The sequence below is a fragment of the Hydrogenophaga sp. genome (genome assembly GCF_030373225.1).
Taxonomy (GTDB): Bacteria; Pseudomonadota; Gammaproteobacteria; order Burkholderiales; family Burkholderiaceae_C; genus Hydrogenophaga.
Map to the genome: position 1 here is coordinate 1 of NZ_JAUCZG010000032.1, position 50,052 is coordinate 50,052.

The window sequence follows — 50,052 nt, forward strand, 5'->3', positions numbered from 1 at the left end:
CGCGAAGGTGGCCGCACCGTTGGCGCCGGCGTCGTTGCCAAGATCATCGCGTAAGTGAATTGAGGGTCGGACCACTCGCGAAGCGATGTGCCCTGACCCAGCTGATTAACAGCCCTCAGGGGCATCGCCAGTAGGGGTATAGCTCAATTGGCAGAGCGTCGGTCTCCAAAACCGAAGGTTGTAGGTTCGATTCCTACTGCCCCTGCCACCCAACAGGGTTTTCCGGAAAATGATTCCGGCCGGTTGAGTGGTTGACAAGCCCACCGAAGTCGACGAGACCTCTGGTGGGCTTGCGTGTCTCAAGCTTTCGGGTTTTTGAGCGCGTTTTCTGCAAAGTTTTGTCTGGATTTTCATGGCCACCTCCGAAGTACAAACCGTTCACACCGGCGCCGACAAGGCCAAGCTGGCGGCAGCCATCGCACTGCTGCTGGGTTCGTTTGTGGCCTTTTACCTGCTGTCGTCCCGCGGTGCCCTGGTGCAGTGGGGCGCCTTGATCGCGCTGATGCTGGCCGCGGTGGTGGTCTTCGCGGTGTCCGAGTCGGGCAAACAGTTGCTGGCCTTTGGCCGCGATGCCTGGCGTGAAGTGAAAAAGGTTGTCTGGCCTGCCCGCAAGGAAGCCATCCAGATGACGGCTTATGTGTTCGCCTTCGTGCTGGTGATGTCGCTCTTTTTGTGGCTCACCGACAAGACCGTCGAATGGCTGTTTTACGACCTGATCCTGGGCTGGAGAAACTGATGACCGAGCAAAACAGTCCCGTGACCGACGGTGTGGCCGCAGAGGGCATGCGCTGGTATGTGGTCCATGCCTACTCGGGCATGGAAAAGGCGGCGGAACGCAACATCGTCGAGCGCATCAACCGCGCCGGCATGCAGGACAAGTTCGGCCGCATCCTCGTGCCCACCGAAGAGGTGGTCGAGATGAAAAACGGCCAGCGCCGCACCACCGAGCGCAAGTTTTTCCCCGGCTATGTGCTGGTGGAGATGGTGATGGACGACGACACCTGGCACCTGGTCAAGCACACCAACAAGGTCACCGGCTTTGTCGGTGGCGCGAAAAACCGCCCGGCGCCGATCTCCGAGGAAGACGTTCAGAAGATCGTCAACCAGATGCAGGAAGGCACCGACAAGCCCCGCCACAAGGTGGAGTTCGTGGTGGGCGAATATGTCCGCGTCAAGGAAGGCCCGTTCACCGACTTCAACGGCACGGTCGAAGAAGTCAATTACGAGAAAAACAAGATGCGCGTGTCGGTGACCATTTTTGGTCGCGCCACACCGGTTGAACTCGAGTTCAGCCAGGTCGAAAAGACCTGAGTTTTTCAGGTGCTGGCGGGTCGGCCCGACGCCAGCGCTGTTGAAATGTGTCGGGTCCCCAACCGCGAGGAGGTTGTCTTTCATGGCAGCCGTCTGCACTCGCAGGAGCTAAAAAATGGCGAAAAAAATCGTCGGCTTTGTCAAGCTGCAAGTCCCAGCTGGCAAGGCCAACCCTTCCCCTCCGATCGGCCCGGCACTGGGTCAGCGCGGCTTGAACATCATGGAGTTCTGCAAGGCGTTCAACGCCCAGACCCAGGGCGTTGAACCCGGTCTGCCGCTGCCTGTGGTGATCACGGCATATGCCGACAAGAGCTTCACCTTCATCATCAAGACGCCGCCGGCGACCACCTTGATCAAGAAGGCGATCAAGCTCGACAAGGGCTCTTCGGTGCCCAACAAGAACAAGGTCGGCAAGATCACGCGCGCCCAGCTCGAGGAAATTGCCAAAGTCAAGATGAAAGACATGACCGCTGCCGACGTGGACGCCGCCGTGCGCACCATCGCCGGTTCGGCCCGCTCGATGGGCGTGATTGTGGAGGGCGTGTAAATGGCCAAGCTGACGAAAAAACAGAAAGCCTTCGAAGGCAAGGTCGACAGCAACAAGCTGTACCCCCTGACCGACGCCATTGCCATCATCAAGGAATGCGCGAACGCCAAGTTCGACGAATCCATCGACGTGGCGATCCAGCTCGGCGTGGACGCCAAGAAGTCCGACCAGGTGGTGCGTGGCGCCGTCGTGATGCCCAACGGCACCGGCAAGACCAAGCGCGTGGCCGTGTTTGCCCAGGGCGCCAAGGCTGAAGAAGCCAAGGCCGCCGGCGCCGACATCGTCGGCATGGACGACCTCGCTGCCGACATCAAGGCCGGCAACATGAATTTCGACGTGGTGATCGCCTCGCCGGACGCCATGCGCGTGGTCGGTACCCTGGGTCAGATCCTGGGTCCGCGCGGTTTGATGCCCAACCCCAAGGTCGGCACCGTGACGCCCGACGTGGCCCAGGCCGTGCGCAACGCCAAGGCCGGTCAGGTCCAGTTCCGCGTCGACAAGGCCGGCATCGTGCACGGCACCATCGGCCGTCGCTCGTTCGATACCGACAAGCTCCAGGGCAACCTGGTGGCCCTGCTCGACGCACTGACCAAGGCCAAGCCGGCCACCAGCAAGGGTGTGTACCTGCGCAAGGTGGCCGTGTCGTCGACCATGGGTGTCGGCGTTCGCGTGGACATGCAATCGATCTCGGCGTAACTCGCAAGGGGAACGCGGGGAACAGAAGAATTCGGGCGACCGCGGTCGCCCGGGTGTGGTGGGCTCCGGTGGCGGTTTTCATGACCGTCGCCGGGGGCCATCCAAGACCGTTGGTGTCGGGTCAAACCCCTCGGGGCGCGGCCCGACTTAATTGTGACAAGCCAACGCAGATGGCGATCCCGCTGCAAAAGGAATTCGTTCCGAAACAGTTGATCGCTGCAATGAGGCGTGTTTGAGGTCGCAGGACCGAGGGCACATTTAAGGAGTAGACCTTGAGTCTGAATCGCAGTGAGAAAGAAGCGGTCATTTCCGAAGTGACCAGCCTCGCCGCAAAAGCTCAAACGCTCGTGATGGCGGAGTACCGTGGCATCACGGTCGCGAACATGGACAAACTGCGCGTCACAGCCCGCAGCAACGGTGTGAGCCTGAGCGTGTTGAAAAACACCCTGGCCCGCCGTGCAGTGGCAGGCAGCGCATTTGAAGTGGCCGCAGACCAGATGACCGGTCCGCTGATCTATGGATTTTCTGTCGACGCCGTGGCCGCTGCAAAAGTGGTGGCCGAGTTCGCGAAGACCAACGACAAGTTGGTGATTCGTGCCGGTGTGTACGGCGGCAAGGTCCTGGACGTCGATGGCGTGAAGCAGCTTGCAAGCATCCCTTCGAAAGAAGTGCTGCTGGCCCAGCTGTGTGGCTTGCTGATGTCGCCCATGTCGCGTACGGCCGTTGTGCTGGGCGCGCTGGCGGCGAAAAAAGGCGAAGGCGCTGCCCCGGTGGCAGCCGAGGAAGCGGCTGCCGCGTAAGCGCGTGCACCGTTCATTCAACCAATTGTTAGGAAATCAAAATGGCATTCGATAAAGACGCATTTTTGACCGCGCTGGACAGCATGACGGTCATGGAACTCAACGACCTGGTGAAAGCCATCGAAGAGAAGTTTGGCGTGAGCGCGGCCGCCATGGCTGCACCCGCAGCCGGTGGTGGCGGTGCTGCTGCCGTGGCTGAAGAGAAGACCGAATTCAACGTCGTTCTGCTCGAGGCAGGCGCCAACAAGGTCTCGGTCATCAAGGCCGTTCGCGAAATCACCGGTCTGGGCCTGAAAGAAGCCAAGGACCTGGTCGATGGCGCACCGAAGAACGTGAAAGAAGCCGTGGCCAAGGCCGATGCCGAAGCCGCGATGAAGAAGCTGGTGGATGCCGGCGCCAAGGCCGAGCTGAAGTAATTCGCTCGTGTCCCGAGGCTGGAGTGCTTGAAAGGGCCTCCAGCCTTCTGTGCTTTCAGAGCACACCCGAAAGCCCGGTCTCTCACCCCGCTTTCGAGTGTTTTGTTGAAACACCGGCAAGCAAATTCCACGAGTTTGCTTACCAGTGTTTTCTGACCCCGACTGCAGAAAACGACTTGGTTCGGGCCTGTGTGCAATGCGCAGGCCGTCCGCCAATGGTTGGTAGAGGCCAGCCACCAAGAAAGCCACCAGGAATCCGTCCTCCTGGTAGGCAAGACAGTCGCCGCAGACCTCAAGCCCGGAGATCTCATGGCCCCAGCATCGAAATACTCATACACCGAACGCAAACGCATCCGCAAGAGCTTTGGTACCCGCGAAAACGTTCTCGCGATTCCGTACCTGTTGCAGATGCAGAAGGACGCCTACACCGCGTTTCTGCAAGCCGACAACGCGCCGAAAAAGCGCACCAACGAGGGCCTGCAGGCGGCGTTTGAAGCCGCTTTCCCGATCGTCTCCCACAACGGTTTTGTGGAGATGAAGTTCGTTGAGTACAACCTGGCCAAGCCAGCCTTCGATGTGCGCGAATGCCAGACCCGTGGTCTGACCTTCGCATCGGCCGTGCGCGCCCGCGTTCAGCTCATCATCTATGACCGCGAGTCCTCGACCGCGCAGTCCAAGGTGATCAAGGAAGTGAAAGAGCAGGAGGTCTACATGGGCGAGGTGCCCCTGATGACCGAGAAGGGCTCCTTCATCATCAACGGCACCGAGCGTGTCATCGTGTCGCAGTTGCACCGCTCGCCCGGTGTGTTCTTCGAACACGACAAGGGCAAGACGCACAGCTCGGGCAAGCTGCTGTTCTCGGCCCGCATCATTCCTTACCGCGGCTCCTGGCTCGACTTCGAATTCGACCCGAAAGACGTGCTGTTCTTCCGTGTCGACCGCCGCCGCAAGATGCCGGTCACCATCCTGCTCAAGGCCATCGGCCTGACGCCCGAAACCATCCTGGCGAACTTCTTCGTCAACGACCACTTCCGCGTGATGGACAGCGGCGCGCAGATGGCGTTCGTGCCCGAGCGCCTGCGCGGTGAAGTCGCCCGCTTCGACATCACCGACAAGGCCGGCAAGGTCGTGGTTGCGAAAGACAAGCGCATCACCGTTCGCCACACCCGCGAACTGGAGCAGTCGGGCACCACGCACATCAGCGTGCCGGAAGACTTCATGATCGGCCGCGTGGTTGCGCGCAACATCGTGGACGAGGACACCGGCGAGATCATTGCCAAGGCCAACGAAGAGTTGACCGAAGTGCTGCTGAAGAAGCTGCGCACCTCCGGCGTGCAGGACCTCCAGTGCCTCTACACCAACGAACTCGACCAGGGCGCCTACATCTCGCAGACCCTGCGCATCGACGAAACCGCCGACGAGTTCGCCGCGCGCGTGGCCATCTATCGCATGATGCGCCCCGGCGAGCCGCCGACCGAAGACGCGGTGCAGGCCCTGTTCCACCGCCTGTTCTACAACCCGGACACCTACGACCTGTCGCGCGTGGGCCGCATGAAGTTCAACGCCCGCGTGGGCCGCGACGAATCCACCGGCCCGATGGTGCTGTCCAACGAAGACATCCTGGCCGTGGTCAAGATCCTCGTGGACCTGCGCAACGGTCGCGGCGAAGTCGATGACATCGACCACCTGGGCAACCGCCGCGTTCGCTGCGTGGGCGAACTCGCCGAGAACCAGTACCGCACCGGTCTGGCGCGCATCGAGAAAGCCGTGAAAGAGCGTCTGGGCCAGGCCGAGCAAGAGCCGCTGATGCCGCACGACCTGATCAACTCCAAGCCGATTTCCGCGGCCCTCAAGGAGTTCTTCGGTGCGTCGCAGCTGTCGCAGTTCATGGACCAGACCAACCCGCTGGCCGAGATCACCCACAAGCGCCGCGTGTCGGCCCTTGGCCCGGGCGGCCTGACCCGCGAGCGCGCCGGCTTCGAGGTGCGTGACGTGCACGTGACCCATTACGGCCGCGTCTGCCCCATCGAGACGCCTGAAGGCCCGAACATCGGCCTGATCAACTCGCTGGCCCTCTACGCCCGCCTGAACGAGTACGGTTTCATTGAAACCCCGTACCGCCGGGTGATCGAAGGCAAGGTCACGAACCAGATCGACTATCTGTCGGCGATCGAAGAGGGCAAGTACGTCATCGCGCAGGCCAACGCCACGCTCGACGGCGAAGGCCGTCTGACCGGCGACCTGATCTCCGCGCGCGAAAAAGGCGAGTCGATCCTGACCCCGTCCGACACCATCCAGTACATGGACGTGTCGCCGGCGCAGATCGTGTCGGTGGCCGCCTCGCTGGTGCCTTTCCTGGAGCACGACGATGCCAACCGCGCGCTGATGGGCGCCAACATGTCGCGCCAGGCCGTGCCTGTGCTGCGCCCTGAAAAGCCACTGGTGGGCACCGGTATCGAGCGCGTTGCTGCGATCGACTCCGGCACCGTGGTGACCGCCACCCGCGGCGGCAAGGTCGACTATGTCGATGCCACCCGCATCGTGGTGCGCGTGAACGATGCCGAAGCGGTGGCCGGTGAAGTGGGTGTGGACATCTACAACCTCATCAAATACCAGCGTTCGAACCAGAACACCAACATCCACCAGCGCCCCATCGTCAAGAAGGGCGACATGCTGGCCAAGGGTGACGTGATCGCCGATGGCGCATCGACCGATCTGGGCGAGATCTCGATCGGCCAGAACATGCTGATCGCCTTCATGCCCTGGAACGGCTACAACTTCGAGGACTCGATCCTGATCTCCGAGAAGGTTGTGTCGGAAGACCGCTACACCTCGATCCACATCGAGGAGCTGGTCGTGATGGCACGCGACACCAAGCTGGGCGCGGAAGAAATCACCCGCGACATTCCCAACCTGGCCGAGCAGCAGCTCAACCGCCTGGACGACTCCGGCATCATCTATGTGGGCGCCGAAGTGCTGCCCGGCGATGTGCTCGTCGGCAAGGTCACGCCCAAGGGCGAGACCACCCTCACGCCTGAAGAGAAGCTGCTGCGCGCCATCTTCGGCGAGAAGGCCTCCGACGTGAAGGACACCTCGCTGCGCGTGGACCAGGGCTCGCAAGGCACGGTCATCGATGTGCAGGTGTTCACCCGCGAAGGCATCACGCGCGACAAGCGCGCCCAGCAGATCATCGACGACGAGCTCAAGCGCTTCCGCCTTGACCTGAACGACCAGCTGCGCATCGTGGAAGCCGACGCCTTCGACCGCATCGAAAAGCTGCTGACGGGCAAGACCGCCAACGGTGGCCCGAAGAAGCTCTCCAAGGGAACGACCATCGACAAGGCCTACCTGGACGACGTCGAGAAGTACCACTGGTTCGACATCCGCCCGGCCGACGACACCGTCGCTGCCCAGCTGGAGTCGATCAAGAACTCGATGGAGCAGACGCGCCACAGCTTCGACCTCGCGTTCGAAGAGAAGCGCAAGAAGCTCACGCAGGGCGACGAGCTGCCGGCAGGCGTGCTCAAGATGGTCAAGGTCTACCTGGCCGTCAAGCGCCGCCTGCAGCCCGGTGACAAGATGGCTGGCCGTCACGGCAACAAGGGTGTGGTCTCCAAGATCGTGCCCGTGGAAGACATGCCCTACATGGCCGACGGCACCCCTGCCGACATCGTGCTCAACCCGCTGGGCGTGCCTTCGCGCATGAACGTGGGTCAGGTGCTCGAGGTCCACCTGGGCTGGGCCGCCAAGGGCCTGGGCCAGCGCATCGGCGACATGCTGCAGGCCGAAGCCAAGGTCTCGGAGCTGCGCGGTTTCCTCGACACCATCTACAACCAGGCCGGCAAGAAAGAGTCGCTTGGCGACATGAGCGACTCCGAAGTGGTCGAGATGGCCGAGAACCTCACCACCGGTGTGCCGTTCGCCACCCCGGTGTTCGACGGTGCCTCGGAAGACGAGATCCGCACCATGCTCAAGCTGGCCTACCCGGACGACATTGCCGAGATCAAGGGCCTGACCGCCACCCGCACCCAGGCGCAGCTGTACGACGGCCGCACGGGTGACGCTTTCGAGCGCAAGACGACCGTGGGTTACATGCACTTCCTGAAGCTGCACCACCTGGTCGACGACAAGATGCACGCCCGTTCCACCGGCCCGTACTCCCTGGTCACGCAGCAGCCGCTGGGCGGCAAGGCGCAGTTCGGTGGTCAGCGTTTCGGCGAGATGGAGGTGTGGGCGCTGGAAGCCTACGGTGCCTCGTACATCCTGCAGGAAATGCTCACCGTCAAATCGGACGACGTGCAGGGTCGAACCAAGGTCTACGAGAGCATCGTCAAGGGCGAGCACACGATCGACGCCGGCATGCCCGAGTCGTTCAACGTGCTGGTCAAGGAAATCCGTTCGCTCGGTATCGATATCGAACTGGAAAGAAGCTGACCCCCCTGCGCCGCTTTGCGGCGTCCCCCCAGGGGGACAACACCTGCGGCCTGGCGAAGCCAGTTCCGCGGTGTTCCTGGTCAAGTCACTTCGCTCCTCATTCGCTGTCTCTGTAATTTAAGGAAATTCACATGAAATCCTTGCTCGACCTGTTCAAGCAGTTCACGCCCGACGAACATTTCGATGCGATCCGCATCGGTCTGGCCTCGCCGGAAAAAATCCGCTCGTGGTCCTTTGGTGAAGTCAAGAAGCCCGAGACCATCAACTACCGCACCTTCAAGCCCGAACGCGACGGCCTGTTCTGCGCCAAGATCTTCGGCCCCATCAAGGACTACGAGTGCCTGTGCGGCAAGTACAAGCGCCTGAAGCACCGCGGTGTCATCTGCGAGAAGTGCGGCGTTGAAGTCACGCAGACCAAGGTGCGCCGCGAGCGCATGGGTCACATCGATCTGGCCGCGCCTTGCGCCCACATCTGGTTCCTGAAGTCGCTGCCGTCGCGCCTGGGCCTGATCCTGGACATGACGCTGCGCGACATCGAACGCGTGCTGTACTTCGAAGCCTACGTGGTGACCGACCCCGGCATGACCCCGCTGAAGAAGTTCGGCATCATGTCCGAGGACGACTTCGACGCCAAACGCAAGGAGTTCGGCGATGAATTCGTGGCCAAGATGGGCGCCGAAGGCATCAAGGAACTGCTGCAGGCCATCGATCTCGACATCGAGATCGAGAAGCTGCGCAACGACCTGACCGGCTCCGAGCTCAAGATCAAGAAGAACGCCAAGCGCCTGAAGGTGCTGGAAGCCTTCAAGAAGTCGGGCATCAAGCCCGAGTGGATGGTGCTCGACGTGCTGCCCGTGCTGCCGCCAGACCTGCGTCCGCTGGTGCCCCTGGACGGTGGCCGTTTCGCGACCTCCGACCTGAACGACCTGTATCGCCGCGTCATCAACCGCAACAGCCGTCTGCGTCGCCTGCTCGAACTCAAGGCGCCCGAGATCATCGCGCGCAACGAGAAGCGCATGCTGCAGGAAGCCGTTGACTCGTTGCTGGACAACGGCCGCCGTGGCAAGGCCATGACGGGCGCCAACAAGCGCGCGCTCAAGTCGCTGGCCGACATGATCAAGGGCAAGAGCGGTCGTTTCCGCCAGAACTTGCTGGGCAAGCGCGTCGACTACTCGGGCCGCTCGGTCATCGTGGTCGGCCCCACGCTCAAGCTGCACCAGTGCGGCCTGCCCAAGCTGATGGCCCTGGAGCTGTTCAAGCCCTTCATCTTCTCGCGCCTGGAAGCCATGGGCATCGCGACCACCATCAAGGCCGCGAAGAAGGAAGTTGAAGCCGGCACGCCGGTGGTTTGGGACATCCTGGAAGAGGTGATCAAGGAGCATCCGGTGATGCTCAACCGCGCACCGACGCTGCACCGCCTGGGCATCCAGGCGTTCGAGCCCATCCTGATCGAGGGCAAGGCGATCCAGCTGCACCCGCTGGTCTGCGCTGCGTTCAACGCCGACTTCGACGGTGACCAGATGGCCGTTCACGTGCCGCTGTCGGTGGAGGCGCAGATCGAAGCGCGCACCCTGATGCTGGCCTCGAACAACATCCTGTTCCCGGCCAACGGCGAGCCGTCCATCGTCCCGTCGCAAGACGTGGTGCTGGGTCTGTACTACGCCACCCGCGAGCGCATCAACGCCAAGGGCGAGGGCATGATCTTTGCCGATCTGTCCGAGCTGCAGCGCGCGCTCGACAACGCGGTGGTGGAAATCACCGCCCGCATCAGCGTGCGCCTGACCCAGCAGACGCTGGACAAGGCCACCGGCGAGTGGACCCCGTCGACCACGCTGGTCGACACCACGGTGGGCCGCGCGCTGCTCTCCGAGATCCTGCCGCGTGGCCTGCCCTTCGAGGTGCTGAACAAGGCGCTGAAGAAGAAGGAGATCTCGCGCCTGATCAACACCTCGTTCCGCAAGTGCGGCCTGAAGGAAACCGTGGTGTTCGCCGACAAGCTGCTGCAAAACGGCTTCCGTCTGGCCACGCGCGCCGGCATCTCGATCGCAGTGGACGACATGCTGGTGCCCAAGGAAAAGCCGGCCATCATCGACCGCGCCGAAAACGAGGTGAAGGAAATTGCTCAGCAGTACGCCTCCGGTCTGGTGACCGCTGGCGAGCGCTACAACAAGGTGGTGGACATCTGGGGCAAGGCCGGTGACGAGATCTCCAAGGTCATGATGGCCCAGCTGGCCAAGCAGAAGACCACCGATCGCCACGGCAAGGAAGTGGATCAGGAGTCGTTCAACTCCATCTACATGATGGCCGACTCGGGTGCTCGTGGCTCTGCGGCGCAGATCCGCCAGCTCGCCGGCATGCGCGGCCTGATGGCCAAGCCCGACGGCTCCATCATCGAGACCCCCATCACGGCGAACTTCCGTGAAGGTCTCAACGTGCTGCAGTACTTCATCTCGACCCACGGCGCTCGAAAAGGCCTGGCCGACACGGCGCTGAAGACCGCGAACTCGGGCTACCTCACGCGCCGCCTGGTCGACGTGACGCAGGATCTGGTGGTCAACACCCAGGACTGCGGCACCACCAACGGCACGCTGATGCGTGCCATCGTCGAAGGCGGTGAAGTCATCGAGTCACTGCGTGACCGCATCCTGGGCCGCACCACGGCCGAGGAAGTGATGCATCCCGAAACGCGTGCCCTGCTGGTGCCCGCCGGCGAGATGCTCGACGAGGACATGCTCGACATGCTCGAAGCCGCTGCGGTGGACGAAGTGAAAGTGCGCACCGCACTGACCTGCGAAACCCGCTTCGGCATCTGCGCCAAGTGCTACGGCCGCGACCTGGGTCGTGGTGGCCTGGTCAACATCGGCGAAGCGGTCGGCGTGATTGCCGCCCAGTCGATCGGCGAGCCCGGCACGCAGCTGACCATGCGCACCTTCCACATCGGTGGTGCGGCCTCGCGTGCGGCGGTGGCCTCCAGCGTGGAAGCCAAGTCCAGCGGCGTGATCGGCTTCAACGCCACCATGCGCTACGTGACCAACACCAAGGGCGAACTGGTGGTGATCTCGCGTTCCGGCGAAATCATCATTCACGACGAACACGGCCGCGAGCGCGAGCGCCACAAGGTGCCGTACGGCGCCATCCTGTCGATCAAGGCCGACCAGAGCATCAAGGCTGGCGCGATCCTGGCGAACTGGGATCCGCTGACGCGCCCGATCATCACGGAATTCGCCGGTCAGGTGCGTTTCGAGAACGTCGAGGAAGGCCTCACCGTGGCCAAGCAGGTGGACGACGTCACCGGTCTGTCGACCCTGGTCGTGATCGATCCGAAGCGCCGCGGCGTGACCAAGGTGGTTCGCCCCCAGGTCAAGCTGATCGATGCAACGGGCAACGAAGTGAAGATCCCGGGCACCGACCACTCGGTGACCATCGGCTTCCAGATCGGTTCGCTGATCCAGGTGCGCGACGGCATGGACGTGGGCCCTGGCGAAGTGCTGGCCCGCATCCCGGTCGAAGGCCAGAAGACGCGCGACATCACCGGCGGTCTGCCGCGTGTGGCCGAGCTGTTCGAAGCCCGCAGCCCGAAAGACAAGGGCATGCTGGCCGAGATGACCGGTACCGTGTCGTTCGGCAAGGAGACCAAGGGCAAGGTTCGCCTGCAGATCACCGACCCCGAAGGCAAGGTGTGGGACGACCTCATCCCCAAGGAGAAGAACATCCTGGTGCACGAGGGCCAGGTGGTCAACAAGGGCGAAAGCGTGGTGGACGGCCCGGCCGACCCGCAGGACATCCTGCGCCTGCTCGGCATGGAGGAGCTGGCCCGCTACATCGTCGACGAGGTGCAGGACGTCTACCGCCTGCAGGGCGTGAAGATCAACGACAAGCACATCGAGGTGATCGTTCGCCAGATGCTGCGCCGCGTGGTCGTGGACAGCGTGGGTGATTCGAACTACATCGCCGGTGAGCAGGTCGAGCGTTCGGAAATCCTCAACACCAACGACGCGCTGCGTGCCGATGGCAAGCTGCCGGCGGTGTTCAGCAACATCCTGCTGGGCATCACCAAGGCTTCGCTGTCGACCGACTCGTTCATCTCGGCGGCGTCCTTCCAGGAAACCACCCGGGTGCTGACCGAAGCGGCCATCATGGGCAAGCGCGACGAACTGCGGGGTCTGAAGGAAAACGTGATCGTGGGTCGCCTGATCCCGGCCGGTACCGGCATGGCCTACCACGAAGCGCGCAAGGTCAAGGAGAAGATGGACGACGAAGAACGCCGTGCCATCGCCGAGGCCGACGCCGTGTCGCTGGCAGCCGACCAGGCCGAGCAGGCCGAGCAGGCCGACGTGTCGAGCACCAACGAATCGGAGTAAGGGTTCACCCCCGCGCCGGCTTCGCCGTCGCCCCCTCAAAAGCCCCCAGTCATCCGACCGGGGGCTTTTTTCATGGCCGGTTCTCGCCGTCGGACAGCGGGCCGCGGGTATATTGGCGCGGCCTGCCGGGCGGCAAGCTTGCAACCAAGGAGAGCCAACATGGCCGTGTCGATGTGGGTATTGCTGGGTTTGGGTCTGGCCGTGTTCTTCTGGGGTGTCGGGGCGTACAACCGCCTGGTCCGCCTGAAGAACGCCATCGCCAATGCGTTTGGACAGATCGACGTGCAACTCAAGCGCCGCTACGACCTGATCCCCAACCTGGTGGAGGTGGCGCGCAAGTACCTCGCTCACGAATCCCGGACCCTGGAGGCGGTGATTGCGGCGCGAAACCAGGCCCGCTCCGCAGAACAGGCCGCGGCCGCCAGCCCGCTCAATGCCGGCGCGCTGGGTGCGCTGGCCGGGGCTGAACAATTGCTGGGGGGAGCACTCGGTCGCCTGTTTGCGGTGGCCGAGGCTTATCCCGACCTCAAGGCCGACCAGAACATGCGCGAGCTCAGCGAAGAGCTCTCCAGCACCGAAAACCGCATCGGTTTCGCGCGCCAGGCCTACAACGACAACGTGCTCGAGTTCAACGACGCCGCTGCGCAGTTTCCGGCCCTGATCGTGGCGCGCCTCTTCAATTTCCTGCCGCAACCCATGCTGGAGTCCACCACCAGCGACGCCGAGCGCCAGACGCTGCGGATCGAGATCTGACGCACGCCCGACAGCCGGCCCATGCGCTTCTTCGAGTTCCAGCGCCAGGCGCGTGGGCAGACCACGCGCCTCCTGCTGGCTTTCGGCCTCACCGTGTTGCTGCTGCTGGTGGCGGTCAACGCCGCGCTGGCGCTGGCCTGGGGCCTGACCTGGGGCTTCTGGATGCCGGGAGACCTGAGCTTCCCGCGCCATTTTTTTGCGGTCAACACCGGCGTCACGCTGCTCTTCGTGCTGGGCGGATGGTGGGTCGAGACCTCGCGTCTGGGCGAGGGTGGTGGCGTGCGACTGGCCGAACAACTGGGTGCGCGGGCCGCGTATCCGTCGGGCGGCTTTGACGAGCAGAGGTTCTGCAACATCGTCGACGAAATGGCCATCTCGTCGAATGTGAAGCGGCCCCAGGCCATGGTGCTGGCCCGTGACCCCGGCATCAACGCCTTTGCCGCCGGCTGGGACGAAGACGATTCGGTGGTGGCGGTCACCCAGGGGGCGCTGGAGCACCTCACGCGCGACGAGTTGCAGGGACTGGTCGCCCACGAGTTCAGTCACATCGGCGAAGGCGACACGCGCCTGAACATGCGGCTGGTCGGCATGGTGTTCGGGCTGGAAATGCTCTACCGCATGGGCCAGACCCTGTTCGAGCCGGACACCCGGGACCGGCGCATGGTGGCCTCGCTCATCGGCCTGGCCATCATGGTCGCAGGCTGGCTGGGCTGGCTGGCGGGCCATGCCCTGCAGGCGGCGGTGTCCCGCCAGCGCGAGCACCTGGCCGACGCCCGTGCGGTGCAATGGACACGCAACCGTGACGGACTCGGCGGTGTGTTGCGCAAGATCCTGACCCAGCAGAAAGCAGGCGTGCCAACGCGCCCAGTGGGGTCGGTGGTGCAGCACATGCTGCTGGTGGCCAACGAGTCGGGCAAGGTCGCGGGCTGGTTTGACTCACACCCACCCCTGACCGAGCGGATTCGCCGCATCTACGGTCGCGACGCCGGCCCGCTGCCGCTGCAGCGGGACGAGGTGGCCGGGCCGACGCCGGCGGCCAGCGGGCCAGCCATTGACGCGCCGGGCTGGACGCTCGTCTGAGGTCGGTGCCCCGGCGGGCAGTGCTGGTACCCTCATCGGTCCCACCCACCTTTGCCCGGAATCCGATTGACCGCCACGGCCGCTCCTTCCCAACCCGCCGCGCGTCCGCCCGGCGCACCCCTCGGTCCCAGCCTGGCCACCCAGCTGCACCACACCGCGCGCTGCGTGCGGGCCGTGGAACAGGGGCATTCGCTCAGCGAGGTGATGCCGCAGGTCGCCGCCGAGTTGCGTCCCGGCGTGCAGGCGCTCACCTTTCATGCGCTGCGCCACCTGGGCACGGTGCGCGCGCTGGTGGCCCTGCTGGTTCAGCGCAAACCCGATGCCGCCCTGCACAGCCTGCTCTGCTGCGCGCTGAGCCTGATGCTCGAAGACGCCGAGGCCGGCACCTCGAGTGGCCTGCATTACGCGGCCCATACCGTGGTCAACCAGGCGGTGGACGCGGCCCGGCACGACCGCAGCACCGCGCGTCAGGCTGCGTTTGTCAACGCCTGCCTGCGCCGCTTCCTGCGCGAACGTCCGGTGCTGCTGGAAGCCGCCATGCGCCAGCCCGAGGCCCGCTGGAACCACCCCTTGTGGTGGATCGAACGCCTGCAGCGCGACCACCCCGGGCAGTGGCAGGCCATCCTGGTGGCCAACAACCAGCCCGGCCCGATGACGCTGCGGGTCAACCGCCGGCGGATCGACCGGGCGGTCTGCCAACAGGCGCTGCAGGCGATGGGTGTGGCTTCGATGCCGGTGGGCGACGACGGCCTGGTGCTGGATGCGCCGCAACCCGTGGAGCGCCTGCCCGGATTTGCGCAGGGCGATTGTTCGGTGCAGGACGCCGCGGCCCAGCTCGCGGCCGGCCTGCTGCTGGCCGGGCGCGACTGGAGCCCGGCCGACCGCATCCTCGATGCCTGCGCCGCGCCCGGTGGCAAGACGGCGCACCTGCTGGAGCGCGCCGATGTCGGCCTGCTGGCGCTGGACCTCGACGCCCGGCGCTGCGAACGCGTCACGGCCACCTTGCAACGGCTGGGGCTGGCGGCCGAGGTGCGCTGCGCCGACGCGGCCAGGCCGCAGGATTGGTGGGACGGCCGCGCCTTCGACGCGATCCTGCTCGATGCCCCCTGCACCGCTTCGGGCATCGTGCGCCGGCACCCCGATGTGCGCTGGCTGCGCCGGCCCACCGACGTGCAGCAGCTGGTGCTGGTGCAGCGCGGCCTGCTCGAGGCGCTCTGGCCCCTGCTCAAGCCCGGGGGGCGCCTGCTCTATGCCACCTGCTCCGTGTTTCGCGCAGAGGGCGCCGACCAGGTGCAATCGTTCCTTGAGCGCCACACCAATGCGGTGCACAAGCCTTCTCCGGGGCATTTGCTGCCCGGCCTGGCCGCTGTGGCGGGGGAGTTCAACGACAATCCGTCAGGTGGATATGACGGATTCTTTTACACCTGCATCGACAAGGCCGCCCCTTGACCCGGGATCGCGCCCGACGCGGTCGGTGCGCAGCATGAGCGGTCTGCGGGTCGTGCGCCCGGGACACCTGGCCCTGTTCGTTGCCTTGCTGCTGATGCTGATGCTGGCGCTGGGCGCTGCCGCGCAAGGCCAGACGCCGCGGCCCCATCAGGTCAGCCTGCAGCGCACCACCGAGGCGCTCTACCTCTCGGGGCGCATGGAACTGTCGCCTCAACAGGTGGTGGAGGAGGCCCTCCTCAAGTCGGTCCCGCTGTACTTCGTCTGGCAGGCCGACGTCTACAGGGAGCGGTGGTACTGGACCGATCGGCGCGTTGCCAGCGCCACGCGCACCCTGCGACTGGCCTACCAGCCCCTCACGCGCCGTTGGCGGGTGAGCCTGTCCAACGATGCAGCGGTCAACGCCAGTGGTGCGGGCCTGCAGTACGCCCTGCACCAGAACTACGACTCGTTGTCCGACGCCCTGGCCGGCGTGGCCCGGGTGAGCCGCTGGAAAATCGCCGATGCTGCCCGCCTGCCGGCCGATGCAAACCACCGCGTCGAATTTGCTTTCCGGCTCGACCTGTCGCTGTTGCCCCGGCCGTTCCAGATCGGCCTGGGCAACCAGCCGGGCTGGACGATCGAGGTCACCGACCAGATCGACGTGCCCCAGCGGGCCGAACCCGAGAGAGCGCCGGCCACAGCGCCTGCGCCCGGGCTGGAAGCACAGGAAGTGCCCGCCAGTGCCACCGCCGAGGCGGAAGCGGCCACGCCGGCCCGCTGAGCCGACAGCCCTGCAAGCCAGCGGCCAGACCCGTGAACGCCCAGCCCGACACGTCGACCCTTCACCAGCGGCCCGGCGCGGTGCGCTGGGCCATCGGCGCAGGCCTGGTCTTCATGACCGGTGTGGGCATGGTGCTGCTGTTCCTGCTCACCCTGGCCACGCGCAACCGGGCGCTGTACGAACAGAACTTCGGCTGGCTGGTGGCCATCAACGTGGCGGTGGCGGGGTTTCTCCTTCTGGTCATCGTGTGGCTGGGTGCGCGTCTGGTCCTGCGGTTCAGGCGCGGCAAGTTCGGCAGCCGCCTGCTCATCAAGCTGGCCGCCATCATCGGACTGGTCGGTGTGTTGCCCGGTCTGCTCATCTACACCGTTTCCTACCAGTTCGTCTCGCGTTCGATCGAGAGCTGGTTCGACGTGCGGGTGGAGTCGGCGCTGACCGCAGGCCTCAACCTCGGGCGCACCACGCTGGACACGCTCGCCGCCGACCTCGGCAGCAAGACGCGCGTGGCCGCCGAAGGACTGGGCCGCACGCCCAACTCGTCCGCGGTGCTGGCGCTGGAACGGCTGCGCGAGCAGTTGGGTGTCACCGACCTGGTGCTGTGGAGCGCCTCGGGCCAGGCGCTCGGCAGTTCCGGCATGTCGCGCTTCGACCTCACGCCCGAGCGGCCCAGTGCGGCGCAGTTGCGCACGGTGCGCAGTGCCCGCGTGGTGGCACAGATCGAGGGCCTGGACGAAGGTTCGGACGGTGAGCTCCAGGCGGCCATGGCCATCAACCAGGCGCGCATCAAGGTGCTGGCGCTGGTGAGTCCGCCCAGCTTCGGCTTTGACGCCGAACCCCGCTTCCTTCAGGTGGTGGCGCCGTTGCCTGCCGCGCTGGTGGCCGACGCGCTGGCCGTGCAGGTGGCCAACCGCGAGTACCAGGAGCGTGCGCTGGCGCGCGAGGGCCTGCGCCGCATGTACATCGGCACCCTGACCCTGGCGCTGTTTCTGGCGGTCTTCGGCGCGGTGCTGCTGGCGGTGCTGCTGGGCAACCAGTTGATCCGTCCACTGCTGGTGCTGGCCGAAGGCATGCGCGAGGTGGCCACCGGTGACCTGTCGCCCAAAAAGGCGCTCACTTCGCGCGACGAGCTCGCCGGCCTCACCCGCACCTTTGCCCTCATGACGCAGGACCTCTCGGACGCGCGCGCGGCCGTGCAGCAGAGCATGGAGCAGGTGGATGCCGCGCGCGGCAACCTGCAGACCATCCTGGACAACCTCACCGCCGGCGTGGTGGTGCTCGACCAGCAAGGCCGTGTGCAAAGCGTCAATCCTGGCGCGGCGCGCATCCTGCGCACCCCGCTGACGCGGCACCTGGGGCAGCCTCTGGCCACCGTGGCCGGGCTGGAAACCTTTTCTTCCGCCGTGCTGCAGCAGTTCGAGCGCTTCCTCTCGGACCAGACCCCGAACGAGGGCGGCTACTGGCAACAATCGTTCGAACTCAGCGCCAACGGCGCGACACCGTTCGACGAAGGCATCACCCTGATCGCCCGCGGCGCGCTGCTGCCCAACAACGAGCGCCTGCTGGTGTTCGACGACGTGTCTGAAATGGTGTCGGCCCAGCGCGCCAAGGCCTGGGGTGAGGTGGCCCGGCGCCTGGCGCACGAAATCAAGAATCCGCTCACACCGATCCAGCTGTCGGCCGAACGCCTGGCCATGAAGCTTGACGGGAAGGTGCCGCCCGCCGAGCAGGCGATCCTCAACAAGTCGGTGCGCACCATCGTCGACCAGGTCGATGCCATGAAGCGCCTGGTCAACGAGTTTCGTGACTACGCGCGGCTGCCCGCTGCGCAGCTGCAGCCGGTGGACGTCAATGCGCTCGCGCGGGACATCCTCTCGCTGTATGACAACGCCGAGGTGCCGGTGCGCCTGGAGGCCGCCGACAACCTGCCCATGGCCCAGGCCGACCCGCAGCAGATGCGGCAGATCCTGCACAACCTCGTGCAGAACGCCCAGGACGCCATGGCCGGTCAGGTGGGCGCCGAGGTGATCCTGCGCACGCGCCGCTCGGAATCCGGCCAGTGGGTGCGCCTGTCCGTGCTCGACCAGGGGCCTGGCTTTGCCGAGCACATCCTCAAGCGCGCGTTCGAACCCTACGTCACCACCAAGGTCAAGGGCACCGGTCTGGGCCTGGCGGTGGTCAAGAAGATCATGGACGAGCACGGCGGGCGGGTGGACCTCGGCAACCGCGTGACCGATGGCAAGGTGATCGGCGCACAAGTGTCGTTATCATTCGCAGTTGCCAATTGACAACAAGCACCGAGGGACACACACCGCGCCATGGCAACAATTCTGGTTGTAGATGATGAACTGGGCATCCGGGACCTGCTTTCCGAAATCCTGAACGACGAAGGCCACACGGTCGAACTTGCCGAAAACGCGGCCCAGGCGCGGGCGGTTCGCGCCCAGCTGCGCCCCGATCTCGTGCTGCTCGACATCTGGATGCCCGACACCGACGGCGTGACCCTGCTGAAAGAGTGGGCCAGCGCCGGCCTGTTGTCGATGCCGGTCATCATGATGAGCGGGCACGCCACCATCGACACCGCGGTGGAAGCCACGCGCATCGGCGCCACGGCCTTCCTCGAAAAGCCGATCACCATGGCCAAGCTGCTGAAGGCGGTTGACCACGGACTCAACAAGACGGCCCCCAAAACCAGCCCGATCGTGGCGCCGCTTCGCATGGCAACAGGACTGGCCATGGAGCTCACGGTCGAAGCGGCCATGACCGGCGGCAGCCTGCCCGAACTGGTGATGGACATGGGGCCGCAGGCCTCGCAGTCCTTCAACCTCGAAGGCCCGCTGCGTGAAACCCGCGACGAATTCGAGAAAGCCTACTTCGAGTACCACCTCGCCAAAGAGGCCGGCTCCATGACCCGCGTGGCCGAAAAGACCGGGCTGGAGCGCACCCATCTCTACCGCAAGCTCAAGCAGCTCGGCGTGGACCTGGCGCGCAGCAAACGCAACGCGCTGTGAGCCCGGCCGCCGGCAAGACCAGCCCCTGGAAGCTGCTACAATCTCGCTTCTCCCGAAGGCCCGGTAGCTCAGTTGGTAGAGCAGCGGATTGAAAATCCGCGTGTCGATGGTTCGATTCCGTCCCAGGCCACCACTCATCTCGCAAAAGCCCATCCATCGCGATGGGCTTTTTCGTTTCCGAGCCGCCCCTCGCGGGGCTGTGCTCCACGCCTTGCGCAGGACGCCCATGAACCCAGAACTTCTTGATCACAAGCACGCAGCCATCGTTGCCGACCTGTCCCAATGCCTTGTCACGCGCACCCTGGGCCAGGTGGCGGACGAAGCGCGTCGGGATGGCGAGAGCCTCGAGCAGATGGTGGATCGTTACGAGATCGACTTTGCCTGGCAGGTGCTGGGTTCCGAGCGACTGCGCAGCAGCAGCCTGGCGGCGCTGGAGCAGCGGCTCGATCGCCCGGCCAGTTCGGCGCAACAGGCCAGCCTGGTGGCGGTGCTGGCCGCGGTGGCGGCAGCGCAGGCCTCCGATGTGCTGATGAGTTTCGACAACGATGTCGCGGACCGGCTGAGCGGTTTGCTGGCGGCCTGACAACGCGAAGCGTTCGCCCCGTTGTGCACTTGCACGACGCGCCGGCCCGGTGCATGCTGCGTGCTTTGTGACCCGTCCATTCAGGGAACCGTCATGGCCGCTCACCCTTCCTTCCTCGTCGCCCTGGTTCGCACCCGCAGGGTCTGGCTGGCTGCGACCTGTCTGTGGCTGGCGGGATGCGGCGTTGAAACCGCGGGCACCGCGGCTGCGATCGGTGCGGCGCAGACACAAGAGATCGAGCGGGGCCGCCTGGCGCAGGAGCAGGTGCAGCAAGAGCTGCAGAAGTCGGCGGAGCGGGCACAGCAGCGGGCCGACCCGCTGGCCAACGGCTACTGAGGGCTGACCCCGTCAGCGCCAGCCAGGCGCCTTCTTGAGCACGAAGTTCATCACCGGCCCGCCGGTGGGTCGACCTTCGGCCGGGCGGCGGATGCCGCGCAGTTCCTGCGCACACCCGGACGGCGTCACCTCGCCTTCCCACACCGCGTCCATGGTCACGCCGTCGGCCGATTCATCGAGGTTGAATGCACCCTGGGTGACGTCGCCCGAGACCCGTGCCTGGACATCGTTGCCGGGGGTGGTTCGCTTGAGGCTGCCGCGCACGCTGCCCGGGTACTCGGGGTGGCGCTCGAACAGGACCGCGCCGCTGGAGGAGGGCGTGGCTTCGCTGCCGCCCTCCTGCGGCCAGAGCACGAGTTGCCACAGGCCGTAGAGCTGGGCCGGAACCATCTCGCCGGCCTGCGTGCAGGCGACGGCGGGCGTCTGTGCGGCGGCGGGTGCCGGGCACAAGGCCATCAGCGCGGCGGCAGACAGCCAGGCTGGAACCAGGTCTCTCATGGTGCGATGTCCGCTGCTTTCTGGGCTGCCTGCTCGGTGGCGCGCTGGGCAAACTCGGCACGCAGCGCGCGCAGCTTCTCGCGCGGGTCTTCCTTCACCGTGTTCTGGTCCAGTGCCATCTCCTGAATGAAGCGGCTGGCCTGACCCGGAATGCTTTCGCGACCCTTCTTGCGCCGCTTGAGCCAGCTCACCGCGAGCGTGCGCTGGGCGCGCGTGATGCCCACATACATGAGGCGCCGCTCTTCCTGCAGGCGCTGCGCCATGCTCTCGGTGGCGACGTCGCTCTGGCCGGGCTCATCAGTCATCTTGAACGGCAGCAGGCCTTCGTTCACCCCGACCAGCATCACGTGGGGCCACTCCAGGCCCTTGGACGCATGCAGGGTGGACAGCGTGACCACGTTCTGGTCCTTCTCGCGTTCGGAGAGGGTGGAGAGCAAGGCAATGGTTTGCACGACTTCCATCAGCGACTTGGCCCCCACGCTCCCCACCGCGTTGGGTTCGCTGCCCCCCGAGGAGGCTCGTGCTCCCTCGGGCGGCCCGGCGGTGCCCGTGCGCTCGCCCTCCACCTGCATGCCTGCCTCGTCTTCGATCTGACCGCCGCAGCGCCCCGCGACCCAGTCGCAGAAGTCCATCACGTTGGTCCAGCGCGCAGCGGCGACTTTCTCGTTGTCCTCGCTCTCGAACAGGTGCTTTTCGTACGCGATGTCCTTGAGCCACTCGGTGAGAAAGGCGCGCGCTGCTTCGTGGCCGACGGTGTGCCTGGCCCGGTATTCGAGTTCGTTCACCGCACGGCCGAATTCATGCAGGGTGGCCACGGCCCGGGCGGGCAGGGCCGTGCCCAGGGAGTTCGAAAACAGCGCCTCGAACAGGCTGAGCCGGTATTGCGTGGCGAAGGTGCCCAGCGCCTGCAGGGTGGTGTGGCCGATGCCCCGCTTGGGCGTGGTGGCCGAGCGCAGAAATGCCGGGTCGTCGTCGTTGTTCACCAGCAGACGCAGCCAGGCGCAGAGATCACGGATCTCGGCCTTGTCGAAGAAGCTCTGGCCTCCCGAGACCTTGTAGGGAATCTGCGCGCGGCGCAGCGACTGCTCGAAAGGGCGCGCCATGTGGTTGGCCCGGTAGAGGATGGCGAAGTCGCGGAACTCCTTGTGCTGCGAGCTCGAGCGCAGGCTCTGTATGCGCGCCACTGCGCGCTCGGCCTCGTGCTCCTCGTTGTCGGCGTCGACCACGCGCACCGGCTCACCCTCGCCCAGGTCGCTCCACAGCGTCTTTGGAAACAGCTTGGGGTTGGGTCCGATCACGTTGTTGGCCGCGCGCAGGATCGCGCTGGTGGAGCGGTAGTTCTGCTCCAGCTTGATGACCTTGAGCTCGGGGTAGTCCTGCGGCAGGCGCTTGAGGTTGTCCAGCGTGGCCCCGCGCCAGCCGTAGATGGACTGGTCGTCGTCGCCCACGGCCGTGAAACGCGCGCGCTCGCCCACCAGCAGCTTGAGCAGCTCGTACTGCGTGGCGTTGGTGTCCTGGTATTCGTCCACCAGCACATGCCCCATCTTCTTCTGCCAGCGTTCGCGCACGTCGGGGTGCTCGGTGAGCAGCTTGAACGGCAGGCCGATCAGGTCGTCGAAGTCCACGCTCTGGTAGGCCGTCAGGCGCTCCTCGTAGCGGCCCATGATGGTGGCGGTCACGCGTTCGTTCTCGTCCTTCGCCTGTGCGAGCGCCTGGGCCGAATTCAGGCCTGCGTTCTTCAGGGCACTGATGGCCCACTGCCAGCCGCGCGCCGTGGCCGCATCGGTGGTGCCGCCGCAGTCTTTCAGCAGGCTCGTGATGTCGTCGGTGTCGAGAATGGAAAACTGCTTCTTCAGGCCGAGTGCCGAGCCGTCCTCGCGCAGCAGGCGAACGCCCAGCGCATGGAAGGTGCAGATCAGCACCTTTTTCGCATCCCGCCCCACCAGTTGCCCGGCCCGCTCGCGCATTTCGGCGGCGGCCTTGTTGGTGAAGGTGATGGCGGCAATGCGGTCGGCGGCCAGGCCCGCCTGGATCAGGCGGCCGATCTTGTGGGTGATCACGCGCGTCTTGCCCGAACCGGCGCCCGCCAGCACCAGACACGGCCCGCCCAGGTGGTTCACGGCTTCGAGCTGGGCAAGGTTCAGGCCGGAGCCTGTGGGAGCGGACATGGGTGTGGGGCGGGCGTCCGGGTGAGCCGGGGCGGGGGCCAGGAGCGCAGGGGTTGGGGGGAGGCTGGATCATACCGACCGCACTGTCGGGCCGTCCCATGGCCCCGCACCGCTCGCGTCGCGAATGTGAAACCTGTAACGGCGCGTGAGGATTGCGTACCTACGACTGACAAAACGCCGCCGGCCGCGACGCCGCTTGATTTTTCTCACGCTGGTCCGGCCCCCTCGTCCCCATCCTGCGGGAATGCGCGGCGCCTTCGTGCCGCAAGCAAGGATTTGCAATGCAAAGAAAACGATTCCTGCGACTGGCAGGCATCACCCTGGGTGGAATCGCCCTCGCGCCGGTGTTGACGGCGTGTGGCGGCGGCGACGAGGCGGCCATCGACGCTTCAGTCCCCGTGCTTGACCGCACCGCGCTGGAGCCGCTGCAGGGGGAAGAGCTCTCGGCGGAAGAAATCGCCGGCCTGCTGTTCATGCGCGAAGAGGAGAAGCTCGCGCACGATGTCTACGTGGCGCTGTACGGCCTCTGGGGCGCGCAGGTGTTCAGCAACATCGTGCCCAGCGAGGCGCAACACACCGAAGCCGTCCGCCAGCTCATCCTGGCCCACGGCCTGGCCGATCCGGCGGCGACCACGCCGCCCGGCGTGTTCGTGAATGCCGAGCTGCAACGGCTGTACGACCAGCTCGTGGCCATGGGCCAGCCCAGCCTGATCGACGCGCTCAAGGTGGGCTGCCTGGTCGAAGAGAAGGACATCGTGGACATCGAGGAGAAAAAACGGGAGGTGCTCGACGAGCCCGACATCGTGGCCGTGTACGACAACCTGCTCTGCGGCTCGCGCAACCACCTGCGGGCCTTCAACCGGGCGCTGGAGACGGCCGGCGGTGTGTATGACCAGCCGCAGTTCCTGAGCCTGGACGAGTGGACGGCGATCGCCGGTTCGGCACCGGAGCTCTGCGGCGCCTGACCCGGGCACGGGCAGGGTGAGCGACCCGGTCCCTTTCTGACCGGCGCCGGGCCGGGCGCGCCGCTACTGACACAATGGCGCCCGTGCTCAACATCCTGCTCGTCACATTTCCTTTCTTTGCGCTCGTGCTGGCCGGATTCGTGGCCGCGCGGCGCGGGATGCTGCCGCTGGACGCGATTCCCGGCCTCAACGGTTTTGTGCTGTTCTTCGCGCTGCCGTGTCTGTTGTACCGCTTCGGCTCGACCACGCCGATAGCCGAATTGCTGGATCCGTCGGTGGTGGGTGTTTACCTGCTGTGCGCGCTGGTGATGGTGGCGTTTGCCGTGGCGATGACGCTGAACAGCCGCATCCGCTGGAACGACGCTTCGCTCGGTGCCCTGGTGGCGGCGTTTCCCAACACCGGCTTCATGGGTGTGCCGCTGCTGGCGGCGCTGCTGGGCCCGCAGGTGGCGGGCACGGTGATCGTGACCATGCTGGTCGACATGGTGATCACCAGTTCGTTGTGCATCGCGCTGTCCCGGCTGGACGGCAGCCAGGGTCACGGCGGGCAGGCCATGCTGCAGGCGGGCAAAAAGGCCTTGCGCGGCGTGGTGGCCAATCCCATGCCCTGGTCGATCATCCTGGGTGCCGTGGCCTCTGCTTTCGCGTTCACCCTGCCAAAGCCGGTCGAGCAGACCGTGTGGCTGCTGGCCGACGCCGCCTCGCCGGTGGCGTTGTTCACCATCGGCGCGGTGCTGGCGCGTGCCCAGATGCGGTCCAGCCACCCCATGCCTGTGTCGGATTATTTGCCGGTGACGCTCATGAAGCTGGTGCTGCACCCGCTGCTGGTGCTCGCGCTGGGGTCGGCCGCGATTCAGCTGGGTGTGCCGCTCTCGCCAGCGGCGCTCACGGTGATGGTGCTGGTGGCGGCCTTGCCGAGCGCGAGCAACGTCTCGCTGCTGGCAGAGCGCTTCGGCGCCGACAACGGGCGCATCGCCCGCATCATCCTGGTCACGACCGTCGCGGCATTTTTCACTTTTTCGGGCGCCGTCAGCCTGCTGACCTGAAGCGCCGGGCTTCAGTTTGGCGCCGCCGGCGCCGATACAGAAGCCAAGGCGCTTGTTGAAGGCGCCCGGGTGGTCAACGACCACCGACCCGCGCACGGAGAACCCTCATGATCCACGCACCACTGCCCCACAACGAAAAGCAGCGTCTGCAGGCGCTGCGCGACCTGTTGATCCTGGACACCCCGCCCGAGGAGCGCTTCGATCGCATCTCGGCGTTTGCCGCCAGGGAGTTCGATGTGCCGATGGCGCTGGTTTCGCTCGTGGACCGGGACCGCCAGTGGTTCAAGTCCAACTTCGGCGTGGACGTGTGCGAAACCGCGCGCGACATCTCGTTCTGCGGCCATGCGGTCACGATGTCCGAGACGCTGGTGGTGCACGACGCCCTGAAAGACCCGCGCTTTTCGGACAACCCGCTGGTGACCGGAAAGCCCCATGTGCGCTTCTACGCCGGCGCCTTGCTGCGTCTGCCCTACGGCCAGATCGTCGGCACCTTCTGCATCATGGACCGGCGTCCCCGCGCCTTCGACCGGCTCGATGTCGCGATCCTGGGCGGACTGCGCGACCTGGTGGTGGAAGAACTGTTCCGCCGCGAGGAGGCATTGACGTGAATGCCTCCGCCGCTTCCCCGTCGACCCATGTCTTGCTGATCGAACGTGACGGGCTTGTGCGCAGCACGATGGCTTCCGCTTGCCGGGAGCTCAACATCGTCCGCATCCATCAGGCGACGACGCTGGGCCAGGGCGAGCAGTGGTTGCGGGTTTCGCCGACCGACGGGCTGATCCTGTCGCTGGCCGAACCGCAGGCCGCGCTGCAGCTTCTGGCGCGGGTGCGCGCTGGCGAGTTTCTCTGCCAACCCGACATTGCGGTGGCAGCGATGGCGCCGGCGTGCGACGCGTCCGTTCTCCAGCGCCTGAAGGAACTCGATGTTCGACGCTTTCTGCTGCAACCCTTCAAGCTGCGCGATGTGATCCAGACGGTCGAACAATTGTGGCCGGCCAGGGAGAAGTCGACCGTCTGACGACGGCGGTTCTCAGATCACCAGCGGATCGACATCCACCGCAAAGCGGATCAAGCCGCGCGCCTCGGGCAGGCTGCGGGTCTCCAGCAGCACCGGCTGCCATGCCGCCAGAAAACGCTGCAGCGCGCCGCGCGAAGCGGCCTCCACCAGCAACTGTGCCCGCTCCACGTTGGCCACGCGCTGGATGGTCAGCGGCACCGCCGGGTACAGCGTGACGTCTTCGACATGGGGCAGGCCCAGCGCCGCCTGCGCAGCCGCATTCAGCCAGGCCTGGGCCGCCTGCTGGGTGCGCGCGTCGGCCCTCAGCAGGGCCTGGTGACCGTGGGGCGGCATGCCGGCGCTCAGGCGCTCGGCCAGCTGTGTCATGGCAAAGGCGGGAAAGTCGTGCTGCTTGAGCGAGGCGAACAACGGATGCTGGGGATACCAGGTCTGCACCCACATTTCGCTGGCGGCGCTTTGCGCTGCGTCGCGCCCGGCCCGGCCGGCCGCCTGCATGAGCAGGGCAAACAGGCGTTCGGGGGCGCGGTAGTCGCTGGCAAACAGGCCCGAATCGGCATTGATGCTGGCCACCAGCGTGATGCGGCGGAAGTCGTGTCCCTTGGCAATCATCTGGGTGCCCACCAGCACATCCACCTCGCCGCTGTGCATGGTGGCCAGTTGCAATTCGAGACTGCCTTTGAGGCGGGTCGAGTCGGCGTCCATGCGGGCCACGCGCGCCGCAGCGCCATCGGGGCGCTTCACCTCGGCCAGCAGGCTGACGAGCTGTTCTTCCACCTGTTCGGTGCCGCGGCCCACCGGCGCGATGTCCAGGTTGCCGCAGTCGGGACAGGCGCGCGGCACCCGCTCGGTGAAGCCGCAATGGTGGCAGCGCAGGGTGCGGTCGAGTTTGTGGAAGACACGAAAGGCACTGCAATGCGCGCACTGGCTTTTCCAGCCGCAGTCGTGGCAGGCCAGCACCGGTGCGTAGCCGCGCCGGTTCAGCAGCACCAGGCATTGCTCGCCGCGCCCGATGCGCTCGGCCATGGCGTCGATCAGCGGCGGCGCCAGCACCGCACCCTTGGGCTGGTGGTTCATGTCGACCAGCCGCAGTCGCGGCAGCGCCCCCCCGCCGATGCGCGCCGGCATGGCCAGGCGCAGGTAGCGGCCCTGGTCGGCCGCGTGCCAGCTCTCCAGCGAGGGCGTGGCCGAGCCCAGCACCACCAGACAGCGCTCGCCCTCGGGCAAAGCCTGGGTTTCCACCTTGGCCCGATAGACCGCGAGATCGCGTGCCGAGTAGCGGGCGCCTTCCTGGCTCTTGTAGCTCGGGTCGTGTTCCTCGTCGACCACGATCAGGCGCAAGCCGGGCAGGCTGGCCAGCACGGCCATGCGCGTGCCCAGCACGATGCGCGCCTGGCCGGTGTGGGCAGACAGCCAGCTCGAGAGGCGCTGCGCCGGCGTCATGCCGCTGTGCAGGCACACCACCGCACCCGCGCCGCAGAGCGGTTCGAAGCGCTCGCGAAAACGCGCTTCCAGCTGCGGCGTGAGGTTGATCTCCGGCACCATCACGAGCACCTGGGCATCGCCCTGGGCTGCCAGCACACGCTGCGTGGCCCGCAGGTAGACCTCGGTCTTGCCGCTGCCGGTGGCGCCGAACAGCAACACCGGCGCCTGCGCGTCGGCCAGGGCATCGAGCGCCAGGCGCTGTTCAACGCTCAGGTCGTGGCCATCGGGGCTGGCGCCGCACACCGCGGCGTCACCCGTTCCGGTTGCCGGGCGGCGCTTGAGCCGGCGCGCCAGCTGCACGTTGCTCAGGTCGCGCAACTGCGGCGGCAGTGCGGCCAGCGCCACCTCGCCCAGGCCGCGCTGGTAATACTGCGCGGCGAATTTCACCAGCTGGCGCCACCGTGCGTTCAGGGGTTCGAGGCCTTCCAGCACGCCGGCCACCGCCTTGGTCCGGGCCTCGGTCAGGCCTTCGGGCGGCTCGTGCGGACAGTCCCAGACCACGCCGAGCACTTCGCGCGCACCCAAGGGCACCCGCACCAGCGTGCCGGGTGCGAGCAACAGCTCACTTCGGTAGGTCAGGCTCGCGCCCACCCCGCTGTGAGCCGGGGTGGCGACCACGACGCTGGGCCAGAAGTGCATGGTTAGCGGTTCTTCCTCAGTCGAACTGTCGGAATGCGGCGTAAGTCGTTGATTTGGCTCAGCATCGGGACATATCCAGACTTTCTGTGGATAACTTTGTTGATAGCTTCATTTTCCGACGTGACAGCCCTTGAAAATCAAGGCTTTTCTTAAACTGCCTTTAAAAAAAGCAGTTTGTAAAAACCATATGAATCAACGACTTGGAGCGAAATGTCAGAAGACAGGTGGATGAAGGGGTGCCTTGGTTGTCATGGCGCACCGCAGCACAAAATTTGTGCATAAGTGGAGCTTGTCAAGCGCCAATTTCGGCAATTTTTGTGTTATTGGCCGCCCCGAGCGCTCGGTATTGACGGTTTCAGGACCCCGGAAAGTCGGGTCAGAAAGGCCGGTGACCCGGGCCGGGACCGCACCCGAATGGCCGGTGAAGCTCCCAAAACGGGAGCATTTCACCTGCCCTGAAAGGCTTCAGCCGGCTGCGCGCAGACGCTTCGAATGCGCATGCACCGCGTCCACCAGGGCCGACACATGGTCGGGCGGCGTGTACTGGCTGATGCCGTGACCGAGGTTGAAGATGTGGGTGGCGCCCGTTCCGGGACCCTGGTGGGGTGCACCAAAACTCTCCAGCACGCGCGCCACCTCGGCATCGATCTGGCCGGGCTGCGCAAACAGCACGTTGGGATCGATGTTGCCCTGCAGCGCCTTGCCCTGGGGGCCTTCGCCCACCTGCGCGCGCGCCTTGGCCAGGTTCACGGTCCAGTCCAGGCCCAGCGCGTGGCAGTCCAGGCCCTTCATGTCGTCCAGCCAGAGGCCTCCGCCCTTGGTGAACACGATGCGCGGAATCACCACGCCTTCGTGCTCGCGCTTGAGTTGTGCCAGCACCCGCCGGGTGTAGGCGAGGCTGAAGTCCTGGAAATTGCCGTCGGCCAGCACGCCGCCCCAGCTGTCGAACACCATCACGGCCTGCGCGCCGGCGTCGATCTGGGCGTTCAGGTAGGCGGCCACCGCGTCGGCATTGATGGCCAGGATGCGGTGCATCAGGTCGGGGCGGCTGTACATGAGGGTCTTGACCGCGCGGTAGTCGTCCGAACCGCCGCCCTCGACCATGTAGCAGGCCAGCGTCCAGGGGCTGCCCGAAAAGCCGATCAGCGGCACACGACCGTTGAGGGCCCTGCGGATGGAGGTGACGGCATCGAAGACGTAGCGCAGCTTCTCCATGTCGGGCACAGCCAGTGCATCCACATCGGACTCGGTGCGCACCGTTTTCGCAAACTTCGGGCCTTCGCCCAGCGCAAACGACAGGCCCAGGCCCATCGCATCGGGCACGGTGAGGATGTCGCTGAACAGGATCGCGGCGTCCAGCGCGTAACGCTCCAGCGGCTGCAGGGTGACTTCGGTGGCGTGGTCCACATTGGTCGCCAGGCCCATGAAACTGCCGGCCCTGGCGCGTGTGGCGCAGTACTCGGGCAGGTAGCGCCCGGCCTGGCGCATGAGCCATACGGGCGTGTGGTCGGTGGACTGGCGCAGGCAGGCGCGCAGGAAGGTGTCGTTCTTCAGAGGAGCAAAGGGCATGGTTCGGCTGGCGGGTTGGCTGCGATGGCAACCATTATCCGGGCAGCACCGCTGCGCGCTGAACGTGAGTGACAAGGCCCCGGCGCATCGGGGTGCCGTTCAGGCGGACTGGTATTTGATGCTGCAACCGTACGCGCGGCTGTTGGGCGTGCTGACCGCCTTGCCCGCCTTGATCTCGGACATGGCCTGGCGCACGTAATTGGTGGCCTTGGGAATGTCGTCGACGCGGGCCGAGGCGATGCTGTCGATGCCGCCGGCATACACCAGCACGCCTTGGGCGTTGACGATGTACATGTGCGGTGTGACGCGAGCCGCGTAGAGCTGGCCCACCCTGGCCGTCTTCGTCCATCAGGGTGGCGGTGGGGCTGGCCTTCTGCTCGACCATCCAGCGTCCGAGCTGGGCCGGCGCCATGTGGTCACCGCTGTCGTCGCGCGTCGAGTTGATCGCCAGCCAGACGCCGCCCTGGGCGGCCACCTCTTTCTGCAAGGCCTGCATGTTGCCCTGGTAATGTTTCTTCACGAACGGGCAGCCCGGGTTGTTCCACTCCAGCACCACCGGCTGGCCTTTGAAGCGGGAGAGCGTCACCGGCTGGCCGGCGGTGTCCATCAGCGTGAAGTCGGGGGCGGGCTGGCCCACCGTGGCGGCCTGGGCGGTGGCCGGGAGCAGCAGGCTGGCAAACGGTGACAGGGCGGTCAGGGCGATGATGGGACGGCGTTGCATGGTGATGACTCCTGATGTCGGGACAAGGATGGCGATGCACAGGATCAGAGCCTGGACAGCGCCGCGCGGACCTCCTCCACACTCAGCACTTCAGACAGCACCCGGGGTGTCTGCCCGTTCTTGTAGATCGCATACACCGGCACGCCGTTGCGGCCCAGCCCGGCCAACGCAGCGGTCACTGCGGGGTCGCGGCGCGTCCAGTCGGCGCGCAGCAAGGCCACGTTCTTGCCGGCCATGTCGCCCAGCAGATCGGCGTCGGCCAGCGTGGTCCGCTTGTTGTACTGGCAGGTCACGCACCAGGCCGCGGTGAAATCCACGAACACCGGGCGGCCTTCGGCAAGCAGGGCGGCCTGGACCTCCGGGCTCCAGGCCTGCCAGCTCACGCCCTGCACGGCGGTGGCCACCGACGGGCCCGGCGTGGATTCCTGCAGACGGGTCACGCTGGGTCCGACCACCCAGCCCAGCCAGGCCAGGCCGGCCAGCGACAGGCTCGCCAGCACGGCGCGCCCGCGCCCGCGCAGACCCAGCGCCCAGACCAGCAAGGCCAGCACCACCAGCAGCATGAGCAGACCGGCCGCGCCGTCGATGCCGCTTTGTTGTCCCAGCACCCAGAGCAGCCAGACCACGGTGGCGAACATCGGGAACGCCATGCCGCGCCGGAAGGTGTCCATCCAGGCGCCGGGGCGGGGCAGGGCGCGCGCCACCGCGGGTATCCAGCTGGCGGCCAGATACGGCAGCGCCATGCCCAGCCCCAGCACCGCAAAGACGGCCAGCGCCTGTGTCGCCGGCAGGCCGATGGCCAGGCCCAGCGAAGCGCCCATGAACGGCGCGGTGCATGGCGAGGCGATGGCCGTGGCCAGCACGCCGGTGAGGAAGGCGTCGGCGGTGGGGTTTTTGGCCTGCAGGCTGGCCAGGCGGCTGGGCACGATGTTGCCGAATTCGAACAAACCGGCCAGGTTCAGGCCGATCAGGGTGAACAGCACCGCGAGACCAGCCACCACCGCCGGGCTTTGCAGCTGGAAGCCCCAACCGAGCTGCTCGCCAGCGGCGCGCAGGCCCAGCAGCAGGCCGCCCAGCGCGGCGAACGACAGCACCACGCCGGCGGTGTAGGCCAGCCCGTTGGCCCGGTGGGCCGCGCGGTCGTTGGCGTGTTTCGCAAAGGCCATGACCTTGATCGCCAGCACCGGGAACACGCAGGGCATGAGGTTGAGCAGCATGCCGCCGAGCAACGCACCCAGCAGCGCAGCGCCCAGCGTGATCGTGCTGGCGCCGCTCGGGGGTGGTGCTGCAACGCGCGCGGCGTTGGCGTCCAGCGCGGCCTGCAGGGCATCGGGCACGGCAACCGGCAGCGGGGCCGGCGCCGGCCAGGCGCCTTGCACCGGCACCTCCAGTCGCGCCCCCGCCAGACCCGGCCCCTGGCCGGGCGGGTTGGCCTCGGCCACCACCAGCGCAAGCTGCGCCGGGCTGTCGCTGCGGTGCGGCGAGAGTGGCACGCGCGCGGTCCAGCGGTCGCCGTCCCAGGCCTGGGTCCAGGGGGAGCCCGGCTCGATCAGGCCGGTGATTTCGGGGTAGAACTCCAGCGTCTTGCCGCGCCAGTCGGCCGGCAGCCGGGCCAGAGAGACGTTGAGGAAGCCGTCTTCGGGTTGCAGGAGGCTGCCGGCGGCCGACTGGTTTCTGGGCGCGGCCGCAAAGCTCGCCGCGAACGCCGCACCGGAGCTGCCGGTCGAGCCCTGCACCGGGATGCTCAACACGAAGCGGCCTTCTTCCGGAATGCATTCCTTGCGGCACACCAGCCAGGCGGCATCGAGCTGCACGGCGATGGCCTCGCCCTGGAAGTCGGGGCCCACGGTCAGCGGCACCGGCAGCACCACCGTGCCGTCGTAGCCGTAGTTGGCCAGGTTGCCGATCGGGAACTTGCGCGGTGTGGGCCAGGCGATGTCGCCGGCGCTCACCCCGGGCGGCAGCGTCCAGCGCAGTTCGGTCGGCAATCCGGAGTCGCCGGCATTTTTCCAGTAGGTGTGCCACTCGGGTGCATGGGTGAGCTGCAACCCGACCCAGACCGTCTGGCCGGGCCCGGCACCGTCGGGCGCGTGCGCCACGAGTTCGGCGCGCGCCTGGTCGCTCTGCACGACGGTTGCCGTGGCGGCCGGGCCGCCAAGCAGGCCCTGTGCGGCCACACCCAGGGGCAGTGCGGCAGCGAGCAGGCAGCTGCCCAGCCAGCGCAGGGCGGCACGGGCGCTGAAGACGGAGAGAGAAGGCATCGGCATGGGGTGTGGACAGGGTGAGGGCGCAAGGTCTGAGCGAAGCGGCTCGACCAAGTTCCTTGGGGGGCTCGGGCAGCGCCGTTTGAATATAAGTCAACACTGTTTTTCTGTCTTGCACGAACCGGCCGGGCCACTGTCCCTTCACAGCCCCGCGGTGATTGGGTACAACCGGGCCAGGGCCGGGACGGGTCTGCATGGAGGTGCGCATGGGATCGATCGTGGAACGCGCGCTGCTGCCGTGGGCGCAGCGCATGAAAACCCGGGTGAACCTGCCGGTTCGGCTGAGCTGGGGCGAGCGCGGCGCCTCTTCCCTGGCCCTGGGCGACTTCGAGCAGCCGCAGGTGGAGATCCGGGTGCGCGATGCCTCGGCCTTGCCGCTGCTGATCGATCCGGGGCTCGACACGCTGGGCCAGGCCTATGTGGAAGGTTTGATCGATGTGGAGGGCTCGGTGCCCGACATCCTGGCCGTGGCACACGGACTGGCCGAAAACGCGCAACCCGAAGGCGGGCTGCTGGGCCGCCTGAGGCGGCGTTTTTGCCACACGCGCGAGAGCGACAGCGAGGCCATCCAGTACCACTACGACGTGTCCAACGCGTTCTACGCCCAGTGGCTGGGCGAGGGCATGGTGTATTCGTGCGGCTACTTCGAGCAGGGCGACGAAACGCTGGAGCAGGCGCAGATTCGCAAGATCGATCACATCCTCACCAAGGTCCGCCTGCAACCGGGCCAGCGCCTGCTGGACATTGGCTGCGGCTGGGGCGCGCTCGTGCTGCGCGCGGCCGGGCGCTTCGACGCGCAGTGCGTGGGCGTGACGCTGTCGCAGAACCAGTTCGATCTGGCCCGTGAGCGGGTGCGCGCGGCCGGGCTGCAGGACCGCATCGACATCCGGCTGCAGGATTACCGCGACGTGCAGGACGAACCCTTCGACTGCATCACCAGCGTGGGCATGTTCGAACATGTCGGACTGGACCACCTCGTGCCCTATTTCGCCCGCATCCGCGCGCTGCTCAAGCCAGGGGGCTGGGCCATGAACCACGGCATCACGAGCACCGATGCGTTAGACGGCGAGACGCGCCATGGGGGCGGTCATTTCATCGATCGCTACGTGTTCCCGCGCGGCGAGGTGCCGCACATCAGCACCGTGTTGCGCACCCTGCAGGAGGGCGGCCTGGAAGCCTTCGACGTGGAAAACCTGCGCCGCCACTACATGAGGACCACCCAGCTCTGGAGCGACGCGTTCGAGGCGAACACGGCCCGCATCAAGCCGCTGGTGGACGAAAAACGCTGGCGCATCTGGCGCATTTACCTCGCCGGCTGCGCCTGGGCGTTCGAGCATGACGAGGTGGCGATCTACCAGGTGCTGTGCCGCGCGGCCGGGCAGAGCGCCAGCGGCTTGCCCTGGTCACGCCGGTGGATCTATGCCGACCGTAAGATCGGCACATGACAAGCCCCACCCGCCTCTGGTCCGACCTCACCACCGCCGACTTCGCCTCGCTCGACAAGGCGCGCACCATCGCCGTGCTGCCGGTGGCGGCGATCGAGCAGCACGGCCCGCACCTGCCGCTGTCGGTGGACACCGACATTGCCCACGGTGTGATCGCGTCCGCCCTTGCCCACCTCGCCCCGGACTCCCCCGCGCTGTTCCTGCCCACGCAGGCGGTGGGCTATTCGCCCGAGCACGCGCGCTTTGGTGGCACGCTCACGCTCAAGGCCGAGACGGTGTTGCGCCTGTGGACCGAGATCGGTGAGTGCGTGGCGGCCAGCGGCGTGAACAAGCTGGTGATCTTCAACGCGCACGGCGGACAGGTGGGCCTGATGGACCTCGTGGCACGCGACCTGCGCGCGCGTCTGGGCATGCTGGTCTACAGCGTGAACTGGTTCCACCTGCCGCTGCTCGACGCCGAGGGGCGGGACCTCAATGCGATGTTCAGCACCGACGAACACCGCTTCGGCATCCACGGCGGCGAGATCGAAACCTCGCTGCTGCGGGCGATCGCGCCGGGCAAGGTGCGCATGGAGCACGCCGCCAACTTCCGGTCCAAGGCGCAGGACCGCGCCGGACAGTTCGAGATCCTGGGCAACGGCAGGAGCGCCAAGCTCGGCTGGCAGATGCAGGACTACAACGCCCACGGAGCCGTGGGCGACGCGGCAGCCGCCACCGCCGGGAAGGGCCACGCGGTGCTCGAAGCCGCAGGCCGCGCACTGGCCCGCCTGCTCGGCGAGATCGATCGGTTGCCCGCCGACACGCTGTCCGATCGCACCGCGTACCAGAAAGACACCCCCGATACCCGTTCGCCCTGAGCCTGTCGAAGGGCTCGCCGGACCGTCGTGCGCCGGCGTCGACCAGCCCGGCCCGGGCGGAAGAGGCTCATGCGTAGGTGATCCAGCTCTTGAAGTCCTGGTGGTCGAGGTGCGGCAGCGTGTTGTAGGTCAGCAGGGTGTGCCGCTTGGGGTTGAACTGGAACTCGGTCACCGCGCTGTTGCGGATGCGCAGGTTCAGCTCGATCGTGGCTTCCGGGCTCAGGCCCAGCACCTGGCCCACGGCGGTGGAGATCGGCCCACCGCTGGAGACCAGCAGCACGTTCTGGCCGTGGTGATGCGCCCGCACGTGGTCCAGCGCGCTGGTGACGCCGTGCACGAACCCGGTGTAGTCGGGCATGCCCTGCGGGCTGACCGTGCCGGCCATCCATTGGGTGAGGCCGTCGCGCAGCAGGCGGAAATGGTGGCGGTAAAGCTCGGGGGCCTCCGCCGCGGTGCGCGGTTTTTGCAGCGGGTGCGGATGGATCGCCCGGATCACCGCTTCGCTGTCGTACTCGTTGAGGCCGGGCCAGGCCAGCGGCACGTGGTCCAGCTTCGCACCTTCGGCGATCCCGGCCCAGGTCTGGGCATGGCGCTTGAGCGTGCCGGTGATCACCGCGTCGAACACCACGCCGCGCTCGGCCCAGTGTTCCCCGAGCCGTCGGCTCTGGCGCTGGCCGAGCTCGCTGAGCTGGTCGTAATCGTCGGCGCCAAACGAGGCCTGGCCGTGGCGCACGAGGTAGAGCGTTCCCATGCAGCACATTCTGTTTCAGCGCGCCCGATGGGCTTTGTCCCGGCAGCGACTGACCGTGCCCGCTGCAGTCGCGCAGGCGTCCGGCATCGGGCGCGGTGATCCGAACACCGGGGCCTTTGGGGTGCTTATCGGGCGGCTTCAGCCCCGGCCTTGTGCTTCAATGAAAAGCTATGTTTGTCGTTCTCTGCCCCCATGTCATTTGACCTGCCGACCCTGCTGGCGCTGCGGTTGGGCATTGACCTCCTGATCGCATTGGCGTTCTGGGCGCAGATGCGCCGCTACCCCACCATCGGTGGGCCGGGCTGGTGGTCGTTCTCGTCGGTGCTGGCCATCCTGGGCTCGGTGATGCTGTGGTCACGCGGCGTTTTGCCCGACGCAGTGACCTTCTCCGTGGGCAACACCGCGCTGGCGGTCAGTGCCCTGTGCGCCTGGATGGGTTTTCGCAGCTACGTCGGCGCCTCCAGGCCCTTGCTGCCGATCCTGGCGGCGTCGGCGGCATTCTTTTGCGTGACGCTGTTCTTCCTGATCGGGTGGGACGTGCTCGCCGCCCGCCAGGCGGCGTTCACCGCCTCGATGCTGGCCATCACGGTGTTCTCGTTTCTGGAGATCCGGCGCGCGGACCCGCAGCGCCGGGTGCCCGAGATGCAGGCGCTCAGGTGGCTCACCGTTGTTGAATTCCTCGGTTTGGTGGGGTTTGCCGTGGCCCTGCGGACCGACGGCCTGTCGCAGGCGGACGTGGTGCCGCCGTTCATCTTCTTCTTCCTGCTCACGAAGCTGCTGCGCGTGGTGCTGTACGGCGCGCTGGTGTCTTTCCGGCTGCGCATGGAGGGTGACCGGGCGCGCCAGGGCCTGCTGCAGCGCGAGGCCGACTCGCGGGCCCTCATCGACAACCTCAGCGCGGGCGTGATGGTGTTCCGACCCGATCACAGCTTGTCGAGCATCAATGCCGCTGCCCGCCGTTTCCTGGGCTGGAGCGACGGGGGTGCGAACCCGGCCGTGGCCGAACCGTCGGTCGACGGCTGGAAGATGCTGCGCGAAGACGGTCAGCCGATGCGCCGTCACGAGATGCCGTTCGAGCGTGTGCTCGCCACCGGTCAACCGGTGCGCAGCGTGGTGATCGGCATGCCACAAGGCACAGCGCAGGGCGTCAACTGGGCGGTGTGCAACGCCTATCCCGAGAACAACGCGCAAGGCGGCCTTCGCCATGTGGTGCTGACCTTCATCGACATCACTCCGCTGAAGAACGCCCAGGCGCAGCAGAAACACCTGCAGGCCCAGCTGGCGCAGTCGCAGAAGATGGAAGCGCTGGGCACGCTGGCGGGCGGGGTGGCGCACGATTTCAACAACATCCTGGCCGCCATCCTGGGCAATGCCGACCTGGCGCGCCAGGATCTGCCACCCGATTCGGCCTCGCGCGAAAGCCTGCACGAGATCAGCACCGCCGCGCGCCGCGGCCGCGAACTCGTGCGCCAGATCCTGGCGTTCAGCCGCCAGCAGCCGGTGGAGCGCACGCGGGTCAACGTGTGCACCGTTCTGGCCGAGTCCTGCACCTTGCTGCGCGGCGCCCTGCCGCCCCAGGTGGAGCTGGTGCAAAGCTGCGCGCCCGACACCTTGTCCATCGAAGCGGACGCGACCCAGATCGGGCAGGTGGTGGTCAATCTGTGCACCAACGCCATCCATGCGCTGGACGGCCGCCCCGGGCGCATCGAGTGTGTTGTCGACGCATTGCCCGGGCACTCTTCCTTGCTGCCGCCCGAGCTGGCGAAGGCCTGCGTGCAACTCGGTGTGGAGGCGGTTCGGCTGCGCGTGAGCGACAACGGCTGCGGCATGGCGGAGGCGGTGCGCAACCGGATGTTCGAGCCCTTTTTCACCACCAAGCCGGTGGGCCGTGGCACGGGCCTGGGCTTGCCGGTGGTGCTGGGCATCGTTCAGGTGCACGGCGGTGCGATCGAGGTCGACACCGAGCCTGGCCGGGGCACCACCTTCACGCTGTATTTCCCCGCAGCTCCCGAGCTGCCCGATGCCCCGGGCGAGACATCCTCTGCCCACAACCGGGTTGAACCCGTCACAATGGACTCGATCCCACCCGTGCCCTCCAGCGCAACCAGCCCCCTATCCGACCACGCCATGGCTGAAGATCCCACCGCGGTTCCACCCCACATCCTCTACCTCGACGACGACGACACCCTGGTGTTTCTCGTGCGCCGCCTGCTGGAACGCCGGGGTTACCGTGTGACGGCCCTCACCTCGCAGACCGAGGCCATCGACGCGGTGCGGGCATCGCCCAACGGCTTCCAGCTGCTGCTGACCGACTTCAACATGCCCGGCATGTCGGGGCTGGAGGTGGCCAAGGCGGTGCTGGAGATCAACCCGCAACTGCCGGTGGCGGTGGCGTCGGGCTACATCACCGACGAGTTGCAGGTGCAGGCCCGGGCCGCCGGGGTGCGCGAGGTGGTCTTCAAGACCGACGCGGTCGAGGCGTTCTGCGAAGTGGTTGCGCGGCTGGTTCGCCCGGAACCTGGCTGAGCGCGGCTGTCTCGCAACGGATCAAACGGCGCCGAGCACGCGCGCCAGCGCCGAACTGTCGACGTTGCCGCCGCACAGGGTGGTGCCCACCACCTGCCCCTGGAGGCCATCCCGCTCCTGCCAGGCCGCTGCAAAACTCGCGGCGCCGGCTCCCTCGGCCACGTTGTGCGTGTCGGCAAACAGGGCCCGCATGGCCGCGGCCACCTCGGTGTCGGTGACCTGAACAATGTGGTCGAGGTGTGGCGCGAGCACGTCGAGAGCGGCCTGGTCGGCCACGCGGCAGGCCATGCCGTCGGCCAGCACGGTGCTCACGGGCGAAGCCACCACGCGGCCGGCGGCCAGCGAATCGGCGTAGGTGGTGGCGTGGGCGCTGACCACGCCGACGATGCGCACCGGGTGGCCCAGCGCGAGCTTGGCGGCGATGGCCGAACAGGCGCCCGATCCCTGGCCCACAGGCACGTACACCACGTCCATCTGCGGCACGGCCTGAAAGTATTCCCACCAGGCGGTGCTCACGCCGCGCAGCAGGTCGGGGTGGAAGCTTGGCACCATGTGCGCGCCGCGCGCACTGGCCAGCGCCATCGCATGCTCGCGGCTTTCCTGAAAGTCCTCGCCGTGCTCGATCAGCGTGGCACCCAGCGAGCGCATGGCGGCGTTTTTCTCCACCGAGTTGCCGTGCGGCACGACGATGCTGCAGGCCACTCCGTGCAGGCGCGCGGCCCAGGCGATGCTCTGGCCATGGTTGCCGCGGGTGGCGCAGATCACTTCCATCGGCAGTTCGCCCCGCTGTTGCAGCTGGTCGAAGTAGGTCAGGCCGCCGCGGATCTTGAAGGCGCCCACCGGCGTGTGGTTTTCGTGTTTGACCCAGCAATCGGTTCCCAGGCGGGCACTCAGGGTGGCCCATCGGTACTGCGGCGTGGCCTGGAACGACCGGTAGACCACGGCGGCGGCGGCCTGCATGTCGGCGAGGGTGGGCAGGTGTGTGTTCATGGGGGCGAGAGCAGGGTGATGCGGCCGCGGGCCGGGGTGTGAAGCTCGGCAGAGAGACTGGCGGGACCCTCGTGGACATCCAGTACGTTCATGTCCTCCAGCCCCCCCAGGGCCAGCAGCGCCGCGCGCAGCCCGGCCGCACCGGCGTGCCGCAGGCGCAGCCGGTGCAGCGCGATGCCACTTTCCGCCATCTGCAGGCTCGGGTGTACCGGGCCCCACTGGATGAGCGTGGGCAGCGCGCCGTTGAACAGCCGCTGGCCGTCGTCGCGCACGCTGATGCGCCAGTGCAGCGGGCCGTGGGGCGTCTGGCGCGAGGCGTCGAGCACCGGCCCACGTTGAATGCCGATGGCCTGCCATGCCACCAGTGCCGCGTCGATGTCGGGCACGCTGGCCACCCAGTGCACCAGTTGCGGCCCGTCCTTTTCCAGGCGCGCCTGCAGGGTCGGGTCGTCGAGGTCGAACCAGCGCTTGAACCCGTTGCCGCGCGTGGGCGTGGCCGCCGGGTTGATGGCGATGATCTCCAGATAGGCCGCTGGTGACGCCTCGCCCTGCAGCTTGAGCAGGCGGTTGTGGGTGCCGAACAGGGGGTGTTCGCCACCCGGGCCCGGCGTCACGCCCAGGGTGGCTTCGCACCAGGCCACGCCCTCGTCCAGCGTGCGAGCCGCCACCACGAGGTGGTCGATGCGGGGCGTCACAGCGTGACCTGTCCGCTGATGCAGGTGACGGACGAGCCGCCGACCCAGACGGTGCCGTCGGCCGTGCGCTCGATGTGCACGCGTCCGGCACGGCCCATGGCCGTGCCCTGCGCGGCCAGGTAACGCGGCGGCGCCAGGCCTGCCGCCATGAGCCATTGCGCCAGCGCCGCGTTCAGACTGCCGGTGACCGGGTCTTCGCTCAGGCCGTCGAGCGTGTGGAAGAAGGCGCGCACCTCGAGCGCGGTGTCCGAGCCTTCGGGCTGCGGTCCGACCACGCCGATGTCCAGCCCCGCCAGCACCGCGGCGTCGGGCCGCACCGCCAGCACCTGCGCCGCCGTGCGCAGCATCACGCTGCGCCAGGGCGGTCCGTTGTCGCACCAGGCGTGCGCCACGATGTCGGCGCGCGATAGCCCGAGGCCGCGCGCGATCAAGGCCACGTCGGCTTCGTCCAGCGGCCCGCTGCGGCGCAGGGGCGGCGCCGCAAAGGCCAGCCGGGTGCCTTCGCGGCGGATGTGCACCAGCCCGACACCGCACTCCTGCACCACATGCTCGGCGCGAGGCTGTCCACCCGCAGCCAACCAGGCGTGGCAGGTGCCGAGCGTGGGGTGCCCGGCGAACGGCAACTCGCGCCCCGGACAGAAAATGCGCACGCGGTAGTCGGCCCCCGCTGCGCGACCCTGGTCGGACGGCGGCAGCACGAAGGTGCATTCGGAGAGGTGGGTCCAGTTGGTGAAGCGCTGCATGGCCTCGGTGTCGAGGCCGCTGCCGTCGAGCACCACCGCCAGCGGGTTGCCCAGGCAGGGCGTGGCGGTGAAGACATCGACTTGTTGAAACGGACGTGGGGTCATGGGTCAGACCCCGTGCTGCTCGCGGATGGCGCGTGCCAGCGCTGCGATGCCCACCGCCATCTGTTCGACGGTCGCCGTCACGAAGCTCAGGCGCAGCGTGCGCGGGTCGGCGTGGTCGGCATAGAAGGCGCTTCCCGGCACGAAGGCCACGCCGTGCTCGATCGCGTGTGGCAGCAGCTCGGTGGCGTTCATGCCGTCGGGGAGCCGGACCCACAGGAACATGCCACCGTCGGGCTCGTTCCATTGCACGTCCAGCCCCGTCATTTCGCTGCGCAGCGCGGCCAGCATGGCGTGGCACTGGCGCCGGTAGAGCGCGCGGATGGTCGGCACATGGCGTTCGAGGAAGCCGTCCTTGAGCACCTCGGCCACCACGCGCTGGTTGAAACTCGGGCTGTGCAGGTCGGCGGCCTGTTTGGCCTGCAGCAGCTTGGGGTAAATCGCAGCGGGTGCCACCATGAAGCCCAGGCGCAGGCCGGGCGCCAGGATCTTGGAGAAGGAGCCGAGGTAGATGCAGCCATCGGGGTTGAGTGCGGTCAGCGGCGTGGGCGGTGGCTGGTCGAACCACAGATCGCCGTAGGGGTTGTCTTCCACCAGCGGCAGCCCCACGCGCGCGGCCGCGGCCACCAGCGCCTGGCGTCGGGCCAGGCCCATGCTGCGCCCGGTCGGGTTCTGGAAGTTGGGCAGCACGTAGAGGAAACGCGGCGCGGCCTGGGGGCTGCTGGCCGGATCCAGGTCGAGCGTGAGCAGGCGGCGGCGCTCCATGTTCTCGGGCTGGTCTTCGCCGGCGCCGAGTTGCTGCAGCAAGGCGTCCACGTCCACGCCCCCGGCGTCGCTGGCCACGCCCTCGATCTGCGGCTCCATCGGGGCAAACGCCTGCAACGCACCGAGGTAGGTGGGCGTTTCCACCAGCACGCGGCTGCCGCTGTCGAGCAGCACCTTGGCCACCAGGTCCAGGCCCTGCTGGCTGCCGCTGGTGATCAGCACCTGCGCCGGGTCGACCGGCCAGGGCAGGCTGGCAGCGACCCATTCGCGCAGCGGGGCATGACCTTCGCTGGCAGCGTATTGCAAGGCACTGCGGCCGTCCTCGACCAGCACGCGGTCGCAGGCTGCACGCATGGCCTCGATCGGAAAGGTGTCGGGTGAAGGCAGGCCACCGGCGAAACTGATGATGCCCGGGCGTTCGGTGAGCTTGAGCAACTCGCGGATCACCGATGGGTTCATGCGATCGGTGCGACGGGCGAGGGTGAAGGGCGAGCTGGGCAGGTCGTCGGGTTTCATGGGTTCTCCGTTCAGGTTCGTGTGAGGCGTGCGGTGTCGTGTACCGGCATTTTCCTGGCCGTGAAGACGGTGGCGATGACGGCGGTTGCAAAACCCAGCGTGGTGGCGTCCAGCCGTTCGCCGAGCAGCGGCACGGCAAACAGCATGCCCAGGAAGGGCTGCACCAGTTGCACCTGGCTCACGCGAACCGTGCCGCCCAGGGCGAGGCCTCGGTACCAGGCAAAGAAGCCAAGCCACATGGAAAACACCGCGGTGTAGGCAAAGCCCCACCAGGCCGAGGCGTTCAGCGATGTTTCAGGGAAAGTGAGCACGGCCAGCGGGAGCGTGAGCGGCAGGGCCAGCAGCAGCGCCCAGCAGATCACGTGGTCGGCGCGCATGTGTTGCGACAGCCGCGCGCCATGGCCGTAGCCGACGGCGGCGCAAAGCATCCCTGCCAGCAGCAACGCGTCGGCCGGGTGGATGGACAGGCCTTCACCGCCCGAGCGCAGCACCGCAAAACCCACCACCAGCGCGCTGCCCATCGCCGCACAGAGCCAGAAGCCGGCGGACGGGCGCTGCCGGTGCAGCACGGCGCCCACCGCGGCGGTGGCCAGCGGCAGCACGCCCACGATCACGCTGGCGTGCACCGCCTCCACGTGGCGCATGGCCACCGAGGTGAACAGCGGGAAGCCGAACACCACGCCGGCCGTGGTGATGGCCAGCGGCAGCAGGTCGTCGCGACGGGGCCAGGGTGCGCGCGTGGCGACGAGGAACGCGACCGAGAGCAGTGCGGCGACGACGGCGCGGCCCAGCGCCACGAACACGCCCGACATTTGCGGCGCATCCACCGTGCCCACGGCCAGCCGTGTCATGGGCAGGGTGAGCGCAAACAGGGTCACGCCCAGCAGGCCCAGCAGCAGCCCCTGGTTGGCGGGCTGGTCGCGCCAGCGCAGTGCGGGCGTCGCCCCGGTGGTCATGCCGTCGCCATCCACACCGCCGTGGCCACCAGCACGGCGGCCAGCACGCGGTTGAACCAGACCAGCCGGCGACCCTGTGCGAGCCAGTGCCGCAACAGGGCGCCAGCCAGCGCGTAGGTGAAGTTGCTGGTGAAGGCGAAGAACACCATCACCACGCAGATGATGGCCAGCCGCTCCCCGGGATTGGTGGCGGGCTCGCCGTTGGCGTTGACCACCCAGCCCGCGGTGAGCGTGAGTGCCAGCATCCAGGCCTTGATGTTCAGGAACTGCAAGCCCACGCCCTGCAGGAAGCTCACGTCGAGGCGCGATGCCGCCACCTCGGACAGCGTCGAGGCGCCCGCCAGCTGCCAGGCCAGCCAGACCATGTAGCCCACGCCCAGCAACTTCACGCCCCAGCTCAGGGCGGGCACACCCAGCACCAGGGCACCCAGCCCGAGGCCGCTGACCAGCATGAGCAGCGTCCAGCCCGCAGGCACGGCGAGGCAGAAGCGCAGCGCGCGTCGCAGGCCCAGGTTGGCCGCGAGCGCCGTCGACAACGTGGTGTTGGGTCCGGGCGAAAAACTCATGGCCGTGCAGAACAGCAGCAGCGCGGTCAATTCGGCGGTGGTCATGGGCAGCAGGGCGTGGAGCTTGTCAATGCAGGAGCATCAATGTAATCTTTTGCGCCAATACACAACCAATACAGATCGCCAACGCAGTTGTGAATCTGTATTGCTTGCCTCAACAGTACACACCCACCCGCCAGGACGCATCCGACATGCTGCTGAAGACCTCCGCACAGTCGCTCACCGAGCAACTCGCCGTGCGTTTTTCCGACCGCATCCGCAGCCGCCTGTTGCCGCCCGGCGCACGCCTGCCGTCGGTGCGCCAGTGCGCTGCGCAGCACGGCGTGAGCACAGCCACCGTGGTCGCGGCCTACGACCAGTTGCTCGCCCAGGGACTGGTGCACGCGCGCAAGAACCGCGGTTTCTTTGTGCGCGAAATGCCCGGCGCGCGCGCCGATGGCGCAGTGCCCGAGGTCAAGACGGCAGTGCGCATGGGCGTGTCGCCGGTCAACGCCACGGCCTTGATCCGGGGCATGTTCCACAAGGTCAGCAACAAGCCGCACCCGGGCATGGGCGTGTTTCCTGCCGACTGGCTGGAGTCCACCTTCATGCCGGCCGCGGTGCGCAAGGTCACCAGCACGCGGGCGCTGCAGGATTTCTCCCTTCAGTACGGGGAGCCGCTGGGCGACAGCGGCCTGCGCCGTGTGCTGGCGCAGAAGCTCGGCACGCTGAGCATCCATACCGAGGCCGACCACATCATCACCACGGTGGGTGCCACCCACGCGCTGGACATCGTGAGCCGCACCCTGCTGCGTGCCGGCGACCCGGTGATGGTGGAGGAGCCAGGCTGGGCGGTGGAGTTCGCGCGCCTCGCGTCCCTGGGCATGCGCATCCTGCCGGTGCCCCGGCGCGCGGACGGGCCCGATCTGGAGGTGATGGCGAAGTACTGCGATCTGCACAGCCCCAAGCTCTACGTGAGCGTGAGCGTGTTTCACAACCCCACCGGCTATTGCCTCTCGCCGGGCAGCGCACACCGCCTGCTGCAAATGGCCAGCCAGCACGATTTCCACATCGTCGAGGACGACACCTACAGCCACATCGCGCCCGAGCACGCCACCCGCCTGAGCGCTCTGGATGGTCTGCAACGCACCATCTATGTGAGCGGCTTTGCCAAGATCCTGGCGCCCAACTGGCGCATCGGCTACCTGGCCGCCCCACCCGCGCTGGTGGAGTCGCTGCTCGACACCAAGCTGCTGAGCACGCTCACCACGCCAGCGCTGCTGGAAAAGGCGCTGGCGCTGTGCATCGAGCAGGGCCAGCTGCGGCGTCACGCAGAACGCATCCGGAGCCGGCTCGATGCGGCGCGTGCACGCAGCGTGAAACTGGCACTGGCGGCGGGGTGCAGCTTTGCGGCCGAGCCGGTGGGCTTGTTTGGCTGGGTCGATACCGGCGTGGACACCGATGAGCTCGCGCAGCGCATGCTGGACGAGGGGTACCTGATTGCCCCGGGCGCCCTGTTTCACGCGGCACGCACGCCCAGCACACTCATGCGCATCAACTTCGCCACCACGCAGGACGCAGCCTTCTGGCGCGTGTTCACCCGGCTGACCCGAAGCCACCGGTCTGCGGCTCAGTAGGCGGTGGGCGGTGGATCGGTGCTGCCGAAGAGGTCGCTGCCCTCGGCGTTGAGGATGCGGGCGAGGATGCGGTCGATCTTTCTGGCCTCGGCCCGCATGAGCGGCAAGGCGCGTGCGAACAGGCTCCAGTCACCGGCGCGGGCTGCGAGTTCCAGGCCCTTGGCCAGTCGGGCTCCACGCTCGGCCGTCATGCTGCCCAGCGAGCCCTTGAGGCCATGCGCATGTGCCACGGCGGCGGCGGCGTCGCGGGCCGCCAGCGCGCGCTCCATGTCCTCCAGCCGCGATGCCAGGTCGCTGCGCATGGCCGTGGCCAGTTGCCGCAGGGTTTCTTCGTCACCGTCGAGGCGGCGGCGCAGCTTCTCCACATCCAGCGCCTGCGGAGGGGTCAGCGGCTGCCCGGGGGGCATGGCGAGCGGGCTGCCGGCCGGCAGGTCCGGCGCCTGTTCACCGGCCAGCAGCGCCAGCACACGGTCCATCTCGCGCATCAAGGCCTGAGGGCTCACGGGTTTGGGGGTGTAGCCGTCCATGCCCGCAGACAGGCAACTGTCTCGGTCTCCCGGCATGGCATTGGCCGTGACCGCCACGATCGGCGTGCGCTGCAAGCGCCGTCTGGATTCCGCCTCGCGGATCAACTGGGTGGCTTGCAGCCCGCTCATGCCGGGCATCTGCACATCCATCAACACCAGGTCGATGCCCCCCTGTTCCCATTGCGCCACGGCCTGTGCGCCACCGCGTGCCACACGAACGATGCATCCCAGGCGCAGCAGCAACTGGCGCAGCATCATTTCGTTCACCGGATGGTCTTCAGCGAGCAGCACCACCATGCCCGCGTAGCGCGGGCCGGCGTCGGCGATCTCGATCAGTTCCATGGGCGCGCTCAGGGGGCCACCGTTTTCCACCGGGGCCTCCTGCAAGGGCAGCGTGAGGGTGAACGTGCTCCCCTGGCCGAGTTCGCTCTGCAGGTCGATCCTGCCGCCCATCAGGCTGGCCAGACGTGAACAGATGGCCAGTCCCAGCCCGCTGCCGCCGTACCTGCGGGCGGTGGACGCATCGGCCTGCGTGAACGCTTCGAAGATCGTGGCCTGCTGCTTGCGTCCGATGCCGACACCGCTGTCCTGCACCTTCAACTGGAGCTGCCGCAGTGACTGGCCCTCCGGCCTGGGGCTGGACACCGTCACGTCGATGCGGCCATTGCGCGGCGTGAACTTGATCGCGTTGGACAACAGGTTGACGACCAGCTGGCCCAGTCGCCCTGCGTCACCCATGACCCATTGCGGCAGGTCGGGGTGCAACACCAGCTGGAACGCCAGGGGCTTCGCCCGTGCCTGCTCGGCATGGGGACCAGTGGCCTCCCGCAGCGCCCGGTGCAGGTCGAAGCGCGTGTGTTCGATGTCCAGCTTGCCGGCTTCAATGCGCGACAGATCGAGGATGTCATTGAGCAGACCCAGCAGCGAATGCGCTGAGCTGTCCATGAGCGCAAGCCAGCTGGCCTGCTCGGCGTTCAGCGGGGAGTCCATCAGCATGCGGGTGAGGCCCATCAGCGCGTTGAGCGGCGTGCGGACCTCGTGGCTGATGTTGGCCAGAAACTCGCTTTTGGCCCGGCTGGCCTGTTCGGCCAGTTCGCGCGCCCGCGCGCCGTCCTGTTCGATGCGCTTGCGCTCTTCGATGTCGGCCAGCGTGCCCATGAGCCGCAGGGGTTGGCCTTTGGCGTCGTGCTCGGCCACCATGCCGTGGGTCTCCACCCACATCCAGCCAGTGGCGGTGCGCACCCGGTGCTGAACCACGGCCCGCTGATCGCCACCCTTGAGCAGGGCGTTCATAGCCGACTCAAGCAGGGGCTTGTCTTCCGGGTGGACGCGAGCCTGCAGATCCTTCAACGACCAGGACGCGTCCCGGGCGATGTCGCCCACCAGTTCGCCCCAACGCGCAGTGAGAAAGACCTGCCGGGAAGGCAGTTGCCAGTCCCACAGCGCCAGTCCGGCGGCCTCCACGGCCATCTGGAGCCGGTCGCGGGTCTCGTCCAGCGCTTCTTCGGCCAGCAGGCGGCTGTTGGATTCGCGATGCACCGAACTGCGCAGCCGGTCGAGCTGGCGGTTCTGGTGCTCCACCTCGCCCAGCAGTTGCTGGACGCGTGACTTCTCCTGCGCCAGTTCATTGAGCGTGCGCTGCAGATCCAGTGCCAGGCGGTCAGGTGTCATGAGCCATTGTGAAGTTTGGTGCTGATTCGGCCCACCCCGAGAGGGGCGTCAGCTGCCGCCCAATACCTCCCAGCGCTCCATTGCCCGAAGCCATTCAGCCTCGATATCGGCATGGCGGGCGCCAAGTTGAGCCGCGCGCGCGGGATCGGTGCTGAAAAGTTGACCACCACCCAACTCGTTGTCCACGTTCGCCTGTTCTGCTTCCAGCTCGGCAATGCGTGCCGGCAGGGCGTCGAACTCGCGCTGCTCCTTGTAGCTGAGTTTTTTCCTGCTCGCCACGGAGGCGGCTGCGGGGGGTGACGTCGTCACTGCCACGGTTTTTGCAGCGGGTGTTGCCGCAGGCGCGTCTTTCCCGCGCTGCAGGGCCTCCGAGCGCGCGGATTGTGTGAGCCAGTCCTGCACGTCACCCACGTATTCGCGCCAGCGGCCTTCGCCTTCGAACACCAGTGTGCTGGTGACCACGTTGTCCAGGAAGCGCCGGTCGTGGCTCACCAGGAACACCGTGCCCTCGTATTGCTGCAGCAGATCTTCCAGCAACTCCAGCGTGTCGATGTCGAGATCGTTCGTCGGCTCGTCCAGAACGAGCACATTGGCCGGGCGCGCAAACAGGCGCGCCAGCAACAGCCGGTTGCGCTCGCCGCCCGAGAGCGTGCGCACCGGCGCGTTGGCCCGAGCCGGCGAGAACAGAAAATCGCTCAAGTAGCTCTTCACGTGCGTGCGCTTGTTGCCGATCTCGATCCATTCGCTGCCGGGACTGATGAAGTCTTCGAGCGTGGCGTCCAGGTCCAGTTGATCACGCATCTGATCGAAGTACGCCACGCTGACCTTGCTGCCCTGCCGCACGGTGCCGCTGGTGGGCTGCAACTCGCCGAGGATGATCTTCAGGAGCGTGGTTTTGCCCGCTCCGTTCGGGCCGATCAGGCCGATCTTGTCGCCGCGCAGGATGGTGGCGGAGAAGTCACGGATCACGGTGCGCTGGCCGCCGTCCACCGTGGCGAAGGATTGCGTCACTTTCTCCAGTTCGGCCACGATCTTTCCGCTGGAGCTGCCGCTGGCCACCTCCAGCTTCACGCTGCCCAGGGCGTCGCGCCGCTGGGCGCGTTGTTCGCGCAAGCGCTCCAGCCGCGTGATCCGGCCCTGGGCGCGCGTGCGGCGGGCTTCCACACCCTTGCGAATCCACACCTCCTCCTGCGCCAGCAGTTTGTCGGCGCGCGCGCTGATCACCGCTTCCTGTGCCATCTGCTCTTCTTTCAAGAGCTGGTACTGCGCAAAGTTGCCCGGGTAGCTCAGCAGCCGTCCCCGGTCCAGCTCCACCATGCGCGTGGCCACCCGGTCCAGAAATGCCCTGTCGTGGCTGATCGTCACGAGGCTGCCCTTGTATTCCAGCATCAGGTCCTCGAGCCATGTGATGCTGTCCAGATCCAGGTGGTTGGTGGGTTCATCCAGCAGCAGCACGTCAGGGCGGCTCACCAGCGCCTGCGCCAGCGCCACGCGCTTCTTGTTGCCCCCTGACAGCTCTCCCACCCTGACCGCTCCGTCAAGGTGCAGACGGTGCAGTGTTTCTTCCACCCGCTGTTCCCAGTTCCAGGCATCGAGGGCTTCGATCCGGTTTTGCAGCGCGTCCAGATCCAGACCGTCTGCGCCACTCAAATAGAGATCGCGCGCTGCGCTGGCGTCGGCCAAACCAACGCTTGCCGCTTCGAACACGGAGGACTGCAGATCCAGAATGGGTTCCTGCGGCACGTAGGCGATGCGCAAGCCCGTCTGCACTTGCAAGGTGCCGTCATCCGGCTTCTCAAGCGAAGCCAGGATCTTGAGCAGGGAAGACTTGCCCGTCCCGTTTCGACCGATCAGGCCAACCCTTTCCTGGGCCTCCAGCGCAAAGTCGGTGTGGTCAAGCAGCGCCACATGGCCAAAGGCCAGTTGAGCGTTCTGAAGAGTGATGAGTGCCATGCAAAGCCTGAGACAAAAGAGCCCCGATTATCTGCGCCCCCCTCCTGAGCCCGGGCACGTGCACTATAGGAAGGTGAAGGGAGAGCCAGGCTGCGATGCCGTGCCCTCGGAGCGTGCATCGTGTGATGCTGGTCCGTGAGGGGAGGCTTCACGAAAGGCGCGCCTGAAAAACTTTTCGCAGGCTGTTTGACCGGAGCCCAAAATCTGGCATATACTGCAAGGCTTCGCTGAACACGGCGAGCCAACCGCAAGGTGGCTCGCAGGGCAAGCGGAGACGCAGAAAAGGTAGTGAAAAGAAACTGAGTGAAAACCCTGGTTCTTTTGACAACACTCCAAAAACTGTGTCATAATACGAGGCTCAGCTGATCGCAGCTAAGCAAGCAGACGAAGGTGGTAAATGCCGCCGGGTTTGCGGGTTCATTAAAAATATACAGCCGATAAGCGTGGGCGTTTGAAGGAGATTGCGAAA

At 66.7% G+C, this 50,052-nt stretch carries 39 protein-coding genes and 2 tRNA genes; 26 read left to right on the forward strand and 15 right to left on the reverse strand.

Annotated elements, in window-relative coordinates; all coding sequences use genetic code 11:
- Positions 1-132 precede the first annotated feature (132 nt).
- The 18 genes from QUV35_RS15580 (at position 133) to QUV35_RS15665 (ending at position 20,534) form a co-directional block, all read left to right on the forward strand.
- Positions 133-208: transfer RNA gene (locus QUV35_RS15580), tRNA-Trp, on the forward strand.
- A gap of 144 nt (positions 209-352) precedes the next feature.
- Positions 353-736, forward strand: a complete 384-nt coding sequence (gene secE, locus QUV35_RS15585; protein ID WP_300876072.1) for a preprotein translocase subunit SecE — start codon at positions 353-355, stop codon at positions 734-736.
- Positions 736-1,311, forward strand: coding sequence for a transcription termination/antitermination protein NusG (gene nusG, locus QUV35_RS15590; RefSeq protein ID WP_056267420.1), 576 nt, complete (start codon positions 736-738; stop codon positions 1,309-1,311). The genes secE and nusG overlap by 1 nt, the downstream gene beginning before the upstream one ends.
- A gap of 115 nt (positions 1,312-1,426) precedes the next feature.
- Positions 1,427-1,858 carry a 50S ribosomal protein L11 gene (gene rplK, locus QUV35_RS15595; RefSeq protein WP_300876077.1) on the forward strand — a complete coding sequence of 144 codons (432 nt, stop codon included), beginning with the start codon at positions 1,427-1,429 and terminating at the stop codon, positions 1,856-1,858.
- Complete coding sequence (gene rplA, locus QUV35_RS15600) at positions 1,859-2,554, forward strand: 50S ribosomal protein L1 (protein WP_300876080.1); 696 nt, start codon at positions 1,859-1,861, stop codon at positions 2,552-2,554. It begins immediately after the preceding gene.
- Positions 2,555-2,826: 272 nt separating this feature from the next.
- Positions 2,827-3,354: a 50S ribosomal protein L10 gene (gene rplJ, locus QUV35_RS15605; RefSeq protein WP_300876082.1), complete on the forward strand. Its 528-nt coding sequence runs from the start codon at positions 2,827-2,829 to the stop codon at positions 3,352-3,354.
- A gap of 41 nt (positions 3,355-3,395) precedes the next feature.
- Positions 3,396-3,770, forward strand: a complete 375-nt coding sequence (rplL, locus tag QUV35_RS15610) for a 50S ribosomal protein L7/L12 (RefSeq protein WP_300876085.1) — start codon at positions 3,396-3,398, stop codon at positions 3,768-3,770.
- Between the two features lie 309 nt (positions 3,771-4,079).
- On the forward strand, positions 4,080-8,204 hold the full coding sequence (gene rpoB, locus QUV35_RS15615) for a DNA-directed RNA polymerase subunit beta (RefSeq protein ID WP_300876088.1): 4,125 nt from the start codon (positions 4,080-4,082) through the stop codon (positions 8,202-8,204).
- Positions 8,205-8,335: 131 nt separating this feature from the next.
- A complete protein-coding gene (rpoC, locus tag QUV35_RS15620; protein ID WP_300876091.1) occupies positions 8,336-12,565 on the forward strand; it encodes a DNA-directed RNA polymerase subunit beta' in 4,230 nt (1,409 codons plus the stop codon).
- Positions 12,566-12,724: 159 nt separating this feature from the next.
- On the forward strand, positions 12,725-13,318 hold the full coding sequence (locus QUV35_RS15625; RefSeq protein WP_300876094.1) for a LemA family protein: 594 nt from the start codon (positions 12,725-12,727) through the stop codon (positions 13,316-13,318).
- Between the two features lie 21 nt (positions 13,319-13,339).
- Complete coding sequence (locus QUV35_RS15630) at positions 13,340-14,398, forward strand: M48 family metalloprotease (RefSeq protein WP_300876096.1); 1,059 nt, start codon at positions 13,340-13,342, stop codon at positions 14,396-14,398.
- A 66-nt stretch (positions 14,399-14,464) separates the two neighbouring features.
- Positions 14,465-15,847 carry a 16S rRNA (cytosine(967)-C(5))-methyltransferase RsmB gene (gene rsmB / locus QUV35_RS15635; RefSeq protein ID WP_300876099.1) on the forward strand — a complete coding sequence of 461 codons (1,383 nt, stop codon included), beginning with the start codon at positions 14,465-14,467 and terminating at the stop codon, positions 15,845-15,847.
- A gap of 34 nt (positions 15,848-15,881) precedes the next feature.
- A complete protein-coding gene (locus QUV35_RS15640) occupies positions 15,882-16,607 on the forward strand; it encodes a DUF4390 domain-containing protein (RefSeq protein WP_300876101.1) in 726 nt (241 codons plus the stop codon).
- Positions 16,608-16,639: 32 nt separating this feature from the next.
- Complete coding sequence (locus QUV35_RS15645) at positions 16,640-18,892, forward strand: ATP-binding protein (protein WP_300876104.1); 2,253 nt, start codon at positions 16,640-16,642, stop codon at positions 18,890-18,892.
- A 30-nt stretch (positions 18,893-18,922) separates the two neighbouring features.
- Positions 18,923-19,615: a response regulator gene (locus tag QUV35_RS15650; RefSeq protein WP_300876106.1), complete on the forward strand. Its 693-nt coding sequence runs from the start codon at positions 18,923-18,925 to the stop codon at positions 19,613-19,615.
- Positions 19,616-19,672: 57 nt separating this feature from the next.
- Positions 19,673-19,748: transfer RNA gene (locus tag QUV35_RS15655), tRNA-Phe, on the forward strand.
- A gap of 93 nt (positions 19,749-19,841) precedes the next feature.
- Positions 19,842-20,198, forward strand: coding sequence for a hypothetical protein (locus QUV35_RS15660; RefSeq protein WP_300876108.1), 357 nt, complete (start codon positions 19,842-19,844; stop codon positions 20,196-20,198).
- 93 nt (positions 20,199-20,291) lie between these two features.
- Positions 20,292-20,534, forward strand: a complete 243-nt coding sequence (locus tag QUV35_RS15665; protein WP_300876110.1) for a hypothetical protein — start codon at positions 20,292-20,294, stop codon at positions 20,532-20,534.
- Positions 20,535-20,546: 12 nt separating this feature from the next.
- Here the strand turns inward: QUV35_RS15665 and QUV35_RS15670 are convergent, their stop codons facing one another.
- Both QUV35_RS15670 and QUV35_RS15675 read right to left on the reverse strand, forming a co-directional pair.
- On the reverse strand, positions 20,547-21,032 hold the full coding sequence (locus QUV35_RS15670) for a hypothetical protein (protein WP_300876112.1): 486 nt from the start codon (positions 21,030-21,032) through the stop codon (positions 20,547-20,549).
- Positions 21,029-23,200 (reverse strand): ATP-dependent helicase, encoded by a 2,172-nt coding sequence (locus tag QUV35_RS15675; protein ID WP_300876114.1) that lies wholly within the window; start codon positions 23,198-23,200, stop codon positions 21,029-21,031. The genes QUV35_RS15670 and QUV35_RS15675 overlap by 4 nt, the downstream gene beginning before the upstream one ends.
- A 281-nt stretch (positions 23,201-23,481) precedes the next feature.
- Here QUV35_RS15675 and QUV35_RS15680 point away from each other — a divergent pair, with 281 nt between their 5' ends.
- From QUV35_RS15680 to QUV35_RS15695, 4 genes are all read left to right on the forward strand, one after another.
- On the forward strand, positions 23,482-24,165 hold the full coding sequence (locus QUV35_RS15680; RefSeq protein ID WP_300876116.1) for a DUF2202 domain-containing protein: 684 nt from the start codon (positions 23,482-23,484) through the stop codon (positions 24,163-24,165).
- A gap of 83 nt (positions 24,166-24,248) precedes the next feature.
- The gene (locus QUV35_RS15685; protein WP_300876168.1) at positions 24,249-25,211 is read left to right on the forward strand and encodes an AEC family transporter; all 963 of its coding nucleotides are present in this window, start codon (positions 24,249-24,251) and stop codon (positions 25,209-25,211) included.
- A 107-nt stretch (positions 25,212-25,318) separates the two neighbouring features.
- Positions 25,319-25,819 carry a GAF domain-containing protein gene (locus QUV35_RS15690; protein ID WP_300876119.1) on the forward strand — a complete coding sequence of 167 codons (501 nt, stop codon included), beginning with the start codon at positions 25,319-25,321 and terminating at the stop codon, positions 25,817-25,819.
- A complete protein-coding gene (locus QUV35_RS15695) occupies positions 25,816-26,229 on the forward strand; it encodes a hypothetical protein (RefSeq protein WP_300876122.1) in 414 nt (137 codons plus the stop codon). Before QUV35_RS15690 ends, QUV35_RS15695 begins: the two co-directional genes overlap by 4 nt.
- 12 nt (positions 26,230-26,241) lie before the next feature.
- Here the strand turns inward: QUV35_RS15695 and priA are convergent, their stop codons facing one another.
- The 4 genes from priA to QUV35_RS15715 form a co-directional block, all read right to left on the reverse strand.
- Entirely contained in the window at positions 26,242-28,350 is a 2,109-nt protein-coding gene (gene priA / locus QUV35_RS15700; RefSeq protein WP_300876125.1) for a primosomal protein N', read from the reverse strand.
- Positions 28,351-28,815: 465 nt separating this feature from the next.
- Positions 28,816-29,919: a uroporphyrinogen decarboxylase gene (gene hemE, locus QUV35_RS15705; protein ID WP_300876127.1), complete on the reverse strand. Its 1,104-nt coding sequence runs from the start codon at positions 29,917-29,919 to the stop codon at positions 28,816-28,818.
- Positions 29,920-29,953: 34 nt separating this feature from the next.
- Positions 29,954-30,640: a redoxin domain-containing protein gene (locus QUV35_RS15710; protein ID WP_300876129.1), complete on the reverse strand. Its 687-nt coding sequence runs from the start codon at positions 30,638-30,640 to the stop codon at positions 29,954-29,956.
- 44 nt (positions 30,641-30,684) lie between these two features.
- Positions 30,685-32,907 (reverse strand): thioredoxin family protein, encoded by a 2,223-nt coding sequence (locus QUV35_RS15715; protein WP_300876131.1) that lies wholly within the window; start codon positions 32,905-32,907, stop codon positions 30,685-30,687.
- A gap of 203 nt (positions 32,908-33,110) precedes the next feature.
- On the opposite strand from QUV35_RS15715, the gene QUV35_RS15720 reads away from it, so the two are divergent.
- Positions 33,111-34,349 carry a cyclopropane-fatty-acyl-phospholipid synthase family protein gene (locus tag QUV35_RS15720; protein WP_300876134.1) on the forward strand — a complete coding sequence of 413 codons (1,239 nt, stop codon included), beginning with the start codon at positions 33,111-33,113 and terminating at the stop codon, positions 34,347-34,349.
- Positions 34,346-35,206, forward strand: coding sequence for a creatininase family protein (locus QUV35_RS15725; RefSeq protein WP_300876137.1), 861 nt, complete (start codon positions 34,346-34,348; stop codon positions 35,204-35,206). The genes QUV35_RS15720 and QUV35_RS15725 overlap by 4 nt, the downstream gene beginning before the upstream one ends.
- 67 nt (positions 35,207-35,273) lie before the next feature.
- Here the strand turns inward: QUV35_RS15725 and QUV35_RS15730 are convergent, their stop codons facing one another.
- Positions 35,274-35,957 carry a histidine phosphatase family protein gene (locus QUV35_RS15730; RefSeq protein WP_300876139.1) on the reverse strand — a complete coding sequence of 228 codons (684 nt, stop codon included), beginning with the start codon at positions 35,955-35,957 and terminating at the stop codon, positions 35,274-35,276.
- 192 nt (positions 35,958-36,149) lie between these two features.
- Here QUV35_RS15730 and QUV35_RS15735 point away from each other — a divergent pair, with 192 nt between their 5' ends.
- Positions 36,150-38,483, forward strand: a complete 2,334-nt coding sequence (locus QUV35_RS15735; RefSeq protein WP_300876142.1) for an ATP-binding protein — start codon at positions 36,150-36,152, stop codon at positions 38,481-38,483.
- Positions 38,484-38,504: 21 nt separating this feature from the next.
- On the opposite strand, the gene QUV35_RS15740 is transcribed toward QUV35_RS15735, so the two are convergent.
- From QUV35_RS15740 to QUV35_RS15765, 6 genes are read right to left on the reverse strand one after another with little or no spacing between them, the layout of a single operon-like run.
- The gene (locus QUV35_RS15740) at positions 38,505-39,473 is read right to left on the reverse strand and encodes a threonine dehydratase (RefSeq protein WP_300876145.1); all 969 of its coding nucleotides are present in this window, start codon (positions 39,471-39,473) and stop codon (positions 38,505-38,507) included.
- Positions 39,470-40,168 carry a VOC family protein gene (locus QUV35_RS15745; RefSeq protein WP_300876148.1) on the reverse strand — a complete coding sequence of 233 codons (699 nt, stop codon included), beginning with the start codon at positions 40,166-40,168 and terminating at the stop codon, positions 39,470-39,472. Before QUV35_RS15745 ends, QUV35_RS15740 begins: the two co-directional genes overlap by 4 nt.
- A complete protein-coding gene (locus QUV35_RS15750; RefSeq protein WP_300876151.1) occupies positions 40,165-41,016 on the reverse strand; it encodes a PhzF family phenazine biosynthesis protein in 852 nt (283 codons plus the stop codon). The genes QUV35_RS15745 and QUV35_RS15750 overlap by 4 nt, the downstream gene beginning before the upstream one ends.
- A 3-nt stretch (positions 41,017-41,019) precedes the next feature.
- A complete protein-coding gene (locus tag QUV35_RS15755) occupies positions 41,020-42,294 on the reverse strand; it encodes a PLP-dependent aminotransferase family protein (RefSeq protein WP_300876154.1) in 1,275 nt (424 codons plus the stop codon).
- A gap of 11 nt (positions 42,295-42,305) precedes the next feature.
- Positions 42,306-43,250 (reverse strand): DMT family transporter, encoded by a 945-nt coding sequence (locus QUV35_RS15760; protein WP_300876157.1) that lies wholly within the window; start codon positions 43,248-43,250, stop codon positions 42,306-42,308.
- Positions 43,247-43,861 carry a LysE family translocator gene (locus QUV35_RS15765; RefSeq protein WP_300876159.1) on the reverse strand — a complete coding sequence of 205 codons (615 nt, stop codon included), beginning with the start codon at positions 43,859-43,861 and terminating at the stop codon, positions 43,247-43,249. Before QUV35_RS15765 ends, QUV35_RS15760 begins: the two co-directional genes overlap by 4 nt.
- A 146-nt stretch (positions 43,862-44,007) precedes the next feature.
- Between QUV35_RS15765 and QUV35_RS15770 the strand changes: the two genes are divergently transcribed.
- On the forward strand, positions 44,008-45,432 hold the full coding sequence (locus QUV35_RS15770; protein ID WP_300876162.1) for a PLP-dependent aminotransferase family protein: 1,425 nt from the start codon (positions 44,008-44,010) through the stop codon (positions 45,430-45,432).
- Here the strand turns inward: QUV35_RS15770 and QUV35_RS15775 are convergent.
- The gene (locus QUV35_RS15775; RefSeq protein ID WP_300876164.1) at positions 45,426-47,630 is read right to left on the reverse strand and encodes an ATP-binding protein; all 2,205 of its coding nucleotides are present in this window, start codon (positions 47,628-47,630) and stop codon (positions 45,426-45,428) included. The two genes, QUV35_RS15770 and QUV35_RS15775, sit on opposite strands and share 7 nt — an antisense overlap.
- 48 nt (positions 47,631-47,678) lie before the next feature.
- Complete coding sequence (locus QUV35_RS15780; RefSeq protein WP_300876166.1) at positions 47,679-49,583, reverse strand: ATP-binding cassette domain-containing protein; 1,905 nt, start codon at positions 49,581-49,583, stop codon at positions 47,679-47,681.
- Positions 49,584-50,052: the final 469 nt, after the last annotated feature.

Coding starts and splice junctions, on each gene's coding strand:
- rplA (WP_300876080.1), top strand. CDS start 1,859: ATGGCCAAGCTGACGAAAAAACAGAAAGCCTTCGAAGGCAAGGTCGAC.
- QUV35_RS15755 (WP_300876154.1), bottom strand. CDS start 42,294: ATGAAACCCGACGACCTGCCCAGCTCGCCCTTCACCCTCGCCCGTCGC.
- QUV35_RS15625 (WP_300876094.1), top strand. CDS start 12,725: ATGGCCGTGTCGATGTGGGTATTGCTGGGTTTGGGTCTGGCCGTGTTC.
- QUV35_RS15770 (WP_300876162.1), top strand. CDS start 44,008: ATGCTGCTGAAGACCTCCGCACAGTCGCTCACCGAGCAACTCGCCGTG.
- QUV35_RS15720 (WP_300876134.1), top strand. CDS start 33,111: ATGGGATCGATCGTGGAACGCGCGCTGCTGCCGTGGGCGCAGCGCATG.
- secE (WP_300876072.1), top strand. CDS start 353: ATGGCCACCTCCGAAGTACAAACCGTTCACACCGGCGCCGACAAGGCC.
- QUV35_RS15730 (WP_300876139.1), bottom strand. CDS start 35,957: ATGGGAACGCTCTACCTCGTGCGCCACGGCCAGGCCTCGTTTGGCGCC.
- QUV35_RS15640 (WP_300876101.1), top strand. CDS start 15,882: ATGAGCGGTCTGCGGGTCGTGCGCCCGGGACACCTGGCCCTGTTCGTT.
- QUV35_RS15680 (WP_300876116.1), top strand. CDS start 23,482: ATGCAAAGAAAACGATTCCTGCGACTGGCAGGCATCACCCTGGGTGGA.
- nusG (WP_056267420.1), top strand. CDS start 736: ATGACCGAGCAAAACAGTCCCGTGACCGACGGTGTGGCCGCAGAGGGC.
- QUV35_RS15740 (WP_300876145.1), bottom strand. CDS start 39,473: ATGAACACACACCTGCCCACCCTCGCCGACATGCAGGCCGCCGCCGCC.
- rplK (WP_300876077.1), top strand. CDS start 1,427: ATGGCGAAAAAAATCGTCGGCTTTGTCAAGCTGCAAGTCCCAGCTGGC.
- QUV35_RS15665 (WP_300876110.1), top strand. CDS start 20,292: ATGGCCGCTCACCCTTCCTTCCTCGTCGCCCTGGTTCGCACCCGCAGG.
- priA (WP_300876125.1), bottom strand. CDS start 28,350: ATGCACTTCTGGCCCAGCGTCGTGGTCGCCACCCCGGCTCACAGCGGG.
- QUV35_RS15735 (WP_300876142.1), top strand. CDS start 36,150: ATGTCATTTGACCTGCCGACCCTGCTGGCGCTGCGGTTGGGCATTGAC.
- QUV35_RS15690 (WP_300876119.1), top strand. CDS start 25,319: ATGATCCACGCACCACTGCCCCACAACGAAAAGCAGCGTCTGCAGGCG.
- QUV35_RS15780 (WP_300876166.1), bottom strand. CDS start 49,583: ATGGCACTCATCACTCTTCAGAACGCTCAACTGGCCTTTGGCCATGTG.
- rpoC (WP_300876091.1), top strand. CDS start 8,336: ATGAAATCCTTGCTCGACCTGTTCAAGCAGTTCACGCCCGACGAACAT.
- QUV35_RS15675 (WP_300876114.1), bottom strand. CDS start 23,200: ATGTCCGCTCCCACAGGCTCCGGCCTGAACCTTGCCCAGCTCGAAGCC.
- QUV35_RS15750 (WP_300876151.1), bottom strand. CDS start 41,016: ATGACCCCACGTCCGTTTCAACAAGTCGATGTCTTCACCGCCACGCCC.
- QUV35_RS15715 (WP_300876131.1), bottom strand. CDS start 32,907: ATGCCGATGCCTTCTCTCTCCGTCTTCAGCGCCCGTGCCGCCCTGCGC.
- QUV35_RS15660 (WP_300876108.1), top strand. CDS start 19,842: ATGAACCCAGAACTTCTTGATCACAAGCACGCAGCCATCGTTGCCGAC.
- rplL (WP_300876085.1), top strand. CDS start 3,396: ATGGCATTCGATAAAGACGCATTTTTGACCGCGCTGGACAGCATGACG.
- hemE (WP_300876127.1), bottom strand. CDS start 29,919: ATGCCCTTTGCTCCTCTGAAGAACGACACCTTCCTGCGCGCCTGCCTG.
- QUV35_RS15765 (WP_300876159.1), bottom strand. CDS start 43,861: ATGACCACCGCCGAATTGACCGCGCTGCTGCTGTTCTGCACGGCCATG.
- QUV35_RS15630 (WP_300876096.1), top strand. CDS start 13,340: ATGCGCTTCTTCGAGTTCCAGCGCCAGGCGCGTGGGCAGACCACGCGC.
- QUV35_RS15725 (WP_300876137.1), top strand. CDS start 34,346: ATGACAAGCCCCACCCGCCTCTGGTCCGACCTCACCACCGCCGACTTC.
- QUV35_RS15670 (WP_300876112.1), bottom strand. CDS start 21,032: ATGAGAGACCTGGTTCCAGCCTGGCTGTCTGCCGCCGCGCTGATGGCC.
- QUV35_RS15710 (WP_300876129.1), bottom strand. CDS start 30,640: ATGCAACGCCGTCCCATCATCGCCCTGACCGCCCTGTCACCGTTTGCC.
- QUV35_RS15775 (WP_300876164.1), bottom strand. CDS start 47,630: ATGACACCTGACCGCCTGGCACTGGATCTGCAGCGCACGCTCAATGAA.
- QUV35_RS15650 (WP_300876106.1), top strand. CDS start 18,923: ATGGCAACAATTCTGGTTGTAGATGATGAACTGGGCATCCGGGACCTG.
- rpoB (WP_300876088.1), top strand. CDS start 4,080: ATGGCCCCAGCATCGAAATACTCATACACCGAACGCAAACGCATCCGC.
- QUV35_RS15760 (WP_300876157.1), bottom strand. CDS start 43,250: ATGACCACCGGGGCGACGCCCGCACTGCGCTGGCGCGACCAGCCCGCC.